General features: G+C 42.6%; 43 protein-coding genes (2 of these 43 only partly in view). 21 read left to right on the top strand and 22 right to left on the bottom strand.

All coding sequences use genetic code 11. The annotated features are described in order from the left end of the window. On the bottom strand, positions 1-559 hold the start of the coding sequence (locus K8P02_RS00845; RefSeq protein WP_223381889.1) for a bifunctional UDP-N-acetylmuramoyl-tripeptide:D-alanyl-D-alanine ligase/alanine racemase. It extends 1,979 nt beyond the left edge of the window; only the first 559 of its 2,538 coding nucleotides appear in the window; the start codon lies at positions 557-559; its stop codon lies beyond the left edge, outside the window. A 113-nt stretch (positions 560-672) separates the two neighbouring features. After that, complete coding sequence (locus tag K8P02_RS00840; protein WP_025867820.1) at positions 673-1,626, bottom strand: GSCFA domain-containing protein; 954 nt, start codon at positions 1,624-1,626, stop codon at positions 673-675. A 239-nt stretch (positions 1,627-1,865) separates the two neighbouring features. On the opposite strand from K8P02_RS00840, the gene K8P02_RS00835 reads away from it, so the two are divergent. The 17 genes from K8P02_RS00835 to K8P02_RS00755 all read left to right on the top strand — a co-directional run bounded on the left by K8P02_RS00835 (position 1,866) and on the right by K8P02_RS00755 (position 21,020). Beyond that, on the top strand, positions 1,866-2,519 hold the full coding sequence (locus K8P02_RS00835) for a DUF4840 domain-containing protein (protein ID WP_007484121.1): 654 nt from the start codon (positions 1,866-1,868) through the stop codon (positions 2,517-2,519). Positions 2,520-3,580: 1,061 nt separating this feature from the next. Beyond that, a complete protein-coding gene (dxs, locus tag K8P02_RS00830; protein ID WP_025867821.1) occupies positions 3,581-5,542 on the top strand; it encodes a 1-deoxy-D-xylulose-5-phosphate synthase in 1,962 nt (653 codons plus the stop codon). Further along, positions 5,511-5,681, top strand: a complete 171-nt coding sequence (locus tag K8P02_RS00825) for a hypothetical protein (RefSeq protein WP_195349376.1) — start codon at positions 5,511-5,513, stop codon at positions 5,679-5,681. The genes dxs and K8P02_RS00825 overlap by 32 nt, the downstream gene beginning before the upstream one ends. Before the next feature lie 58 nt (positions 5,682-5,739). Further along, positions 5,740-7,080 (top strand): Trk system potassium transporter TrkA, encoded by a 1,341-nt coding sequence (gene trkA / locus K8P02_RS00820; RefSeq protein ID WP_007484117.1) that lies wholly within the window; start codon positions 5,740-5,742, stop codon positions 7,078-7,080. Between the two features lie 158 nt (positions 7,081-7,238). Further along, positions 7,239-8,690: a TrkH family potassium uptake protein gene (locus K8P02_RS00815; RefSeq protein ID WP_025867822.1), complete on the top strand. Its 1,452-nt coding sequence runs from the start codon at positions 7,239-7,241 to the stop codon at positions 8,688-8,690. A gap of 248 nt (positions 8,691-8,938) precedes the next feature. Beyond that, positions 8,939-9,313, top strand: a complete 375-nt coding sequence (locus K8P02_RS00810) for a hypothetical protein (protein WP_002559334.1) — start codon at positions 8,939-8,941, stop codon at positions 9,311-9,313. A gap of 148 nt (positions 9,314-9,461) precedes the next feature. Beyond that, positions 9,462-9,812, top strand: a complete 351-nt coding sequence (locus K8P02_RS00805) for an NADH-quinone oxidoreductase subunit A (protein ID WP_002559333.1) — start codon at positions 9,462-9,464, stop codon at positions 9,810-9,812. Then, on the top strand, positions 9,803-10,390 hold the full coding sequence (locus tag K8P02_RS00800; protein ID WP_002559332.1) for an NADH-quinone oxidoreductase subunit B: 588 nt from the start codon (positions 9,803-9,805) through the stop codon (positions 10,388-10,390). Before K8P02_RS00805 ends, K8P02_RS00800 begins: the two co-directional genes overlap by 10 nt. Positions 10,391-10,585: 195 nt before the next feature. Continuing rightward, positions 10,586-11,455 (top strand): transposase, encoded by an 870-nt coding sequence (locus K8P02_RS00795; protein ID WP_007484362.1) that lies wholly within the window; start codon positions 10,586-10,588, stop codon positions 11,453-11,455. A 111-nt stretch (positions 11,456-11,566) separates the two neighbouring features. Then, positions 11,567-13,159: an NADH-quinone oxidoreductase subunit D gene (locus tag K8P02_RS00790; RefSeq protein WP_025867868.1), complete on the top strand. Its 1,593-nt coding sequence runs from the start codon at positions 11,567-11,569 to the stop codon at positions 13,157-13,159. A 187-nt stretch (positions 13,160-13,346) separates the two neighbouring features. Then, the gene (nuoH, locus tag K8P02_RS00785) at positions 13,347-14,423 is read left to right on the top strand and encodes an NADH-quinone oxidoreductase subunit NuoH (protein ID WP_002559330.1); all 1,077 of its coding nucleotides are present in this window, start codon (positions 13,347-13,349) and stop codon (positions 14,421-14,423) included. Positions 14,424-14,488: 65 nt separating this feature from the next. Continuing rightward, positions 14,489-14,959 carry a 4Fe-4S binding protein gene (locus K8P02_RS00780; RefSeq protein WP_002559329.1) on the top strand — a complete coding sequence of 157 codons (471 nt, stop codon included), beginning with the start codon at positions 14,489-14,491 and terminating at the stop codon, positions 14,957-14,959. Positions 14,960-15,051: 92 nt separating this feature from the next. Next, positions 15,052-15,564, top strand: coding sequence for an NADH-quinone oxidoreductase subunit J family protein (locus K8P02_RS00775; protein ID WP_002559328.1), 513 nt, complete (start codon positions 15,052-15,054; stop codon positions 15,562-15,564). Positions 15,565-15,717: 153 nt separating this feature from the next. Then, positions 15,718-16,026: an NADH-quinone oxidoreductase subunit NuoK gene (nuoK, locus tag K8P02_RS00770; protein ID WP_025818955.1), complete on the top strand. Its 309-nt coding sequence runs from the start codon at positions 15,718-15,720 to the stop codon at positions 16,024-16,026. 46 nt (positions 16,027-16,072) lie between these two features. Continuing rightward, entirely contained in the window at positions 16,073-18,001 is a 1,929-nt protein-coding gene (nuoL, locus tag K8P02_RS00765) for an NADH-quinone oxidoreductase subunit L (protein ID WP_025867867.1), read from the top strand. Positions 18,002-18,051: 50 nt separating this feature from the next. Then, entirely contained in the window at positions 18,052-19,536 is a 1,485-nt protein-coding gene (locus K8P02_RS00760) for a complex I subunit 4 family protein (protein WP_044094882.1), read from the top strand. A gap of 41 nt (positions 19,537-19,577) precedes the next feature. After that, on the top strand, positions 19,578-21,020 hold the full coding sequence (locus K8P02_RS00755) for an NADH-quinone oxidoreductase subunit N (RefSeq protein WP_002559324.1): 1,443 nt from the start codon (positions 19,578-19,580) through the stop codon (positions 21,018-21,020). A gap of 207 nt (positions 21,021-21,227) precedes the next feature. Here K8P02_RS00755 and K8P02_RS00750 read toward each other — a convergent pair whose 3' ends face one another. Continuing rightward, positions 21,228-24,044: a sensor histidine kinase gene (locus K8P02_RS00750; protein ID WP_223381887.1), complete on the bottom strand. Its 2,817-nt coding sequence runs from the start codon at positions 24,042-24,044 to the stop codon at positions 21,228-21,230. 216 nt (positions 24,045-24,260) lie between these two features. Here K8P02_RS00750 and K8P02_RS00745 point away from each other — a divergent pair, with 216 nt between their 5' ends. Continuing rightward, positions 24,261-27,059, top strand: a complete 2,799-nt coding sequence (locus tag K8P02_RS00745; protein WP_025867866.1) for a TonB-dependent receptor — start codon at positions 24,261-24,263, stop codon at positions 27,057-27,059. 25 nt (positions 27,060-27,084) lie between these two features. After that, a complete protein-coding gene (locus tag K8P02_RS00740) occupies positions 27,085-28,596 on the top strand; it encodes a hypothetical protein (protein WP_044158436.1) in 1,512 nt (503 codons plus the stop codon). Between the two features lie 241 nt (positions 28,597-28,837). Here the strand turns inward: K8P02_RS00740 and K8P02_RS00735 are convergent, their stop codons facing one another. The 3 genes from K8P02_RS00735 to K8P02_RS00725 all read right to left on the bottom strand — a co-directional run bounded on the left by K8P02_RS00735 (position 28,838) and on the right by K8P02_RS00725 (position 32,962). After that, positions 28,838-30,040, bottom strand: a complete 1,203-nt coding sequence (locus K8P02_RS00735) for an AGE family epimerase/isomerase (RefSeq protein WP_223381885.1) — start codon at positions 30,038-30,040, stop codon at positions 28,838-28,840. 265 nt (positions 30,041-30,305) lie between these two features. After that, positions 30,306-31,673: an MFS transporter gene (locus K8P02_RS00730; RefSeq protein WP_223381884.1), complete on the bottom strand. Its 1,368-nt coding sequence runs from the start codon at positions 31,671-31,673 to the stop codon at positions 30,306-30,308. Positions 31,674-31,783: 110 nt separating this feature from the next. Then, on the bottom strand, positions 31,784-32,962 hold the full coding sequence (locus tag K8P02_RS00725; RefSeq protein WP_025867864.1) for a glycoside hydrolase family 130 protein: 1,179 nt from the start codon (positions 32,960-32,962) through the stop codon (positions 31,784-31,786). Positions 32,963-33,276: 314 nt separating this feature from the next. Between K8P02_RS00725 and K8P02_RS00720 the strand changes: the two genes are divergently transcribed. After that, a complete protein-coding gene (locus tag K8P02_RS00720) occupies positions 33,277-34,263 on the top strand; it encodes an aldo/keto reductase (protein WP_002559317.1) in 987 nt (328 codons plus the stop codon). Between the two features lie 36 nt (positions 34,264-34,299). Here K8P02_RS00720 and K8P02_RS00715 read toward each other — a convergent pair whose 3' ends face one another. From K8P02_RS00715 to K8P02_RS00700, 4 genes are all read right to left on the bottom strand, one after another. After that, complete coding sequence (locus tag K8P02_RS00715; RefSeq protein ID WP_025867863.1) at positions 34,300-35,193, bottom strand: AraC family transcriptional regulator; 894 nt, start codon at positions 35,191-35,193, stop codon at positions 34,300-34,302. A gap of 27 nt (positions 35,194-35,220) precedes the next feature. Further along, positions 35,221-36,477, bottom strand: a complete 1,257-nt coding sequence (locus K8P02_RS00710) for a mechanosensitive ion channel family protein (protein ID WP_025867862.1) — start codon at positions 36,475-36,477, stop codon at positions 35,221-35,223. A 62-nt stretch (positions 36,478-36,539) separates the two neighbouring features. Continuing rightward, on the bottom strand, positions 36,540-37,538 hold the full coding sequence (locus K8P02_RS00705; protein ID WP_007484098.1) for a DUF4435 domain-containing protein: 999 nt from the start codon (positions 37,536-37,538) through the stop codon (positions 36,540-36,542). 101 nt (positions 37,539-37,639) lie between these two features. Next, positions 37,640-38,473 (bottom strand): AAA family ATPase, encoded by an 834-nt coding sequence (locus K8P02_RS00700; RefSeq protein ID WP_025867861.1) that lies wholly within the window; start codon positions 38,471-38,473, stop codon positions 37,640-37,642. A 92-nt stretch (positions 38,474-38,565) separates the two neighbouring features. Between K8P02_RS00700 and K8P02_RS00695 the strand changes: the two genes are divergently transcribed. Continuing rightward, positions 38,566-39,480: a DMT family transporter gene (locus K8P02_RS00695; protein ID WP_025867860.1), complete on the top strand. Its 915-nt coding sequence runs from the start codon at positions 38,566-38,568 to the stop codon at positions 39,478-39,480. A 76-nt stretch (positions 39,481-39,556) separates the two neighbouring features. On the opposite strand, the gene K8P02_RS00690 is transcribed toward K8P02_RS00695, so the two are convergent. The 12 genes from K8P02_RS00690 to K8P02_RS00635 all read right to left on the bottom strand — a co-directional run. Continuing rightward, positions 39,557-40,909: a threonine/serine exporter family protein gene (locus K8P02_RS00690; RefSeq protein WP_007484095.1), complete on the bottom strand. Its 1,353-nt coding sequence runs from the start codon at positions 40,907-40,909 to the stop codon at positions 39,557-39,559. Between the two features lie 113 nt (positions 40,910-41,022). Beyond that, positions 41,023-42,117 carry a methylmalonyl Co-A mutase-associated GTPase MeaB gene (gene meaB, locus K8P02_RS00685; RefSeq protein WP_002559310.1) on the bottom strand — a complete coding sequence of 365 codons (1,095 nt, stop codon included), beginning with the start codon at positions 42,115-42,117 and terminating at the stop codon, positions 41,023-41,025. An 18-nt stretch (positions 42,118-42,135) separates the two neighbouring features. Further along, the gene (locus tag K8P02_RS00680) at positions 42,136-43,203 is read right to left on the bottom strand and encodes a DUF1573 domain-containing protein (RefSeq protein WP_002559309.1); all 1,068 of its coding nucleotides are present in this window, start codon (positions 43,201-43,203) and stop codon (positions 42,136-42,138) included. A gap of 264 nt (positions 43,204-43,467) precedes the next feature. Beyond that, positions 43,468-49,137, bottom strand: a complete 5,670-nt coding sequence (locus tag K8P02_RS00675) for an alpha-2-macroglobulin family protein (protein WP_025867859.1) — start codon at positions 49,135-49,137, stop codon at positions 43,468-43,470. Positions 49,138-49,277: 140 nt separating this feature from the next. Further along, positions 49,278-49,652 (bottom strand): HepT-like ribonuclease domain-containing protein, encoded by a 375-nt coding sequence (locus tag K8P02_RS00670; protein WP_002559307.1) that lies wholly within the window; start codon positions 49,650-49,652, stop codon positions 49,278-49,280. After that, entirely contained in the window at positions 49,636-49,929 is a 294-nt protein-coding gene (locus K8P02_RS00665) for a nucleotidyltransferase family protein (RefSeq protein ID WP_025867858.1), read from the bottom strand. Before K8P02_RS00665 ends, K8P02_RS00670 begins: the two co-directional genes overlap by 17 nt. Positions 49,930-50,028: 99 nt before the next feature. Beyond that, the gene (locus K8P02_RS00660; RefSeq protein WP_025867857.1) at positions 50,029-51,042 is read right to left on the bottom strand and encodes a porin; all 1,014 of its coding nucleotides are present in this window, start codon (positions 51,040-51,042) and stop codon (positions 50,029-50,031) included. A gap of 212 nt (positions 51,043-51,254) precedes the next feature. Then, the gene (locus K8P02_RS00655) at positions 51,255-52,280 is read right to left on the bottom strand and encodes a hypothetical protein (protein WP_025867855.1); all 1,026 of its coding nucleotides are present in this window, start codon (positions 52,278-52,280) and stop codon (positions 51,255-51,257) included. 34 nt (positions 52,281-52,314) lie between these two features. After that, positions 52,315-54,036, bottom strand: coding sequence for a hypothetical protein (locus tag K8P02_RS00650; RefSeq protein WP_025867854.1), 1,722 nt, complete (start codon positions 54,034-54,036; stop codon positions 52,315-52,317). Between the two features lie 10 nt (positions 54,037-54,046). Further along, the gene (locus tag K8P02_RS00645; RefSeq protein WP_025867853.1) at positions 54,047-55,549 is read right to left on the bottom strand and encodes a dockerin type I repeat-containing protein; all 1,503 of its coding nucleotides are present in this window, start codon (positions 55,547-55,549) and stop codon (positions 54,047-54,049) included. A gap of 9 nt (positions 55,550-55,558) precedes the next feature. Next, entirely contained in the window at positions 55,559-57,226 is a 1,668-nt protein-coding gene (locus K8P02_RS00640) for a dockerin type I repeat-containing protein (protein WP_223381882.1), read from the bottom strand. 24 nt (positions 57,227-57,250) lie between these two features. Then, a protein-coding gene (locus K8P02_RS00635) for an SUMF1/EgtB/PvdO family nonheme iron enzyme (protein WP_223381879.1) crosses the window boundary here: on the bottom strand, positions 57,251-57,671 show its final stretch. 2,741 nt of this gene lie beyond the right edge of the window; only the last 421 of its 3,162 coding nucleotides appear in the window; its start codon lies beyond the right edge, outside the window — the gene reads right to left on this strand; the stop codon is at positions 57,251-57,253.

Below are 57,671 nucleotides of genomic sequence, written 5' to 3'. Positions count from 1 at the left end.
CAAAAATTGCCAATTCAGCTTCTTCATTCATCTGCCATACAGAGAGAGGAACGCCGATCTGAGAATTATAACTACGAGGCGAACGTACAATCACCCGATCCGGACTCAACAATTGATGCAACCACTCCTTTACAATCGTTTTTCCATTACTTCCGGTAATGCCGATAACCGGTATCTGAAATCGTTCACGATGTAGTTCCGCCAACTTCTGAAGAGCCTTCAGAGGATTACCGACGATTAGAAAATTGACAGTTGACAGTTGACAATTGACAGTTGTTGCGCTGCCTGCATGCTGCATAGCAATTGTCAATTGTCCATTGTCAACTGTCAATTCATTAAACTCTTCCTGAGTGACAACAAAATTTCGTACACCACGTTCATAAAGCTCAGGAATATAACGTGCTCCTTTATTTCGTTTGGTAGTCAGGGCAAAAAAAAGAGTTTCTTCGGGGAAGCTGAGAGAACGACTGTCAGTCAACAGCCAGTCAATAGTTGCTTCATGGGTACCCACCCTGCGAGCACCTATACATTCGGTTATAGTTTCAATCGTATACAACATAATAATTATTCAATTTAATAATGTGCAAATATGCCAATGTACCATTCGGCATATCTTCGGAAAATATAGCGCAGCCAATTGGCATATTGGCACATTGGCATATTATTTCTACATTATTCAAACTCTAAGTACGGGTATTTTCGGTTAAGTCGTTCTATTTTTAACACAATTTGTCCTAAAAATCTTTTATGTTCCTCTGAGCCCGGATGAAAGGGGCGGTGTGCCTGCGCCTTGCGGATACTTTCACATTCTTCCATAATCTTTTTCGTTTCATCAGAGAAGAAAGCTTCGGAAAAACGTTCCCACAAATAACGGATAGCCACGGGAGACGGATGCAACATGTCATCGGCATAAAAACGATAGTCGCGAAGCTCGTCAAGTACAATCTCATAAGAAGGAAAATAGAAAACGAATTCAGGGAAAAGAGTTTGTAGTTGTTCGGTAGCCAGCAACAGGGTGGCTTTACTAATCTGATTGGCATGCATGCCATCGCGTATATGCCGGATGGGACTAACAGTAAGAAGTACTTTCAAGCCGGGATTCTGTTCCCGAAGTTCACGAAGCAGGCATGTATATTCCTTCACGATCTCTTCAACTGTAAGCTTTCGGCGTACAAATAACTTTTCCGGCTGTTTATGGCAGTTTGATACAATGCGTTTATTTTCTCCCTGTTCATACACCCAGGCTGTTCCCCAGGTGAGCAGCAGCCAATCGACATCCTTTATTCGGGCATGAGCCTGTTGCAAGCGCGTATTGATATTCTGTAATACATCATTCGGCAATGCCGCCGAAAATGCTCCGTGATGCATCGCACTATGCCAACAGTCGCGAAAGAAAAATAAATCGGAAGTCGTATATGTTTTTCCCGAAAGTATTTGTCTTAATGCCTCCGAGACAGATAACGGGTTATATAATATCCCAAAAGGGTTGATATCACAACGAAAGAAATTATCTTTCAGCAGATTGCCGATATTCTCTGCAAAACAGGACCCTAACAGTAATAATTGCCGGGCATGAGTGATAGGTGGCAATCCTTTGGGTAATTCAACGAGGGTGGTAAAGTTCATAATAATATACCAATTGAATAATATGCTAATGTGCCGATTGGCTACGTTGTATTTTACGAAACCACACCAAATGATAATCGGCACATTATTAATACGGCGAAAATATAGAAAAACTCCGAAACAGAGAAGAGGCAGATAAGTTTTTTAGCCGATAAGGTGCAGTATTTCTTCAAAGCCAACATTTATATAATCGTACGTACACCTTAATTTATTGAAATAATAAGCTAATTTTTATCTAAATGAAAATCGTAAATAACTCGAAAAGCATAAGGGTAAACCATCTCCTGAGAGTAACCAATTATAGCAAAACTGCTATCGCCGCCCTGACATTGACATTCGGCATAACGACATTTACTGCCTGCAGTAACGACGGAAATACGCCCGAAGTGATATCCGTAAAGGATGTAGAAGGTAGCTATGCGGGTAAAGCAAACATTACATTCATTGAATCGAGCACTTCACCAACCCCAATTCCCCAAATAGAAGTGGAGACCACGCTCAAAGAAGATACAATCTACTTCGGAAAATTCCCGACTGATGTCTTGATAACCAACATTGTGGGAGAAGAGAAAGCACCCGAAATCATTGAACTCGCAGGTGATATCAGTTATAAAGTAGGTTACAAACCGGCATTCAATGAAGGTTACACGCAAATATTGCAGACTTTAGATCCTAAACCTCTGAAATTTACAATCGAAATTCCTTCTAAAGAAGAAGGCCAACCGGATGTTATGGAAATAGAAGCAACGATTTCTGCTACGGACAAAGGAATATTCACCTATCAAGACAAGACACTGAAATTTAAACTGATAGTTGAAAGTGCTAAACTCAATGGAAAACCTTGCGAAGGTATCTCAATGGAAGATATAGTATTCGAAATGAATAAGAAATAGGATTCTTCGTCAATTTAGTTAGAAACAGAACCTTAATAGACTGATGAGCCAATCTTGTTAACATTGAGTGAAATGTCAGGATGGAATTAATAAATGTTTCAAAAAATGCAGTTAGCCTGTCTTTTTATTCTTATATGGCTAATTTCCATGACACCCTTATTCTAATTATTGCTGTAACTGGAGAATAAACTGCATAACAATATAAATTATTATGCGTGTTGCGTTGTATATTTTTTCACTTTTGGATAGTTATGCACATTTAGTCGGCATGTTATCCTGATTTTCCCGCTATGATAAGTTCGGTTTCTCTACGAGAAAAAATAAAACCGTCTTAAATAACGTTTTCCGACGCTAACTGACAAGTAAATTCGCTCCAATCTTAACTATTAAAAGTATAATCAAAAAATTCATAAACCTAAATTATGCAATGAATATCCCAAGAAATAAGATGTTTTTATCATGTAATCCTCTGCAAACCGTACAATGGGAATAATCAAAACCGGAAATGACGAAGATTTTTATCACTTGTGAGAACCCTCCCTTAAATTAGAGGATTACAGAGGATCAGGAATATCACTTTGTCAAATTGTAAATAGGCATGTACTGTATATTTCTATCATAGAACATTCAGAACCGTACAAAAATAAATCTTTCAACTAAATTGCCAAAGAACCACAAATAGCATAGAAAAAGGACTGCCGAAAAGTAAAGTCCCCGCCCCTACCAGATAGAGGTCAATAAACAATTCAACTCATATTCTTTTATACCTTTTTCAATAATATGATCGGTATCATACCAAAGTATTCTGATCGGAGCGAAGGGGTATGTAAAAATCCCGTTTGGAATCTTATATAAAAGAGCACGCTAAGTCTGTTTCGTTTTTCATGTCATTTTATTGTTTCTATTTGTAAAAGAGCTGTACTACAACAGTACATTTGCAGAAATCTCCAGCACGTATTTACATTAATTTATACAAAAAAACATCATTTCTGCTTTTTCCAATTAAAAAAGAACGTCTTTCCTTTTCTTTTCGTATTTTTGCATATCAATTCAGTCAGAACATGAAAAATGAACCCACATATAACTTGCTAAACGCCCTGAATACTCCCGAAGATTTGCGACGGCTCACGCCTGAACAACTGCCTGAAGTATGTGACGAACTAAGGCAAGACATTATTAAAGAAGTTTCCTGCAACCCGGGCCATTTTGCCGCCAGTCTGGGGGTGGTGGAGCTCACGGTGGCTCTGCATTATGTATTCAATACACCTTATGACCGCATCGTCTGGGATGTGGGACATCAGGCTTACGGACACAAAATTCTCACCGGACGCCGCGACACCTTCTCCACCAACCGGAAACTGGGAGGCATCCGTCCCTTCCCATCGCCCGAAGAGAGCGAATATGATACGTTTACTTGTGGGCATGCCTCAAATTCCATTTCGGCTGCGTTGGGTATGGCAGTGGCAGCCATGAAAAAAGGAGAACTGGGCCGCCACGTAGTAGCTGTTATCGGCGATGGTTCAATGAGTGGCGGACTGGCTTTTGAAGGGCTCAACAATGCATCGGCTACCCCAAACAACCTGCTTATCATACTGAATGATAACGACATGGCTATTGACCGTAGCGTAGGTGGAATGAAACAATACCTGTTCAACCTGACCACCTCCAACCGCTACAATCAATTACGGTTCAAAATCTCACGCCTGCTTTTCAAAATAGGACTGCTGAACGAAGATCGCCGGAAAGCACTCATCCGCCTGGGGAACAGCCTGAAATCACTTGTTGCCCAGCAACAGAATATTTTTGAAGGAATGAACATCCGCTATTTCGGGCCAGTGGACGGACATGATGTAAAAAATATCGCCCGTATCCTACGGGATATCAAAGATATGCAAGGGCCTAAAGTGCTCCACCTGCACACCCTGAAAGGGAAAGGATTCGAACCGGCAGAAAAGCACCCGGGTATTTGGCATGCACCCGGCAAGTTTGATCCTAAAACAGGAAAACGTCTGGTTGCCGACACAAACGGATTACCACCACTCTTCCAGGATGTCTTCGGACATACCCTGATTGAGTTGGCGCAGCAAAACCCGCGCATTGTAGGAGTCACTCCTGCCATGCCTACAGGATGTTCCCTGAACTATATGATGGAACAGATGCCGGATCGTGCATTCGATGTCGGTATAGCCGAAGGACATGCCGTGACTTTCTCCGGAGGAATGGCAAAGGACGGTATGCTGCCTTTCTGCAATATTTACTCCTCTTTTATGCAACGGGCTTATGACAATGTAATTCATGATGTAGCTATTCAGAAACTGCCGGTGGTGTTGTGTCTCGACCGCGCCGGTCTGGTGGGCGAAGACGGCCCAACGCATCACGGCATGTTCGACTTAGCGTATATGCGTCCGATACCCAACCTCACCGTAGCATCGCCCATGAACGAACACGAATTGCGCAAGCTGATGTATACCGCCCAACTGCCGGATAAAGGACCATTCGTGATACGATATCCACGCGGACGAGGAGTATTGGTAGACTGGAAATGTCCGTTGGAGGAAATTCCTGTAGGACGTGGAAGAAAACTGAAAGAAGGAAACGACTTGGCTGTCATCACCATTGGTCCCATAGGTAATACAGCCGCCAAAGCCATAGCGCGGGTGGAGAAAGAACAGCCCGGAAGAAGTATTGCCCATTATGACCTGCGTTTTCTTAAACCACTGGATGAAGAGCTACTTCATGAAATAGGGAAACAATTCAGACACATCGTGACCATAGAAGACGGAATCAGAGCCGGAGGTATGGGCAGTGCGGTGTTGGAGTTTATGGCAGATCACGAATACACTCCCGAAATACGACGCATAGGTATACAAGATCATTTCGTAGAACATGGAACAGTTGCACAGTTGTATGCACTCTGCGGATTGGATGAAGAAGGAATAGTGAAGGAGTTAGAGAAGGGAGAAGTAGAAAAAATGAAAAAGTGGAAGAAAGATGACAAAGAAAGAAGCTATCAAGCTGTTTGAAGAGAAAAAAGTACGTGCCATGATGGAGTATAAAGTAAGTGCTGGAAATAAATTAAAACGCAGATTAACGCAAATTTTCGCAGACGGTAAGGCTACGTTATATTTGAGGAAAGATATTCTTTACGTTAATCTATGCTAATCTGCGTTTCAAGACTTGTTTAATACTTAAAACAAAAAAAGAACAGCAATAAGCAGAAATGAAAATAATCATAGCCGGTGCCGGTAATGTAGGCACACACCTCGCCAAATTATTATCCCGCGAGAAGCAGGATATCATATTGATGGACGACGACGAAGAGAAACTCAGCGCGTTGAGTAATAACTTTGACCTCATGACTGTCACCGCCTCCCCTTCTTCCATCTCCGGACTGAAAGAGGTAGGAGTAAAGGAAGCCGATCTGTTTGTAGCAGTCACCCCGGACGAGAGCCGGAACATGACAGCCTGTATGCTGGCTCATAATCTGGGAGCACAGAAAACAGTAGCCCGCATTGATAACTACGAATACTTGTTGCCCAAAAACAAAGAGTTTTTCAAGAAATTAGGCGTAGACTCATTGATTTACCCCGAAATGCTGGCAGCCAAAGAAATAGTATCATCTATGAGAATGAGCTGGGTACGCCAGTGGTGGGAGTTCTGTGGCGGAGCGCTTATCTTGATCGGTGCCAAAATGCGTGAAAAAGCCGAAATTCTGAATATACCGCTTCACCAGTTAGGTGGCCCCACTATTCCTTATCACGTGGTAGCCATCAAGCGAGGTACGGATACAATCATCCCCCGGGGAGATGATGTTATTAAACTGAATGACATCGTCTATTTCACTACCACCCGTAAATACATTCCCTACATACGTAAGATAGCGGGTAAGGAAGATTACGCCGATGTGCGTAATGTAATGATTATGGGTGGAAGCCGTATTGCCGTACGTACAGCCCAATATGTGCCGGATTACATGCAAGTGAAAATCGTAGATAATGATATCAGTCGTTGCAACCGACTCACAGAATTACTGGACGACCGTACCATGATTATCAACGGAGACGGACGCGACATGGATCTACTTATCGAAGAAGGATTAAAAAACACAGAGGCTTTCGTAGCGTTGACCGGAAATTCGGAAACGAATATTCTAGCTTGCCTGGCAGCCAAACGTATGGGTGTTGACAAAACAGTAGCAGAGGTAGAGAATATCGACTATATCGGTATGGCAGAGAGCTTGGATATCGGTACAGTCATCAATAAAAAGATGATTGCCGCCAGCCATATCTATCAAATGATGCTGGACGCAGATGTCAGTAATGTAAAATGCCTTACATTTGCCAACGCAGATGTAGCTGAATTTACAGTTAAAGCTGGTTCTAAAGTAACCAAACATCTCATCAAGGATTTAGGATTGCCCAAAGGAACCACCATTGGAGGTATGATCCGTAACGGAGAAGGTATATTAGTGACCGGTGACACACAAGTAAATGCAGGAGATCACGTAGTGGTGTTCTGCTTGAGTATGATGATAAAGAAAATCGAGAAATACTTTAATTAATGGAAAATTGAAAGTTGAAAATTGAAAATGGCTATGTAGCGTAGGAGTAATGATCAATAAGAAAAGAGGACCTAAAAAATTAAGAAAGCACAAAGCAAACACACTGCACAGCCATCTTCAACTTTCAACTTTCAATTTTCAACTTTCAATTAAACAACGTGATTAATTCAAAAATGATATATCGCATCATAGGGTCTCTGTTATTAATAGAGACAGCTATGTTGTTGTGTTGCGGAGGAGTGTCATTGCTCTATCGGGGAGACGACCTGCCAAGCTTCCTGCAATCGGCGGGTATTACGGCATGTGTAGGATTTCTGTTACTTCTTATCGGACGGGGAGCAGAAAAACGCTTGGGACGTCGTGACGGATATGTCATCGTCAGTGTAGCCTGGGTAGCTTTCTCACTTTTCGGCATGTTGCCATTTTATCTGAGTAGCTATATACCCTCTGTCACAAATGCTTTCTTTGAAACAATGTCCGGTTTCAGCAGCACAGGAGCAACCATACTGGATGACATCGAGCGACTGCCACACGGACTTCTTTTCTGGCGCAGCATGACGCAGTGGATCGGAGGATTGGGAATCGTATTTTTTACAATCGCCGTACTTCCCATTTTCGGAGTAGGTGGTATTCAGGTATTTGCTGCCGAAGCCAGTGGCCCCACACACGATAAGGTGCATCCGCGTATTGGTATCACAGCCAAATGGATCTGGAGTATTTATGCCGGACTGACAGGGGCACTTATCATTTTACTGATGCTGGGAGGTATGGATGTGTTCGATAGTATTTGCCATGCATTTGCTACTACGGGAACAGGCGGTTTCTCTACCAAACAGGCCAGCATTGAATTTTATCATTCTCCTTATATAGAATATGTAATCTCTATATTCATGTTTGTATCGGGTATAAATTTCACCTTATTATTATTGTTTGTCAACGGTAAATTCAGGAAGTTTATTCATGATGCCGAGTTAAAATGGTATCTCTGGTCAGTCATAGGCTTTACCGCTTTCATCGCAATAGTACTTTACTATAATAGTTCAATGGGAGTTGAAGAGGCTTTTCGTAAGTCGCTTTTTCAGGTAGCCTCCCTGCACACTTCTACCGGCTTTGCAACAGCAGACTATATGACATGGCCTTCTGTGCTGTGGGGTACACTAACCGTTATTATGATTATAGGAGCTTGCGCAGGAAGTACTACAGGAGGAATGAAATGCATCCGTTTATTGATATTGGCTAAGATATCCAGAAATGAATTCAAACATATTACACATCCCAATGCAGTGCTTCCGGTGCGTGTAAACAAACAGGTGATATCACCTTCCATACGCTCTACGGTACTGGCATTTTCTTTCTTGTATGCAGTGCTGATTATTGTCGGCACTCTGGCAATGATGGGCATGGGAGTAGGTTTATTAGAGTCATTGGGATGTACTATATCGAGTCTGGGAAACATGGGGCCGGGACTCGGTCTGTGTGGCCCTGCTTATTCATGGAATGAACTGCCCGACATGGGAAAATGGTTAATGTCATTCTTTATGTTACTTGGACGACTCGAACTGTTCACTGTATTATTATTGTTTAGTTCGGATTTTTGGAAAAAGAATTAACCCCAGTTCATATTAGTGAACCAACGTCGCGCTATGTTCTCATGGTACACGAATAAAACGGATAACAACAGAGCTTTTTATTATTGGTTATCAAAGAGAAAGAAGATCTTATCTGTTATCAGCCGTTTATCCATCTTATCCGTGTGCCATAGAAATTTGTCGTGAGTTAAAAAAGCCTTTTTTGTCATGCAGAGATTGCAAAAAGAATGAATTTAAATCCTATATTTGCAGCCGTTTAAAGAAGAAACATGAAACAAAGCTTAAAATATGGTATATTTTTAATATTTGCTTTGTTACTCCATTCAGCTATGATGGATGTAACAAAGGAGATTGTTATACCTGATATTCACAGCTACGAAGAATGTTCCGTTTCACAGGCGCGCCCCGTGCGAAATGCTATTGAAAAAATTTATCATTTCTATTCTGTACTTTCCTGCGAAATGGGTTATAGTGACCTTTCACACGTGCCCACCGATAAAAATTTTATCAGGTTGACCGCACGCCAGTGTGAATACAAAGGCCTTATCCCTCCCGATTGTATCTATTCATCGCATCAATATACGCACAATCCTGCAGACCCGATAGTGTTCTACATATACGGGCAGAGGAAAATCTTAATTTAGTTTTACCTCCGGATTACACAGGTATGCAATGTCATTGTGCAATATATTCTATTTCACTTATCTGTGTCAGTCTGCGTAATTTACGGTGAATTTCACCTTCCGTTTAGTTTCAGAAAAACGTTTCTCAATCTAAATATATACTTGGATTATGAATTTTACATTGTTAGTTGTTGTTTTGCTAACGGCAATTGCATTTGTCGGCGTGGTTATAGCTCTGTCAAGAGCCATATCTCCACGATCATATAATGCACAAAAGTTCGAAGCTTATGAATGTGGTATTCCTACGCGTGGGAAATCATGGATGCAATTCCGTGTAGGTTACTACCTGTTTGCGATCCTGTTTCTGATGTTCGACGTAGAAACAGTATTTCTCTTTCCATGGGCTGTAGTAGTACGCGACATGGGCGTACAAGCGCTTGTAAGCGTTGTCTTCTTTATAGTAATATTAGTGCTGGGACTTGCTTATGCCTGGCGGAAAGGAGCTTTGGAATGGAAATAACCAAAAAACCAAAAATAAAATCTATCCCGTATGAGGAATTTATCGACAACGAATCGTTGGAGAAGCTGGTTCAGGAACTCAACGCAGGCGGCGCAAACGTCTTCGTGGGAGTGTTGGACGACCTCATCAACTGGGGACGCAGCAACTCGCTGTGGCCGCTTACTTTCGCAACCAGTTGTTGCGGTATCGAATTCATGGCACTGGGTGCCGCGCGTTATGACATGGCCCGTTTCGGGTTTGAAGTAGCCCGTGCCAGTCCGCGTCAGGCAGATATGATCATGGTATGTGGTACCATCACAAACAAAATGGCACCGGTACTGAAACGCCTGTACGATCAGATGGCAGATCCGAAATATGTGATTGCCGTAGGTGGATGTGCCGTTAGCGGCGGACCGTTTAAGAAGTCTTATCATGTGCTGAACGGAGTTGACAAAATCTTACCAGTAGATGTGTATATTCCCGGATGTCCGCCCCGCCCTGAAGCTTTTTATTATGGTATGATGCAGTTGCAACGCAAGGTGAAGATTGAAAAATTCTTCGGCGGAACAAATAGAAAGGAAAAGAGAAACAGTGAGTAGTGGTTAATGATTAATGCGAATCAGCAGTTGATAATCATCTACCTTTTTCGCTTGTTAAAATGTTATTATTCAGTTAATTATCTCATTAATTAGTTTTCTAATCTCCTTGAAAATCAGTATATTAGAAGAATAAAACCACTCATTGTTCTAATTATGATTCCCAAGGAGAAAGAATTAAAACTTATAAAAATATATATGTATATCTGCGATGTTTACGAGTCTTCACTCAAGTTCTACTGCCAGAGGTTCAGTAATAACAATCATCCAATCTTTACCGATCAGGAACTGCTTACTGTATATCTGTTCTGCGGAGCTTATCAGCAATACTTTAAAATCAAAGACATACATACCTTTACCAAAGAATACCTGCTTTCATGGTTCCCTGACTTGCCTTCTTACCAAACATTCAATTATAGATTGAATTTGATGCCGGAAGCAATCAGCGAACTCGTCAGGCAGTTAATCCATTCATTCAAACCTCAAGATTGTGACAGTATGAAATCATTAGTTGACTCGATGCCTATCATTACTTGCGCAGGAAAGAACAAAGTAGGAAAGGTCGCCACTGAGATTACTTCCAAAGGATATTGTTCGACAAAGAACATGTATTATTTCGGACTAAAACTCCATGCAGTGGCTTTCCGTAGAAAAGGAACTATACCTTTTCCTGAAATGCTCATACTTTCCGCTGCTGATGAAAATGACTCCACTGTATTCAAAAGAGAATGTGTGGGAAATCTGAACAATAGAGAAATATATGCCGATAAAATATATTCGGATATGCCATTCTATAAAGAGACGAAAGAATCCAAAAAACTCGAGCTATTTACTCCTGTAAAAGCTATCAAAGGAGAATCACCTGAAATAACAAAAAGGGAGAAAGCGGCAAGAGACTTGTTTTCAACGGCAGTCTCAAAAGTCAGACAACCCATTGAATCATTATTCAACTGGTTGAATGAAAAAACAAATATTCAAAGAGCGATGAAAGTCAGATCTACATCTGGACTTCTGATACATACGATGGGAAAAATTGCCATCGCATTAATTACTCTAATTTTTAACTAAGGAATCAAATACTGATTCGTATGATTAGTGATTAGTACCATGCGGCGTATATTCATTCACTAATCACTACTCACTTATCATTAATCACTTATCACTAATCACTAATATAGTATGCAAGAAATTAAATATATTAAACCCGCAGCGTTGCGTAAAGAAATGACACGCTTGCGAAACGAACGGAAAATGGATTTCCTCGAAAGCCTCACCGGTATGGACTGGGGAGAGCCTAATGAAGGTGATGCACCGGACGCAATCCGTGGATTGGGAGTGGTCTACCACCTGGAATCGACAACAACCGGAGAACGCATCACTATAAAGACTTCTACCCTCAACCGGGAAAATCCGGAAATACCTTCTGTATGCGATCTTTGGAAAGCAGCAGAGATGAATGAACGTGAGGTGTACGATTTCTTTGGTATTGTCTTTTCAGGTCATCCTGACATGAGACGTCTTTTCCTGCGTAATGACTGGATAGGCTATCCGTTACGTAAGGATAATGATCCGGAAAAGGACAATCCGCTCTGCATGACAAACGAGGACACCATTGATACTACAACAGAAATAGAACTAAACCCGGACGGAACGATTAAAAACAAAGAAACCATTCTCTTTGGAGACGAAGAGTATGTAGTAAACATCGGTCCGCAGCACCCGGCAACACATGGTGTACTCCGTTTTCGCGTATCACTGGAAGGTGAAATTATCCACAAGATAGATGCCAACTGTGGTTACATCCACCGTGGTATCGAAAAAATGAACGAAAGCCTCACCTATCCGCAGACTCTGGCGCTAACGGATCGTCTCGACTATTTAGGAGCACATCAGAACCGACATGCCCTGTGTATGTGTATTGAGAAGGCAATGGGAATCGAAGTAAGTGATCGTGTGAAATACATTCGCACCATCATGGATGAATTGCAACGCATCGACTCCCACTTGTTGTTTTACGCCTGCCTATGTATGGACCTGGGAGCACTGACTGCTTTCTTCTACGGTTTTCGCGACAGAGAAAAGATACTGGATATTTTTGAGGAAACTTGTGGCGGCCGACTAATTATGAACTACAACACCATTGGTGGCGTACAGGCAGACCTGCATCCGAATTTCGTAAAACGGGTAAAAGAATTCATTCCTTATATGAGAGGGATCATTCACGAATACCATGACGTCTTTACAGGCAATATAATCGCTCAAAGCCGCTTGAAAGGTGTAGGCGTACTGAGTCGTGAAGATGCAATTTCATTTGGGGCTACCGGTGGTACGGGACGTGCCAGCGGATGGGCTTGTGATGTTCGTAAACGTATCCCTTACGGAGTATATGACAAAGTAGATTTCAAAGAAATTGTCTATACGGAAGGCGATTCTTTTGCCCGCTACATGGTACGTATGGATGAGATCATGGAAAGTCTTAACATCATAGAGCAATTGATTGACAACATCCCCGAAGGTCCTTTTCAGGAGAAGATGAAACCAATCATCCGTGTCCCCGAAGGTTCATACTACGCTGCCGTAGAGGGGAGCCGCGGTGAATTCGGTGTTTATCTTGAAAGCCGGGGAGACAAAACTCCTTACCGTCTGCACTATCGCTCAACAGGATTGCCATTGGTAAGTGTAGTCGATACCATCTGCCGTGGAGCAAAGATAGCCGACCTGATTGCTATCGGAGGAACATTGGATTATGTGGTACCGGATATTGACAGATAAAGGGATTTACGATTGGACGATTTACGATTTACGATTTTGGCTGCGCGAAGCGGAAAGAGTAAAAAGAGTAAACCGTAAATAAGAAAATCGTAATACAGAGTGTTTTAAATCGTAAATCGTCAACGTTCCTATGTGTTAAAGATTAGATAATGGTCATGACCGTAGGAAATAAATCGTAAATATAGATATGTTTGACTTTAGTATTGTAACAAACTGGATACACCAAATGCTGACTTCTGTCATGTCGGAAGGGTGGGCTGTATTCATCGAATGTGTGGCAATAGGGGTATGCATCATACTGATGTATGCAGTATTGGCCATTGTACTTATATATATGGAACGTAAGGTGTGCGGATTCTTCCAATGCCGTCTTGGTCCGATGCGTGTGGGCCCCTGGGGTTCTATACAGGTAATATGCGACGTGCTGAAAATGCTCACCAAAGAAATTTTCAATCCGAAAGGAGCAGACCAGTTTCTCTATAACCTGGCTCCGTTCATGGTGATTATCGCCTCTTTCCTCACCTTTGCATGTTTACCTATCAATAAAGGTATGGAGGTACTCAACTTTAATGTGGGTGTATTCTTCCTGTTGGCAGCCTCAAGTGTAGGCGTGGTAGGTATCCTGCTTGCCGGATGGGGTTCCAACAATAAATTCTCTCTTATCGGAGCAATGCGTAGTGGTGCACAAATCATCAGTTACGAACTCTCCGTAGGATTGAGCATCCTGACAATGGTAGTGCTGATGGGTACAATGCAATTTTCTGAAATAGTAGAAAGCCAGGCCAATGGCTGGTTCATTTTCAAAGGACACATTCCGGCAGTAATTGCATTTATCATCTATCTGATTGCCGGTAATGCCGAGTGTAACCGTGGTCCATTTGACCTTCCCGAAGCGGAAAGTGAATTGACTGCTGGTTATCATACAGAATATTCGGGTATGCATTTCGGATTCTTCTACCTGGCAGAATACCTGAATCTCTTTATCGTATCGGCTGTAGCTGCTACTATCTTCCTCGGAGGATGGATGCCGTTGCACATCTCCGGACTGGACGGATTTAATGCAGTAATGGATTATATACCGGGATTTATCTGGTTTTTCGCAAAGGCATTCTTTGTAGTATTCCTACTGATGTGGGTGAAATGGACTTTCCCGCGTCTGCGTATCGACCAGATTCTGGCATTGGAATGGAAATACCTGGTACCTATCTCATTATTGAACCTGTTACTAATGGTATTAATCGTAGTCTTTGGCCTCCACTTCTAGTGCTTCCCGCACGGGGAGGTGCGCCAAGCGATAAGAGCAATAAGTAAAATAAGAACTATAGAAGAATGAAAAAAGAAGAATATACATATTTAGGAGGTCTGTTTAATGGTATCGGCACGCTGCTGACCGGTATGAAGACCACTATGAAGGTGTACTTCCGCAAGAAGATTACAGAGCAATATCCGGAAAACCGGAAGGAGCTGAAGATGTTCGACCGTTTTCGTGGCACACTGAATATGCCACATAACGAAAACAATGAGCATCATTGTATAGCCTGCGGATTGTGTCAGAATGCCTGCCCTAACGATACGATAAGCATCACTACCGAAACAATCGAAACAGCAGAGGGCAAAAAGAAAAAAATACTTGCCAAATACGAATACGACCTCGGTGCATGCATGTTTTGCCAGCTTTGTGTAAACGCTTGTCCACATGATGCTATTACGTTCGACCAGAACTTTGAACATGCCGTATTTGATCGTTCAAAGCTCGTCCTACAGCTAAATCACGAAGGCAGTAAAGTAATAAGTAAATAACGATTAACGTTTAGTAATTAGTGATTAGCAAGTTGCGGTATCTTCTCACTTCCTTATTAATCACTTATCACTGAACACTAAACACTAAATTCATGGAATTTACACTTGAAACAGTAGTATTCTACTTTCTGGCCGTGTTCATCTCAGTGATGTGTATCATGACGGTGACAACACAACGCATCGTGCGTTCGGCCACTTACCTGCTCTTCGTACTATTTGGTACGGCAGGTATCTATTTTCTGCTGGGATACACATTCCTGGCTTCGGTGCAGATAATGGTTTATGCCGGCGGTATTGTGGTACTCTATGTATTCTCCATCCTGCTAACCAGTGGAGAAGGCGACCGTGCCGAAAAGCTGAAACGAAGTAAACTCATAGCCGGACTGGGGACAACAGTAGTAGGAGCAATCATTGTGTTGTTTATTACACTCAGCCACCGCTTTGTATCTGTAAGCAACCCTGAACCGGTAGAAATAACAATCAAAACAATTGGACATGCATTGTTATCAGGAGACAAGTATGGATATATTCTGCCGTTCGAAGCAGTCAGTATCCTATTATTGGCCTGCATCGTGGGTGGATTGTTAATTGCACGTAAAAGATAAAAAGATTGACGATTGGACGATTGACGATTAGACAATTGAAGTAAGCCCTTCATAACCTCGTAAATCAGAGGTAGTTTCAATCGTAAATAGTAAATCGTAAATCAAAGTAATCTCAATCGTAAATAGTAAATCGTAAAATCGTAAATAGATATGATGATACACATGGAATATTATCTGGTGGTTTCAACCATCATGATGTTTGCAGGAATTTACGGATTCTTTACACGCCGCAACACGTTGGCTATACTGATATCCGTAGAACTAATGCTGAATGCAACAGATATCAACTTCGCTGTATTCAACCGTTTCCTTTTTCCGGATGGTCTGGAAGGATATTTCTTCGCACTGTTCTCTATTGCTATATCAGCCGCAGAAACAGCAGTCGCTATCGCGATCATGATCAATATCTACCGTAATATCCGAAGTATCCAGGTGAAGAAACTGGATGATATGAAATGGTAAGAGGGAGAACTTTTAATTTTTAATCTTCAATTTTTAATTTAATCAAATGGAATATACAATATTAATACTTCTCCTGCCTTTCCTCTCTTTCCTGTTATTAGGAATCGGAGGTAAATGGATGACACATCGCACAGCGGGTATCATTGGCACTACTGTGCTGGGAGTGGTAGCTGTGCTGTCATACGTCACTGCGGTGCAATACTTCTCGGCTCCACGCCTGGAAGATGGTACGTTTGCTACATGGATACCTTATAACGTTGAATGGCTTCCTTTCACAGAAACACTGACATTCAACCTGGGAATTTTGCTCGATCCTATTTCAGTAATGATGCTCATCGTCATCTCTACTGTATCACTGATGGTACACATCTACTCCTTCGGCTACATGAAAGGAGAAAAAGGATTCCAGCGTTATTATGCCTTTCTGAGCCTGTTTACCATGTCAATGCTGGGTCTGGTAGTAGCTACCAACATTTTCCAGATGTATCTGTTTTGGGAACTGGTAGGTGTTTCATCTTATCTGCTTATTGGTTTCTATTATACCAAACCGTCAGCTATTGCAGCAAGTAAGAAAGCATTTATCGTTACCCGTTTTGCCGATTTAGGCTTCCTGATCGGTATCCTTATCTACGGATATTACGGAGGTACATTCGGTTTCACTCCCGACACGGTTTCACTGATCAGCGGAGGAGCTTCCATGCTGCCTTTGGCATTAGGACTGATGTTTGTGGGTGGTGCCGGTAAGAGTGCCATGTTCCCGTTACATATCTGGTTGCCGGATGCGATGGAAGGTCCGACACCTGTATCCGCCCTGATTCACGCGGCAACCATGGTAGTAGCCGGAGTATATCTGGTGGCACGTATGTTCCCGTTATTCATTGCCTATGCACCGGATGTATTGCACTGGATAGCTTACGTAGGTGCATTCACTGCATTCTATGCAGCGAGCGTAGCTTGTGTGCAGAGCGATATCAAACGCGTACTTGCTTTTTCTACTATCTCACAGATAGGATTTATGATTGTTGCCCTCGGAGTTTGTACTTCTGCCGATCCGCATCACGGAGGATTAGGTTACATGGCTTCTATGTTCCACCTGTTCACACATGCTATGTTTAAAGCATTATTGTTCCTCGGTGCAGGTAGCATTATCCATGCGGTACATTCCAACGAAATGTCGGCTATGGGCGGATTGCGTAAATATATGCCTGTGACGCATATCACATTCCTGATTGCATGTCTGGCCATTGCTGGTATCCCTCCTTTCTCCGGTTTCTTCTCTAAAGATGAGATTCTGGCAGCCTGCTTCGCTTTCAGCCCGGTTATGGGTTGGATTATGACTGTGATTGCGGCAATGACAGCGTTTTACATGTTCCGTCTTTACTACGGTATTTTCTGGGGCGGCGAGGCGCCGAACCGGGTTTCGTCAAGCGATGATAGCCACCACACTCCACATGGAACCGGAGGAGTTCACCCTCATGAGAGTCCGTTGGCTATGACTATCCCTTTGATATTCCTGGCACTTGTCACCTGTGGAGCTGGATTCATTCCTTTCGGACATTTTATCTCGTCCAACGGGGAATCCTATACCATCCATTTGGATTGGACGGTGGCAGGAACAAGTATTGTTGTTGCCCTTTTGTCTATCGCACTTGCCACATTTATGTACAAAGGCAAGAGCCAGCCGCTTGCCGACAGTTTACAACACCGCTTTTCCGGTCTGTGGACAGCTGCTTATCATCGCTTCTACATTGATGATGTGTATCAGTTCGTCACTCACCGGATTATTTTCCGTTGCATCAGCAAACCCATTGCCTGGTTTGACCGTCATGTGATAGATGGTACATTCAATTTCATCGCCTGGGCTGCCAATGCAGCAAGTGATTCGATCCGTGGCTTACAAAGTGGTCAGGTACAACAGTATGCTTACGTATTCCTTTGTGGAGCACTTGCACTTATCCTGCTGCTTATTCTCTAACGTGATTCTCTAAATAGTAAATCGTAAATCGTCAAATTGTAAATATAAAGATGAATTTCTTATCAATTTTCGTACTAATTCCCCTTCTGATGCTGTTTGCTCTCTGGCTCAGCCGTAGCATCGCGCAGATACGCACGGTAATGGTAGTCGGCTCTTCGGCACTATTGATTTCGGCCATTGCGTTAACAGTAGGGTATTTGCAGGCACGCGCCGGTGGAGATACCTCCGAGATGCTTTTCCGGGCCGACACAGTCTGGTATGCGCCCCTTCACATAGCTTATTCCGTGGGTGTCGATGGTATCTCTGTAGCTATGTTGCTACTTTCGGCTGTCATCGTATTTACCGGTACATTCGCCTCCTGGCGTTTGCAGCCACTTACCAAAGAATACTTTCTGTGGTTCACCTTGTTGTCTATGGGTGTATTCGGGTTCTTTATCTCAATAGACCTGTTCACAATGTTCATGTTCTATGAAATAGCACTTATTCCGATGTACCTGCTTATTGGTGTATGGGGATCGGGCCGCAAAGAATATGCAGCCATGAAGCTGACACTGATGCTGATGGGCGGTTCTGCCTTTCTGCTGATAGGCATATTAGGTATCTTCTTCGGATCAGGTGGAACAACAATGAATATCCTTGAGATAGCACAGTTACACAATATCCCCTTCTCCCAACAATGCATCTGGTTCCCGCTTACATTCCTTGGATTTGGTGTATTAGGCGCCCTTTTCCCGTTCCATACATGGAGTCCCGACGGTCATGCTTCCGCACCGACAGCTGTATCTATGCTCCACGCCGGAGTATTGATGAAGTTAGGAGGATACGGTTGTTTCCGTATTGCCATGTATCTGATGCCGGAAGCAGCCAACGAACTAAGCTGGATATTCCTGATTCTGACGGGTATCTCCGTTGTGTATGGTGCCTTCTCGGCTTGTGTTCAAACAGACCTGAAATACATCAATGCCTACTCTTCCGTAAGCCACTGCGGTTTGGTACTTTTCGCTATCCTGATGATGAATCAGACAGCCTGCACAGGTGCTGTACTCCAGATGCTTTCACACGGATTAATGACAGCCCTGTTCTTTGCTCTTATCGGTATGATTTACGGACGTACCCACACCCGTGACGTCCGCGAGTTGAGCGGATTAATGAAAGTGATGCCATTTCTTTCGGTATGTTATGTTATTGCCGGTCTTGCCAATTTAGGACTTCCGGGGTTAAGCGGTTTCGTTGCTGAGATGACTATCTTTGTCGGTTCTTTCCAGAATACCGGTGTATTCTACCGCACAATGACCATCATCGCTTGTACAAGTATTGTTATCACGGCCGTATATATCCTGCGTCTCGTAGGTAAAATACTCTACGGAACCTGTACCAACAAACATCACCTGGCGTTGACAGATGCTACCTGGGATGAACGCTTCGCCGTGATCTGCCTCATCATTAGTGTAGCAGGTCTGGGGTTGGCTCCGTTCTGGATAAGTGATATGATCAGTGGTAGTGTTCTGCCTGTAGTATCCAACTTAATCCCGTGATCTCTCTTTAATTTTTAATTATTAATTTAGATTTGATAGAAATGGATTATTCACAATTTCTATATATGAAAGAGGAGTTATCACTGATAGCAGTTATCCTCATTATATTTCTGGCCGACTTGTTTATGGACCCGGAAAAGCGAAATACTCCCGGACATGCACGTTTTGCAACCCTGCTTCCTATCGCATTGCTGATCATTCATACGGTTATCAACCTGGTACCTGCAGCCGGTAATGCGGAAGCTTTTGGCGGAATGTATCAATATACGCCGATGCAAACCATTATCAAAGCAGTGCTCAACATCGGCACGATTATCGTATTCTTTATGGCTGCCGAATGGCTGAAGCTGGAAGATACAGCAATCAAACGCGGTGAATTTTATATCATGACACTCTCCACTTTATTAGGTATGTATCTCATGATATCTGCCGGACACTTCCTGATGTTCTTCATCGGCCTGGAAACAGCCAGTATTCCGATGGCAGCACTGGTTGCTTTCGACAAATACCGTCACCACTCTGCCGAGGCTGGTGCCAAATACATTTTGACAGCCTTATTTTCCAGCGCTTTATTGCTGTTTGGCTTATCGATGATTTATGGCACTTGCGGTACTCTTTACTTCAACGACCTGCCTGCACACATTGATGGTAATATGTTGCAGGTAATGGCATTTGTATTTTTCTTCTCCGGTATGGGATTCAAACTCTCTCTGGTTCCTTTCCATCTTTGGACAGCAGACGTATACGAAGGTGCACCGAGTGTGGTAACAGCCTACCTAAGTGTCATCTCAAAAGGTTCGGCAGCTTTCGTACTTCTCACAGTATTGATTAAAGTATTTGCCCCGATGATAGCAGACTGGCAGGAGGTTCTTTACTGGATCACAATTGTTTCTATTACAATAGCTAACCTGTTTGCGATCCGCCAGCAGAACCTGAAACGCCTGATGGCATTTTCCAGTATCTCTCAGGCAGGATATATTATGCTGGGTGTGATTGGCGGTACAGCTTCCGGAATGTCTTCACTGGTATACTACGTATTGGTTTACGCTGTAGCCAATTTAGGCGTATTCGCAGTGATTACTATTGTAGCACTCCGCAGCCAAAGATTCACGCTCGAAGACTATGCAGGACTTTATAAAACAAACCCGAAACTGGCATTCATTATGACCTTGTCTCTATTCTCACTGGCAGGTATTCCACCGTTTGCGGGATTCTTCTCTAAGTTCTTCATCTTCATGTCGGCATTTCAGGCAGGTTTCCATCTGTTGGTGTTCATAGCGCTGATCAATACTGTTATTTCACTATATTACTACCTGTTGATAGTGAAAGCCATGTACATTACACCTTCAGACAATCCGGCACCGGCATTCCGAAGTGACAACTGTACAAGAATAGGTTTGGCACTTTGTGTATTGGGTATTTTAGGCTTAGGTATTGCAAGTGTAGTTTACCAGACAATAGATAAGTTCGCATTCGGACTGTAAAGACCGGATGATCATCTTTCAAAGCAGAATATCAGAAGCGTGAGAAAGTTATCAACATGTAACTTCTAAACGCAGATTACACAGATTATCGCAAAACTTAAATTTAATTTGCGATAATCTGTGTAATCTGCGTTTTTTAATGCAACTGTTATTCCGTGTAAGTGCAACCATCACTTCGGGATAAGTGCCGATAGCTTCAAGCTGTCCTTACACTATCGGCAATATAAACCAGAAACAGGAGCCTTTACCCGGTTCAGATTCCACTCCGATCTCACCATGCAACTGATCTATAATACTCCGGCAAATAGAAAGCCCCAAACCGGTACCATGAATAAATGAATTCAGCTTCACGAAACGATCAAAAATCTGTACCCGGTATTCTTCTTTAATCCCAATACCAGTATCGGACACATAAAAACGAATTCTACTATCTTCCAGTTGTTCATATCCTACTTTTATAGTTCCTTCCGAAGTAAACTTAGCTGCATTATTCACAAAGTTAGAGATAACCTGGTGCAGACGGTTACGATCACTCATAATATAACATTCCGGCAAATGTTTATCAAATACCAGCCTTACTGTTTCTGTGGTCTTTCCCTGCATGCTACGTACAATGTCCTCACATAACAAATTTACATTCACCTCCGTGATAGTAAATTCAAAAGTACCAGCTTCTATTTTCGACAAATCAAGGATATCCGAAATCAACTGTAACAATAGCTCATTATTCTCTTCAACAATACCGATGTACTGTTTGCGTTCTTCCACATCTTCGGTCTCGACCAGTAATCCGGAAAAACCCACAATCGCATTCAGCGGAGTACGTATTTCATGACTCATATTAGCCAGGAAAGCACTTTTCAGATGGTCGGCTTCTTCTGCCTTTTCTTTGGCATCAATCAACTTGACTTCGATCTCCTTCATTTCCGTGATATCATAATTGATACCTATTATCTCTATCAGTCCTTCTTCAGGAGCATAATGAGACATCATAATATTCATCCGCACCCAATTCCATTCGGAGAAATCCGGAACTTTGGAATCCTGCATTTCCTCTGCTGTCTTGTGTACACGGACTTCACTACGAAAACTTTTACTACGTCCTTCTATTACCTCCTGATAGAAATTAAGAATCTGTTCACGATCGTCGGGATGTATTTTACTATACACACCTACAATATCTGCCAACGGAGCATCCTCTTCCTCACCCATGTTCTTAAACCACTGCTTTATAGCATATCCTTGCTTATCAAGAAGATTGAGCTTCGCATAGCCTACTTTAGCATAATCAGAAATCAAAAGGAAGAAATTTTCAAAATCCTGTATCTTTTTGATAGCATCCAATTGCTCGGTGTTATCCATATTCAAAAATATATACCCGAGAAACTTACCATCCTTGCCAAAGAACTTACTCACCTTGGTATAGAGAGCTATATATCCTTTTCTTTCAGATTCATAATATTCTCGTATACTGGTAAACGTATAATTCATACGAAAATCCAGCTTTTCTTCATTGCGCATCCGTTCTCTGATTTCCTCCGATATATTCGGGTTATCAAATACGTTAACACCCAATACATCTGCTTTGTCACGAACCCCGAATATTTCCATGTCTTTATTATTAATATCGATCATGAAACCATTCTGATCATAGATTTCTATACCAACAGGAATATTAGCAAAGACTATACTCAAGAGCTTTTCACTACGGTCCAGTGCCTTGTGTGCCTGTTCAGTCTCTGTTATATCAACAAAGAGTGCCACTATCTCATCTTTTTCAGGAGAATAAACAATACAACGGCTATTTTTACCGGATACAGGAAAAGATACTTCTAATTCTTTATAACCACTCCCATCTATAATATCAGCAATATAATTCAGCTTCTGCTGATAGTTAACATGCAGTTCACTGGCATATTTCCCAATATAATCAGTACTTGGAATCCCCATCAGATCAGTACACATCTGATTCGTATCAGTGACCAGATAATCTATCGGCTTACCCTCAGCATCACGTACAATACTTATATGAATATATCCGATAGGCATATAGTGAAACAAATTGTGCATGAAAGCTTGCTCGTGTTTAGCCTCATCACGGGCATAACGCAGTTCGGTACAAATACTGATAATATTGGCTAATGAAGAGAGCCACTGACAGTCGTCATTGCTCCACATATGAGTACGTTTCACTAAATCCACTCCCAGATACCCACGTACTTTTTCCCCAGATTTGAGAGGGACAACCAACAGCGATTTAATATTCTGCTTACTAAGAATATCATATTCAGCCGGAGCTTTTTCCTTCAGGTCTTCAACAGAATTAAGGATAATTGGCTGCCCGGAAAGAATTCTCTCCGTCCACCATGGAAGTTCCTGAGCCGGGATATTCTGTAAAATATCAATTTCCGGCTTCACTCCATCTGCCAAGACCTCAAAAATACAACTATGATGTTTACACTCCTCGTCATACTCAAAGATATAAACGCGCCCTCCCTGAAAAAACTGAAGTATATCATTCAATATACTATTGATACCGGGTGTAGCATCCGACTCCTGAACAAAATAATAGAGCGATTGTGAAATTGAGTTTTGCCGTGCAAGTTGTTCATTAGTACGTATGGCAAGCCTCGCTGCCATATCTTTTTCTGCTCCTTCCACCTGACGAATATAGCCAAAGGCTATTAATTCACCCGCTTCATTTCTTTTCTTAGAACCCAGATGTGAATGAATCCATATTTCCTTTCCATCAATAAGCAGAGGATAAGTCTGATCATATACATCAATGTATGACAAAGAGATGAATTCACGCTTGGTACGTCCATTATAATCCTGCCGGATCAAACGAGAAAACGAATCAAAACTGATCTCATCGTTTTCCAGTTTAAGTAAATCGCAAATATACTCAGAACAACGAAAAGTTCTGGTAGCAAAATTGGCCTCCCACCAGCCTATTTGTGCTAAAAAAGTAAGCTCACGCAAACGTTCGTAATCGTTGCATTGAAAGTTAGTAGAAACGGCCATACAATACAATTATCTATATTCGGCAAAAGTAATTAATTAATTATATATTATGGCACTAAAAGAGTTTTTTTACATGCAGCATTTTCACCTATCGAAAAACCCATAAAGACACCTGATTGTAACAGAAGTGCAAACCAATTGTATTTCAAGTGTATTACCTATGTAATCCCTTCTCCGCACCTTTGCAACGTCAAAAGAAATACACCTATAATGAATATGAAACAAGCATTTAGAAAAGCAATTTCGTTCTTCTTTTTACTCACCGTACTGACTTTTGCAGCACAAGCAGGTAACATTCATGGTACAGTCACAGACCGGGTTACAAACGAGCCACTGACCGGAGCAACCATACAACTTTCAGGGACTACACTCGGAACAGTTGCCGACATGGACGGCAAGTACCAATTCAACAATCTCAAGAGTGGTGTATATACGCTCGAAATAAGATACGTAGGATATAAAGACATTATACAGAAAGATATAAAGGTCACCCATGCGCCACTCATACTTAACTTTGAGATGGAGGCTGACGCACAGACGTTGAGTGATGTCACCGTTGTGGCACAAATGAAAAGAAATACCGATGTGGCAATAATGACCGACCAACGCCGAAGCCTGGTAGTACAAAGCGGAGTATCGGCCCAGCAAATCAGTAAAACACAAGACAAAGACGCTTCGGAGGTTATCAAGCGGGTACCAGGTGTATCCATTATCGATGAAAAGTTTGTTATGGTACGCGGACTCTCGCAAAGGTATAATAATGTATGGATAAACGGAGGGGCCGTGCCCAGTTCGGAAGCCGATTCACGTGCTTTCTCATTTGACATCATTCCCAGTTCACAACTTGACAACATGGTGATCGTGAAAAGTCCTGCACCGGAATATCCCTCGGACTTCACAGGAGGTTTTATTCTGATCAATACCAAAGATATGCCAAGTGAAAACAGCTTTAACCTCTCTGTGGGTGCGGCAGTAAATGACAATACCCATTTCAGGGATTTCTACTATAACAAGGGAAGCAAAACCGATCTGCTTGGTTTCGACAACGGGCTACGTTCACTACAAGGAGGCATTGACAAAATAATGAATACTTTTGATGGCAAGGCCGTAGATCTGATGAATAACGGATTGAACAATGACTGGACCGTAAAAAACAAAAAGCCCCTGCCCGATTTGAAACTGAATACTTCCTACAGCCACATCTGGGATACGGAAAGCGGACGCAAATACGGTCTATTGGCTACACTGAACTATAGCAACAGCTATAAAACTTACAAGGATATGGAAAACTCCCTGTTCGGAGCTTATGACGTAACTCATGACCACTCAGTATATCTACGCAGAAGCATAGACAACCAATACAATAACGATGTGCGCCTCGGAGCCATGGCAAATCTTACTTTCCAACCCAAAGACAGCCGCCATCATTTTGAATTCAAGAACATCTTCAACCAGCTTGGCAAAAGTCGGTACACCACCCGCGAAGGTATAGATGCACAGAGCAATAATGAACGGAGTATGGAATATTACTACTCCAGCCGGACTACCTACAACGGGCAATTCACCGGAAAACATACCTTTGACAACGGCAAACTGGATTGGAGTACCGGATATGCATACGCCAACCGCAATATGCCCGACCGCCGCCGCATCCTGTTGAATGATGAACTTGAAAAAGACAGGATAGGGCTAACCAGTGGTTCGGATATCAGCCGTGAGTTCTACAAGCTGGACGAACACATTGCTTCGGCCAACATCAACTATCAACACGAATATTCTTTCGGTACATTCAATCCGACACTGAAAGCCGGTGCTTACAGCGAATACCGTACACGTGAATTTACCACCCGCCGCTTCTATTATAACTGGAATCAGGCAAGCAACACACTTCCGGCTGACTTTCGCTATATGGATATGATAAATACCGTATTACGTCCGGAGAATTATGGTTTAGACAAACTTCACCTTTTTGAAGAACCCAACAAGCTGAACGATTATAGTGGAAATAATATCCTGACAGCCGGATACATAGGGGCTAATCTGCCTTTGGGAGCTTTCAATATCTACGCGGGAGTACGTTATGAGTACAATCAAATGGAATTGATCAGCAATACCCGCTCTACAGCCAAAAGCCCCAAAAGCAAGTACTATACCAATAATGACCTGTTCCCGTCTCTGAACATCAGCTATGAACTAACGGAAAAGCAGCAATTGCGTCTGGCTTACGGAAAGTCCGTCAACCGTGCCGAATTCCGTGAAGTTTCCAGTTCCGTATATTATGACTTCGATCTGGCAAGTCCGGTAGAAGGAAACCCGGACTTAAAATCTGCGTATATTCAGAATATAGACTTCCGTTATGAGTATTATCCTTCCGGCGGAGAGGTGATCTCAGTAGCACTTTTCTACAAGAACTTCCAGAATCCGATAGAGTGGACTTACACCGTAAACGGAGGAACAGACCTCACCTATTCTTATAAGAATGCCAAAGCAGCCAACAACTATGGTATCGAACTTGATATCCGTAAGAACCTCGGCTTTATCGGCCTGAAAGATTTAAGCTGGACTTTCAACGGAGCATGGATCAAGAGTAAGGTAGAATTCGACAAGAACAGCATTGAGCTTGACCGCCCCATGCAGGGACAATCTCCTTACCTCATCAATACAGGCCTTTTCTATCAGAATGAGAAGCTGGGACTGAATGCTGCCGTACTTTACAACCGTATCGGAAAACGCATCATCGGAGTAGGCCGCAGTGTAGGAAGTGCCGGAAGTGAAAACACCAACAACTTACCCAACTCCTACGAGATGCCACGCAACACGATAGACCTTTCTCTAAGTAAGAAGTTCGGCCGCTGGGAAGTGAAAGCCGGTGTACGCGATCTGCTTGCCGAAAAAGTTTACTTCAAACAGGTCTCGGAGGTACGCAAAGGTGACGTGAAGTCCGAACATGAAGAGATCACCCGCGCTTATCAGCCCGGAAGAAATATTAATCTGAGTATTAGTTTTAATCTATAATTCATCACTTAAACAAAGAATGACAATGAAAAAGAGTATGTTTGCAGCCCTTTGCCTCTCATCTATATTGGCACTTGGCACCGTAACAAGTTGTAGCGATAACGAAAGTGCTCCTTCTTACTTTATCGATCCGAATGAGGACACCAACATTAAAGATCTGGAAGTACTCTTCGGCAATAATGAGGGTGCACAACAATGGGAAGTGAAACAGAACGTACACATCACCAAAGGTACGTATCTCATGAAAGGCTGGTGTTACATCACTGACGGAGTGACGGTTACCATTGACCCGGGTACGGTAATCCGTGGCGACAAGAGTACAAAAGCTGCTTTAATTGTAGAACGCGGTGGTAAACTGATTGCCGAAGGTACGGCTCAAGAACCGATTGTAATGACTTCCATGATGAAAAAAGGTCTCCGCCGTCCGGGTGACTGGGGTGGACTCATCATCTGCGGAAAGGCAAATAACAATCAGAAAGAGCAGCAAATAGAAGGTGGTCCCAGAACCAAACATGGAGGCAATGACGATAACGATAACTCCGGTATCTTCAAATATATCCGTGTAGAGTTTGCCGGTTTCCCTTTTGAAAAGGATAAGGAAATCAACGGTATCACTTTCGGTTCAGTAGGTAAAGGTACGATAGTAGACCACCTGCAGGTATCCTATTCTAATGACGATTCTTTTGAATGGTTTGGCGGAAGCGTAGACTGCAAGCACCTGATTGCTTACAAAGGCTGGGACGACGACTTTGATACGGACAATGGATTCTCCGGAAACGTGCAATTCTGTCTGGGCGTGCGTGACCCGAAAATTGCAGACGTATCACAGAGTAACGGATTTGAGTCGGACAACTGCGCTGACGGTAATATCGCAGCCACCCCTATTACGACAGCTGTATTCAGTAATGTTACCTTTGTAGGCCCTGCCACAAAACTCAATGCTGATTTCCAGAATACTTCGGACTACATCAATGCCGGTGATCTCTATCCTAATAACAACTCTGGTCTTGGTAAATTCCAGTCGGCTATGCAGATACGTCGCAGCAGTAACCTGAATTGCGTTAATTCCGTAGCCATCGGCTGGCCTATCGGACTGATCATCGACGGTGAAAAAGGAAATACGGTTGAATCGGCCAAAGAAGGGAAGATCGTATTGCAAAACATCTATCTGGCTTTGGGCAAGAACTCGGTGGTAGGTACGGATGCTAACAAGAAGTACGAAGATGTACTTGGTACATACAGCGACGGTAAGATTACTTACGACGAAACAAAACCGTCTTATTCCAGCACTTTCTTCAAAGCACAGAAAGGAAATACAGTGTTTGAGAACGAAGACGATCTGAAACTAATCGACACGAAAAACGTAGGACAGAAATATGCACCAACAAGCGAAAGTCCACTGCTGGGTAAAGCTTCGTTCGATGCCGTACCCAATGCTACCCAACTGGAAAAAGTTACTTATATCGGTGCTTTCTCCGCACAAGACAACTGGATGGATAACTGGACCAACTTTGATCCGGAAAATACAGACTATTAGTGCTTCCCGCACAGGGAGGTACGCCAGGCGATGAGACTATTTAAATATCAGGTAGACAGGATTGCCCGGGATGGCTCATTGGTTAGGTTAGGAAGGAATGTATTGTTGCCCGGTGTGGGGAGTTGTTTTACATGTACATGTAAAGCAGTACGACATGTGCATGTGGGACAGTACGACATGTACATGTGGAGCAGCTTTACATGTACATGTAAAACAACTCTGCATGCCGGGCAACGAATCATTACTCTACGAGGCAAAGCCTCATCAGTACTTCCATACACATACGCCCGTTATGATAAGGGCATTTCCAGAAACCGGCTTTATCATCTTCGCGGTTCACTGTGCCATCGGCACGGATACTCCAATACCATTCACCATTCTCCCGGTCTATGAGATACTTCCTGATAAAATCCCAGCAGGCAATGGCCTTTTGCAAAGCCTCCTTATCATTGAAATGCTGGAAAAGGTTCATATAGCCAACCACTGTCTCAGCTTGTACCCACCAATGACGGTCGGCATCTACCCGGTGAGTATCGGGATTCTTTTCATAAATCATCCCTCCTTCCGGAGTAAACCCTTCAGAAGCTGCTATCGCTATTTGTTTCACAATCGGTTCTACTTTTGCCAGCAAGTCTTTGTCGCCCAGCTCCAATGCAGCTTCATGAATGAGCCAGGAAGCTTCAATATCATGACCGTAGGAAACAATCCGGTACTTGCTATTCCAGTCGTCATCAAAAAAGAGTTGCAGGTGCCCCGTTTCCCGGTTTAGTATTTTATCGGTAAAAATCAGGATAAGATTATACAATTGCCTTTTCAGCCGTTCATCTTTCCACACCCGGTAAAGGTTGGTATAGGGTTCGAGAATATGGAGATGCGTATTCATTGTTTTACGTTCATTGGCATCTTTCTCGCTGAGACGCATGTCTTCCATTTCATCCCACTCACGGGTAAGGGCTTCACAATAACCATTCTTCACAGTGTCAAAGCTATATGCTTCGATGCTCTCAAAGAGGCGTACGGCATAGTCAAGAGCTTCCTTATCTCCGGTAGCGCGATTATACTCACTCAGTCCGTAAATAGCAAAGCCGAGGGCATAAATCTGTTTCTTTGTATCGAGCGGCGCTCCTTTGCAATCGAGACTCCAATAAATACCACCAAACTCTTTATCGTAAAAGTGGTGAATAATGTACTCTTTGGCACGGGTGGCCATAGCAAGATATTCTTCTTTTTTCAACAAACGATATGCGGCGGAGTAAGTCCACAAAATGCGGGCATTAAGGATAGCTCCTTTCTCTGCTTCGGGCATCCGTTGTTCCATGCCGGTGATACGCCCGTAGAAACCACCGTTCTCTTCGTCCACCATTCGGTTCATCCAATAGGGCAGGATATTGGTAATAAGTACCTCCTGCACCTCTTGCTTCAAAGTTGATATAGATTGATTCATATTTGTATGGTTTTGAATGTATTTCCCCACCCCCACAGAGGACACAGAGGGCACAGAGTTTTAAATCTTTATTGAAACGCAGATGAACGCAGATTTTCGCAAAGGGAAATAACGATAAAATAAAGAACTACAGTTTTTTAATCTGCGTTCATCTGCGATCATCCGCGTTTCATCAGAGAAAATAATATCTCTGCGCCCTCCGTATCCTCTGTGGTGAACTGATTCATATCGGATCTGGTTTGAATTACTGATTCCTATTGTTTTTTTAATTCCGTTTTCTCTCCAGTTCTGCCGTGATGTCTTTCATCTTCTTCTCACTCAACGGATACATACTGATAAATAGTACACTCAGTATTGTACCTATTGCCGGCAGGAAGCTCAGGAACATTTTAATGCCATGAATCGCTTCGGCACTCTGTACAGCATTGGCCTTGAAACCAAAATAAGCAAGTAACCAACCGGTGATAGCACTGCCGATTGCCCAACCGAATTTCTGGCTCATGGAAGAAGAAGAGAATATCAGCCCGGTAGCCCGATTGCCGGTTCTCAACTCAGAGTAATCGGCACAGTCGGCGTACATAGACCATAACAGCGGGAAAATGCTTCCGGCACAAATACTAATCAGTATCTGGAAAATGAATATCAGTGCAATGTCTCCCTTTCCAAACCAATAGAAGATAATGCTCAGTACGGTAGCAATCACCATGGCACCCATGTAGGTAGCTTTCTTACCAATACGGTTACTGAGTGGCGCAGCAAGAACTACCCCTACGATATTGGCAACCTGCCCCACGGCCAGATAAAGCCCGCTTAGTACAAACGAGACTCCGAAGAAGGAAACAGTAGCATAATCTTCCTCCACAATGAAGTACTTGAAATAGTAAACCGTGGCCCCGTCGCGAACAGAGTTGAAGATCAATGCAGCAATACCTGCACCGAGCAGAATCCACCAGGGCTTATTGTGAAGCAAATCTTTCACATCTTCCTTCAACGGGCTTTGTGCCTCCTTAATAGGTTTCACCCTTTCGCGCGTCAATGCAAAACAGCCATAGAACAGTATCATACACATGACTGCTATGACTATCACACTCATCATCCAACCGTGTTGTTCACTGTGTCCCTGGCTAAAGTAATTCACCATAGGCATAAACAGCAACAGAGCTATGAAACTGCCGATATAGGCAAATGTCATGCGATAAGTAGACAGTGTATTCCGCTCTTTCGGATCAGGACTCATCACTCCCAACAATGAAGCATAAGGCACATTGATAGCAGAATAAATCATCATCATCAACGAATAAGTGACATAGGCGTATATCAATTTGCCGGTATCACTCAGATCGGGAGTAGTGAACGTCAATATGCCAATCAGCCCGAAAGGAATGGCAAGAAACAGCAGATAAGGACGGAACTTTCCCCAACGGGAATGGGTACGGTCAGCAATGATTCCCACAATCGGATCGAAAGCCGAATCCCAGACACGGGTAATGAGAAACATGGTACCGACCACAGCAGCCGGAAGTCCGAAAACATCCGTATAGAATATCATCAGATAAGAGCCAAACAGTTTCCAGAACATGGACGAAGCCATATCACCGAAACCGTAGCCTATTTTTTCTTTGAGTTTTATCATGGTAGAAAAAGAGTAATTAGTGATGAGTGAGTAGTGATTAGTGATAAGCAATTAGTGAGTAGTGATTAGTAGGCTGCGCAATTATACCGCATGGCACTAATCACTCATCACTACTCACTAATCACTACTTTCTTGTTTTTCTCTATCATCCTTTTCAGCGTCTCCACCGAAGCAGAAGAGAAAAAGCCATCCTGCGGTGTATGCAGGCAGTAGTCCACTAACTTATCAATGGTAGATGTAGCTACATGCATACGGGTATCCGAAGAGGCATAATAGATAAACACCGTTCCGTCTTCATCAGCAATCCAACCGTTACTGAACAATACATTCGATACATCACCGATACGCTCTTCACCCTCCGGAGCCATAAAATATCCGGCAGGGGAGGCAATCAGTTTTGTCGGATCTTTCAGGTCAGTCATATACATATATAATACATAACGTAATCCGGCAGCACATCCGCGAACCCCATGAGCCAAATGCAACCAGCCTTGCGGGGTCTTGATCGGGTGCGGTCCCTCTCCATTCTTCACCTCTTTAATAGTATGATAATAGCGTTTATCTATAATGACTTCTTCTTTCACCTCGGCATGCGTCATATCTTCTACCAATGCCCAACCGATACCACCACCACTTCCGGCATCAATAAATCCATCTTGCGGACGGGTATAAAGTGCATATTTCCCCTCAACGAATTCCGGATGCAATACAACATTACGCTGCTGGCTCTTTGTTTTCAGATCCGGAAGGCGTTCCCAGTTCTTCAAGTCCTTGGTACGGGCGATACCGGCTGTAGCCGTTGCCGACGACAAATCTCCTGCCGGAGCATTATCGTCAGGTCGTTCGGCACAGAATATACCATATATCCAACCGTCCTCATGAGCGGTAAGGCGCATATCATAAACGTTCGTTGCCGGAACAACATCTTCAGGCATCGTCACCGGATAATCCCAGAAACGGAAATTATCTATTCCGTTAGGACTCTCTGCAATGGCAAAGAACGATTTACGGTCAGCACCTTCCACGCGTACCATCAACAGATACTTTCCGTTCCATTTGATGGCACCGGCATTCATGGTTGCATTCATGCCGATACGCTCCATCAGATAAGGATTCGTCTTCTCATCCAGATCATAACGCCAGAATACCGGCGTATGGGCAGCAGTCAGCACAGGATGTTCATAACGGGTAATAATACCATTTCCACCTTTCATCGGATTGTTTTTGCGGGCGAGGAATTCCTCATGTTCGGCCAGCAAGGTAGCAATTTTGTCTTTAAATAGGCTCATAATCGAAGTCTTTTCTGTTTTATTAGTTGATAATGCAAAGTTAGTGTAGTCCGTACAAAGTATCCAATACTATTTTATCATATCATTATACTATTTATCACCGACCAACAGAGTTAAGCTGTTTTCTCAACCTAATGAAACAAAACGAAACTCAGCAGGAACAGGATGTTGACTCCGCCAATAAACGATTTATTCTCCCCCAGAGGACAGAAAGACATCTCTCATACATCCGGATTGATAAAAAAGCTATATCTTTGTTTTCATACTAACTTATTCTGCAACATTGCTTATACAATAACCTAATAATTACAAATATGATAAACCCTGTTTATTCACCCGACAACGAGAGATACAGTAACGGTATGAAGTACCGACGTTGTGGCAAAAGCGGAATCATGCTCCCGGAAATTTCCTTGGGGCTGTGGCATAACTTCGGAGATGTAGATACATTTGCCAACAGCCAGCGAATGGCGCATTATGCTTTCGATAAGGGAATCACTCATTTCGATCTGGCAAATAACTACGGGCCTTCCTATGGCTCGGCAGAAGAAACGTTCGGTGAGATTATGAGAAAATCATTCCTTCCTTACCGGGATGAGCTGTTTATCTCTACGAAAGCCGGACACGATATGTGGCCGGGCCCCTACGGAGAATGGGGATCAAGAAAATATCTGATGGCAAGCCTTAACCAAAGCTTGAAACGTATGAATCTGGATTATGTGGATATTTTCTATTCGCACCGTTATGATCCGGTGACTCCATTGGAAGAAACATTGCAAACATTGGTAGATATTGTCCGCCAGGGAAAAGCATTGTATGTAGGTATCTCCAAATACCCGAAAGAGGCCGCTGAATTTGCTTACAAATATCTGGCAGAAAGAGATGTGCATTGCTTGCTCTATCAAGGAAAATATAACCTGTTCAATCGGGAACCGGAAGAAGAAGGTATCCTCCGGCAAGCCAAAGAAAATGGTACCGGATTTATTGCATTCTCTCCCTTAGCACAAGGATTATTGACAAACCGATACCTCAATGGCATTCCCGAAGATTCACGAATGGCCCGCGGAGGTTTCCTAAAAAAGGAACAACTCACAGAAGATGTTTTAAGCAAAATCAAAGCACTGAACAAAATGGCAGAGGAACGGGGACAAACCTTAGCAGAGATGGCTCTGGCATGGGTTCTAAAAGATGATTTAGTAACATCAGTCATCATTGGTGCCAGCTCGGTAGCCCAACTGGAAGATAATCTGAAAGCAATAAGAAATACCTCATTTACAAAGGAAGAATTAAGGAGGTTATAGGATTATGAGGAGGTAGGGTTACAACCCTACCACTTCTCACACAATCTTCTTCTTTTTCCTGTAATTCTCCCGAAACTCCTTAGGAGAGCATGCCTTTTTCTTCTTAAATATCCGGTTAAAATTAGAGAGGTTATTGAATCCGCAATCATAGCAGATTTCCGCTACAGACATAGTGGAATCTACCAGCAACCGGGCTGCAAACCCAAGACGGATATCAATAATATAATCAGAAAGACTCTTTCCGGTACGAAGTTTGAAAAAGCGGCTAAAAGAAACAGCAGTCATTCCTACCATATCTGCCAGATTATTCAAACGAATCTCCTCTTTATAGTGCTCATTGATATATTCCTGTACCTTCTGTACCCTCCGACTATCAGCATGGATATCGATCTTCGCAAAAGAAGAACTGGACAATGTACGGGATTCCTCCTCAAAGAGAGAAAGCTCATACAGAATAGTCATGAACTTAAGCACAGCATAAAATCCTTGTTTTTCAGAAGCTAATGTGTCGAGCATGGAATACACTTTCATAATGGCAGACATAGGGAAGCAAAGTCCTTTTTGCGCACGTTCCAACATCCGGCGAATAGAATCGAACTGATTCTTATTAATGAAGCTTTCAGAGAAAAGATCAGGGGAAAACTGAATAGTTATCTCGCGTATCTCTTTTGAGTTGCATTCATTTTGCTCCCAGACATGCTCCAGATCCTGCCCGGTAATCAACACCAGATCATAGTCGCCAATTACTTCCGCAGAGTCACCTACAATCCTACGTACTCCAGCAGCCTTCTCACAAAAGTTCAATTCAAATTCGGCATGATTGTGAATAGGGTATGTAAATTCCGTCTTATACCGCTCGGCTACATAAAAACAATCTTTGTCAGAGAGTGGAGTAATCTCACGGATAATATAACTTTGCTGTGCATTCATTGTTGTAAATAGTATTAGTCTAAATTCTTAATCATTCCTGCTTAACGCCCTGAAATCTTCTCCTGTAGGATTCTGGAAGACATGCAAATCAAATTCCGGAATAATGGCAAGCACGTGATCGAACACATCGGCTTGAACACCTTCATAAGGTATCCAGGCTTTGATGGACGAGAAGAAATAGAGTTCGAGAGGAATACCTTGTTCGGTGGGTTGCAACTGACGCACCATACATGTAAGATCCTGATTGACTGCCGGAAGGCTTCTCAGATAATTAGTCAGGTAGGCACGGAATACACCTAAATTGGTCTGACGACGGCCATTCACTAACACGGAGTTGTCTATTCCATGCTCTTTGTTATACTCCTCCACTACCTTCTCCGTCTCTTCGATATAGTCTTTCAGCAAACGTATTTTCCGGTATTTTGCCAACATCTCCGGAGTACAGAACTTCACACTGTTCATATCAATCCTGATAGAACGCTTTATACGTCGTCCTCCGGACTCCTGCATACCCCGCCAGTTCTGAAAAGAATCACTGACCAGAGCATAGGGAGGAATGGTGGTAATGGTATTGTCCCAGTTACGTACCTTTACGGTATTCAAGGTTACTTCAATCACCGTTCCGTCGGCTCCATACTTCGGCATCTCAATCCAGTCTCCCACCTTCAGCATATTGTTGGCAGAAAGTTGAATGCCCGAAACGAAGCCCATAATACTGTCTTTGAACACCAACATCAGGACAGCGGCAGAAGCTCCCAGACCGGTAAGCAACACCATCGGCGATTTATCAATCAGAATACTGACGATAATAATACCACCAATAAAGAAAAGAATGACCTGAACCGTTTGTAACAATCCTTTCAAAGGACGGTCGCGAAACTGCTCACGCTCGCTGTATACATGATAAAGTGCAGAGAGAAGTGCACTGATAAACTTTAAAAAGACTGCAATGATATAAATCATGCAAATACGTAATATAAAAGTCAGCAGGCCGGCATTGGATATGGCAAGCGGTAGCAGTATATACAGAATGATAGGTGCCACCAGATGACTGAGGTAAATCATCACTTTGCGATCAAACACAACGTCATCCCATGTGGCCTTTGTTTTTTTCACAAGCCGGGTAACCGTCGTCAGGATAACATGCTTGCAAATGGCATCTCCCAGAAAAGCAATAGCCAAAATGATAACTAAAATGATAGTACTCGTTAAATCATCAGTCCACGACTCATTAAATCCCCATGACTGGAGAATTCCCTTGATTATACCTGTAATTTTTTCCATTGTTATACTTTATCTGCCGTTATAATAGGGCAACGGCAAAACACCCTGTTTGTTTCACGTCACTATCCTTTCTCCAGGAATTCCCTTACGTCGTCACGCAACCATTGGTGAAGATACAGTGCTTTGTATGCACTATTCTTCTTCAACATGATTTCCACATTTATCTGACTGTTCTGATAACAAGTCAGTTCATTACGAAACTGTTCATCATGTTCTGCCAGTTTCTTTATCTCCTGTTCCCGTTCTCTGCGAAGAAGTGTACAAACCGGTATCAGAAGTTTCATCACTACATTATCCATGATATGATGTCCCTGGATATAAAGATAGGTGGTTTCCGGAACCAATCCTAACTTCTCCAGTTCGGAACCTAAAGCATCCACCCGACTAATACAGTGAGGAAAACGGGTTTGCAGTTCCGATAGTTTGGCAGAGACCGTCCTTTGTAGAGCTTCCAGGCATCGTTCAGGATGCCGCAGGTTGACGTCCAGCAACCGGATATATGTATTAAAGTCACTCATCGGAAATGTGTGTGTATCATGCTGCCGATAGAACCAGACGTTCCAAAGAAAAAGAGGATAAGTTATCTGGGAATACCTCCGCATGAAAGCAGCAAAATCAATCAACGGACGGTCATTCAGTGTGGCCTGTACACATACCTCATGCAAACTCTCTGCAAAGCAATGATGATTTTCGATGGCATAGGTATAGGTCTGAAAGATATATCTGTTTCTGTTTATCTTCCGGGAAGTAGCAGTAGCTCCCTGCAAAAGAAAATCATAATCACTATCCACACAGGCGATGAGGCTTTTTCCTAATTCGGCCGTATTCAGGGTATTCATTAATACCATCTTCTTCCCCTTTGCCAAAGAGGTAGCCGAAGGAAGCATTACCTGAAAATAATATTCATCATTCTCAAACTCCTCAAACAACGTACGCCAGAAAGGCACGTCGTCATAACTTTCCACATAAGCTACAATTCTCCGGCGTGTGTTCTTGGGATAAAGCTTATGGGCGGCACTAAAGTAAGAGGAAGTCAGATTGTCGCGTAGGGTTTGAGCCATGCCATGTGAGATTTACGATTGGACGATTTACTATTTACGATTGAAATTACTCTGTATTCTCAATTGTCAACTATCAACTGTCAATTGTCAACTGTCAACTGTCAATTGTCAACTACATTCGTTGTAATATCGGTTACTTCGGTGACAGCATTGAGCCAGCCTTCCATAATGAGGGCAGGCGAATGAGTGGTCAGTATTATTTGTACATTGGGATTCAGTTCACGAATCATAGCGATAAGCTTCTGTTGCCACTCGATGTGGAGCGAGGCTTCCGGCTCATCCATGAAAAGAACATAATGTTCATTGTCCTGTACCAATACAGTCAGCAAGATAACAAGCATCTGTTTTTCGCCGGAAGAGAGTTTATAGGGCAATAAGAGCTCACCGTCCTGATAAAAAGCAATATCATTCCGCCTCCGGTCTATTTTCTTCCGGGTATAGCTGAACAGTTCATCTATCTGATCCTGAAAGCGCTTTTTAGCCAACGATAAAGTAGCTGCCCTCTTCCGCTCTTCTTCATCATTACCGGCTAGAAGTTCAATCATTTTATTGCCTATATTCACCTGATAATCCAGATAACGGCGTTGTAAGAGATAGAGCTGCCAATCAAGTTCAGACTTTACATTCTTATCAGCCATCCGGGCAGTAAAATCGCCCATGATAAGAGGGCGGTCATAACTACGGATTACATCATAAGGAATATAAGTAGCTTCGGGATCATCAAAGTAAATATCTACCCCGTCTTTCATTCCGTTCTTCATCTCACCGGAAAGATCTTCCAGATAACCTACGGAACGGTTCAGGATCGTTGTTTTACCAACCCCATTGATGCCGGAAAGGATATTCACGTCGGGACGCAGGTCCCAGGCAATATTAAACCGTTTCCACAACCCTTTTATTTCAATACGCCGGATATATTTGGCTTGTTTTTCCATGCTATTCTTACTTTATATCAAGGCAAATATAAACAATTCAAATGATAAATTGGTTACCTTTGCAGCAGTTTTCAATAAAGGTCACTAAAAAGATGAATATCAACAAGAACGTACAAGGACATCTGTTTGCTCTTACTGCCAATGTGATGTGGGGACTAATGGCTCCCATCGGAAAATTTGCTTTGCAAGAGTTTTCAGCTCTTTCGGTCACTACTTTTCGAATGGTGGGGGCAGCTGCCGCTTTCTGGATACTCTCCATGTTCTGCAAGCAGGAACATGTGAATCATAAGGATATGCTCAAAATATTCTTTGCATCCTTGTTTGCATTGGTATTTAATCAGGGAGTTTTCATCTTCGGATTGTCATTGACCTCTCCTATTGACGCCTCTATTGTGACTACCACTCTGCCTATCATCACAATGATTGTAGCCGCCATCTATCTGAAAGAACCGGTTACGAACAAGAAAGTATTAGGTATCTTTGTCGGAGCAATGGGAGCATTGATACTTATCTTAGGCAGTCAGACTTCAGGAGATGCCAATAGTAGTATCTGGGGAGACCTGCTCTGCCTGTTGGCACAACTTAGTTTCTCTATCTACCTAACTGTATTCAAAGGACTTACCCAGCAATATTCTGCTGTTACCATCAATAAATGGATGTTCATTTATGCTTCTATGTGCTACATCCCATTCTCTTATCAGGATGTGGCAGCAATTGAATGGAGCACGATTTCCGTACCCGCCGTCTGGCAAGTTTTATATGTAGTATTGGGAGGAAGCTTCATCGCTTACATCTGCGTAATGACAGCACAGAAGTTACTCCGTCCCACAGTGGTAAGTATGTACAACTATGTACAGCCAATCATCGCGTCTATCGCAGCAGTAGTCATGGGTATCGGTACCTTTGGCTGGCAAAAGGGAATCGCCATCGGTCTGGTATTTCTGGGTGTATACATCGTGACACAAAGCAAGTCGAGGGCGGATTTGGAAAAGGAAGGAGGATTATAGTGATTAACGATTAGTGATGAGTGATTAGTGGCTGCGCTTTATCATTAACCACTCATCACTAACCACTAATCACTCATCACCATTCTATAAATTTTCCCCTCGCCTTTCTCTTTGCCAGTTCTTCTTCCAGGAATTTCTGGCGGTCTTTGGCAATATAACGACGGGCAAAAATGTTAGGGACAGCTACGCCTAAAGCTATGCAAAGAATAATAAGAGCAGAATTGATACCGTTGTAAAAGGCAACTGTTACTTCACCTACTACACCGTGCATGCCGATAAGTCCCAGCAAAGAACGATACATCAATACACCGGGAATCATAGGGATGACGGAAGGAATGGTCAATACGTGGTTGGGCACATGAAACCAATGAACGGCTTTCACGGCTATCAGACTAACTACAAAACTACCCATAAACGAACCGATCACCGGTCCGAAACCTAATTCGAAATTCACGAAATTACGTGTACACACAGCTATGATACCGCCTATGGCTACCACCCAAAGCAAACGACGCTGAATGTTGAATATCATAGAGAAACCCATTGCGGCAATTGCGGCAGCAATCGCGTATACATAATAAGGATCATGGGGAATCATACTCAATTCACTGAACTTTTTATCAATGCTGACATCCTCCATCACACACAAACGGATGGCAAGAACAATACCGAAAGCCATAGCACCCACCATCATAGCAGTATTAGCAGCACGCGTGATACCCACTAACAGATAATTGTCTATCATATCGTCCACAAAGTTGATCAACGGAACACCCGGAACAATAAACAAAGCACAGGCCAAAAGCGGATGATAAGGAGTAGATGAAAGTCCGCTAAACGAAGAGGCATAAGCCAGACAAGTAGAAACAAAAGCCGCAATGGCAATACTCATATATACATTGATACCAAACTCCATGCATCGAGCACGGACACGGAAACCAACAAAAGCACAAACAGAAGCCAGCAAGAAAGCCATCCAGTCACAGCCAAACAACTTGCAAAAACCTCCGCAGGCAAAACCTGCACCAATGGCTACCAGATAAGGAATGTAATTACGCGGACGGGAGCAGATTTTCTCCAGTTCTTCTTCATACTGATCCAAAGAATAATCATGTTCAATAGCCCGCCAGGATAGTTTACTAACTTCAGAAATAGCCGTCATATTAATACCATGCTTCTCACACTTCTGAAATTTAGAGAAAGAGTGCGCCTCGTCACTGACATTCACAACCAGCATTGTATAACTTACATCAATATGAAGTTTATCTTCCGGCAACCCCAAATAAGCAGCTACACGCTTCATATTACGCACAATCCGGTTTGTATCCGCAGCACTTTCTACCAACAATTTACCGGTACGGAGCAACAAGTCAAGTTTACGCCTCAGCAACAGAGCTTCTTCCTGCTCAATTACATTATTATTCGTCATCTTTTGTATATATAAATGATATTATTCTTTTAGGAGCACAAAGGTACAATTTCCTTTTCAAAAAAGCCCCACCCAAGAGCGAAAGATGACAGATAAAAAGTGAATAAATATCCCTATTTTCTCAATTCCTCAAAATAGGTATCCAATAATGTCTTTGCTGCTATAAAAGAGGTCAGATTACCGCCAAGCACTTGTTGTTCTTTTTCATATAGCATCGATTCTATCTTAGCATTATGATAAAAACTATCGCGAAGCTGCTCATTAATACTTTCATACATCCAGTATTTACTCTGCTCATTGCGTCGATACTCAAAGTATCCGTTCGCTTTCACAAAGTCGATGTATTCATAAACCATATCCCATATCTCTTTCACACCTATATTATAGAAACCGGAATACGTCAAGACCTGTGGTGTCCAGCCAGAGTCGGGAGCCGGAAAAAGATGCAAAGCATTGCGGAATTGGGAGGCAGCCAAGTTCGCTTTGTCTATATTATTTCCGTCAGCTTTGTTGATAACAATGCCGTCCGCCATTTCCATGATACCGCGCTTAATACCTTGAAGTTCATCACCTGTGCCTGCCAACTGAATCAACAGGAAGAAATCTACCATAGAGTGCACAGCCGTTTCACTCTGCCCCACTCCCACTGTCTCTACAAAAATCTTATCGAAACCGGCGGCTTCACAAAGAATGATCGTTTCACGGGTTTTTCGCGCTACACCACCCAACGAACCCGCTGAAGGACTGGGACGAATAAACGAATTGGGATGTACGGACAATTGTTCCATACGGGTCTTATCCCCTAAAATACTCCCTTTACTACGCTCACTACTCGGGTCGATAGCCAACACAGCCAGCTTACCTCCCTTTTCGAGCACATGCAGGCCAAAGACATCAATTGAAGTACTCTTTCCGGCACCGGGTACACCACTAATCCCTACCCGAATGGAGTTTCCGGAAAATGGCAGACATTTTTCTATCACTTCCTGGGCTATAACCTGATGTTCGGGCTTCACGCTTTCCACCAAGGTCACTGCCTGACTGAGGATCGTTATATTTCCCTGCACGATACCCTCCACAAATTCTGCTACAGTGGGCTGGCGCTTCTTCGGTTTACGTTTCAGATAAGGATTTACCGATGAGGGCTGCTCAATACCTTTGTTGACAACCAGTCCTTTGTACTCTTCGCTGTTTTCCGGATGTTCCATGGTAATGATATTTAGGGGTTATCGTTTTATATTAATTTCTACTTTCGGTCGTGCCGGGTCATTCGTGATCATCAGAATACGCAAGTGATGTTTCTTCTTGCCTGTATTCTTTTTATGAATGGTAACCCGCAGCTTGGTACTTGCACCCGGTTGAAGAACCGTCTTTTTCAGGCTCACTCCTACCGAGGAATTGAATACCTGCAATTTATTGATCTGCAAAGGTGCTTTACCTGTATTGGTAATAACAATATCATGAGAAGCTTTGTTCTTCTTAGCCAACCGGGCACTGAGGTCAATGTTGGCTTCAGACAAGCGGATGGCAGGTGCATTCAGGCTATCCTGCATGGTCATACCCGAGAAGTCCGGGAGAAGAATAGCCGAAACAGGAATCTCATTCTCCTCGCTCACCTTATCGCCGGCAAAACGAGCCAGATAGACAGAAGTCTGTGTCAGGCCAAGATCCGTGAGTTGTTTCGTATCAAGCGTTAGTTTAATCTTTCCTTTCTTTCCTTTCAGAACCACATCCGGCGTTCTTTCCATTTTCAGGTAAGGAGGAAGATGCATCAGTACAGGTTCGTAAGGACGGTCCGACAAATTCACTACACTGAACGTAATGGTAGGTTTTTCTCCCCGGTGTGCATCCGGAAAATCAAATTCGGTACGGTCCAAACGAATAGAGCCAATGGCGTAGGGATGTGTTTTTGCAAAATCCGTAACTTCCTGCACCACTTCACCTACAAATTTCAGATATACCAGACTGGGTTGTGCATTGCTGTAAATACCAACCGTTTTTTCAAAATGACCAAGGGCTTTGGCATCAAAAGTTGCACTGACAGTACCTTTCTCGCCGGGAGCAATCGGCTTTTTCGTCCAATCGGCAACCGAACAGGCACAAGATGTAGTGACATTGGTCAGTACCAATGGTTTATCTCCGGTATTGGTAATGGTATATTCTACAGTTACAGGATGTTTCCATTCAATTTGCCCAAAGTTATGCGTCTCTTTATTGGACGAAAGACGGGGTTGGGCAATGGCAGACAAAGTAATAATAAAAACAGTTAATATAGAGAGTATACTGCGTTTCATGCTTTATATATTATATTTGAAGCACAAATGTAGGAGTTTTCGACGAGATATGGAACGGATTGAAAGGAATATTAATAGTGATTAGCGGTTTAGTGATTAGCAGGCTGCGCTGTTATAACGACAAAACGCAAATTAACGCAGATTGACGCAAAGACAAGAAATTACGACTCTTTCTCTATCATATTCTTTGCGAAAATCTGTGTTAATCTACGTTCCAATACAATCAATATTTTATAATAAGTGCAACCGTCTTCGAATCAGCACTTATTTCACCGTCACTTTCATTGAAGCGGAGTGGGAAACATACTCCGGAGCATAAGCACTCTGGAGCGTTGCCAATCCGGTTTCATACGTTCCGGAACGACTGACACGGTAGCTGTATTCCAATACAAAGACTCCCTTACCCAATCCGTCGAAGAAGAAATTGGTAGATGCATCTTTTATATCGACATAATATCCAAATCCATTGTTCCAACGATAACCGGAAAGCGTTTCCATAGGTTCAAAGCAAGCAGCACGCTGATCTTTCAGTTGGATGAAATCCATCGGGCGATCCAGGCGAATCGTCAAACGTGAAATAACCTTGTCGCCAACAGCAAGTTCCGTACCGGCTGTAACAGGCTGCAACTGACGAACGTTATTCACCAGACGTTCTACATACAGTTTCTTATCTACATTCAATTCGCCACCCTGCTGTTTCACCTGGCTCATATCTTCCTGATATTGTGCATAAACAGCTCCCCAGGCTATTCCGGCATCTCTTTTCTCAACAGTTACTTTACGGGCGTCTACCACCTTCTTATCAGTAAATGTCTTCTTGATATATCCTAATCCGGGAACGGTTGTCTTGGCAGGTGAAAGTGTTTCCAGCACTTCATTGGCAATAACAATACGTACATCTCCCTGACTTTCGAGCAGATTGGTACCACCTTGCAACAATGCATAAACAGCATCTGCCGTAGTCACCGGAGAGTCCCATGCCTGTGTCTGTTTCTGTTTCAAAAGCCAGAGTTTCATTTCTTCTACCGTTGACGAATCGCCGGAAACAAGTTCAAGGGCTTCCATCACCATCACATGTGCCGGGATTTGCAAACCGCCCCATGAATGCGGATTCTCATTGAAAGCAAAGAACATACCCTGTTCATCCGTCTTTGTCAAAAACTCCTTCAAAGAGGCAATGAACTCCAATGCTTCTTTCTTATGTCCGGCCTTCTCCAGAACAATGGCAGCAAGTGCCTTATCAGTCATAGAACGGGTAGTCAGCGTTTCCGTAACTTTTGAAAGGAAGTAATCGTAAGCTGTCTTATTATCTGCAAGTGGGATCTGCTCACCGGAAATAGCAATAAGGTAGAGATATTTCAATGCTGAAGCAGAAAGCCCTTTCACTTTATCGCCATTCTTCTCTGCCTTACGGATATTTTTATACTCTTCCAGCGCTTCTTTATTGAGGAAGCTGAGAGCAGTACGCTGCATAACCAAAGCATCTCCCTCCAATGGTTTACCAGTCAGCATGGCAAGACGGGCATTCAACTCTACAATATAATTGGTGATATACCGGCTGCCATTCATTCCTTTGTACCATGCCCAGGAACCATCGGGCTGCTGAAGCTCCTTCAGGCGAGTAAGGGCTGTGATATTATTATTGCGTATATTATTCAGGTCGAATAACGTTGCAATACGCTCTTTCTGCTCTTCTTCAGTTTTCGCTTCCATTACCCAGGGAGACTCGGACAAAAGAATATTCTTCACTTCCTGATTCTTTTGCAGGTTGCTAAGGAATGTTTCTTTCGTTCCACCTTGCAGTTTCCAGCTATCAAACACAGCTTTAATACGCGGCTGTGAGTTCATAATGTACGAAGCTAATGTATTTGCATAATAAGCAGTAGCCCAGGAGATAGCATCACTGTTATCGGGCATGCTCAGTGAAGGTAAAGCCTGTATTGCATACCAGGCAGGATTACCGGTGAACTCGATGGTCAGGCGACGGTCGGTTGCCGACTTACTGTGGTCGTTGAACAAACTATCGAGTGAGAAAACCCGTGTCTCTTCTCCACGAACAGGCATCGGCACAGTCTCTACCAGATTGGCTTTATTACTGAGTACCGGTAACAGATGCTGTTCACCATCACTGAACGAACCACCGTCAGCAATCATACGGCACCCCAATACATCATACTTATCCGTAACGGTAAACAAGAAATTAACACCTGTAGTACGTCCGGCTTCTACAGCAAACTTCTGTTTCTGTGTACTGATTATCTTCTCCGTCATCGGATCAAAGAGAATAAAGCTGACTGTTCCGGCAAGGTTCTTTCCGGTAAGGTTTGCTACTGAGGCAGCAACAGAGGTCTTATCACCTACACGGACAAAACGGGGCAGATTCGGTGTCAGCATAAACTCTTTGCTGGTCACTGCCGATCCGTCGATCATTCCAGTCAGCATGCCTTTAGTATGGGCATATCCACGGAAGTTCCAGCGGGTAAGGCTTTGTGGCATAGTAAATGAGAACGAAACTTCGCCCTGCTCATTGGTCCGAAGTTGTGGATAGAAGAAAGCTGTTTCCGCAAAGTTTGTACGTAGTTCTTCCGTAGCCTCGGGAAGAGTTTCTCCCGCTGCTCCTTCTGCCAGTTCTTCTGTGAAGGCAACATCTGCTTTATCACTGACAGCTTGCTTATATGCCATAGACATCATCGGAGCATTTGATTCAGCTTTCGCTAAGCCTCGTATTCTTACTCCACCCCGCCTCGTATTATAGACCGAAAGCAGCTCTTCAACTCCCGAAAAAATAACAATAAACTGATCATATACCATAGGAGCTACCTTCAGGCTCTTATACGGAAACCAATAATTATAAGAGTTCATTCCCCAATACCCATCCATCCAACGGGTAGTAGGTACTGAGAGGTTATAAAATACCTGCAAGCTCTGATCTCCTTTCCATATTTTATCCAACGAAGCATCGTACATGGTGGCTAACATCTCGGCCATGGCCGGCATTCCTTGTGGAGTTTTAATCGTGAGTTTCCACTCTTCCTCCTGACCGGGACGCAATTTGTCACGGAATACTTCCCACTTCATCGTCAAGGTTTTGTCCGGCAGACGCTTCGTCATTCTCACCGTTTGCTGATTGACTCCACCGTCTTTTACAAAACAGAATGTAGCAGACAATCCATTGCCATACGACTCTTTATAGGGGAATTCAAAACGTTCAATAGAATCGGACAGGCGCAATATCCTGCTTTCGAGCATTGTATTGCCACTGAACAGATTCATCATGACGTATGCATCTTTCTTTGAAGTACCCAAATAGAATACAGCCGGATGCGCAGCATCAAACGATGTATTCTCGGCATAATACCATACCGGAATATTTACCGGAGGACGTTTGTCTGCAGTTGAGAAGAGAATCACTTCTTCTTTATTAGTCACTTCTCGTCCCTGGTCATCTTTTGCAGACATCACTAACAGATATTCTCCCGAAGGCACAGAGGCCCATCCCGGAAGAAGTGTCTCCTTATTGGATACAAATGTTCCGGTAAAAGCCGGAGTACCCTTTATCACATCTTCGGATTTTGCACCGTCTGCAACCGGATACAGTTTGTAAGTTCCTTCTACGCTCACGGGCTGCCCATCAAGATTGGTAGCAATAAAAGTAAGCCGGATAGAATCATCTTTGCATAGAGGATTCTGAATGTTAGCTCCCAATGTCATGGAGCGATTTCCTACACTCACGTTATAAGAGGAGGTCTGTGTTTCTCCTGCCAGATTAGTGACCGTTGCATCTATCCGGAAAACATAATACCCTAAATCCATCTTCTTATCACCTTCCAGCAACACCGGAACAGTGAATTGTCCGTCTTCGTTGAGTAACACACTCCCCGAAGCAATGGGTTCTACACCCGTCTGTACTCCTCTCCAACCGAATCGTAAAAAACGGGTAACGGTGTAATTTACCGGTAAATCCTGCAACGAAACACCACTAAAGGTCTTAACAGCACCTTTTACCTCTACCTTATCACCTAAGCTATAAGATCCTGTCAGTTTATCGAAAGTAATATCAAAGGTAGGACGTTTGTACTCTTCCACGCGAATCGTTGTTGTACCTTTTTCTGTAGAAAGTGTAAATGTACCGTTCATACAGGCAGCGGGCAATGTAAAATCTGTTGCAAAAGAACCAAACTCATTGGTCCGAAGTTCTCTCCTGCCTACTTCTTGTCGGTTGGCATCGGTAAGAGTCAACGTATAAGTACGGTTAGCTAACACATTGGCTGTATCCGGTTGCTGCTCATAAGCAATTCCTTTCACATAAACCGTCTGTCCCGGACGATAGAGCAAACGATCTGTCAGTAGTTTCACATAATCAGTAGGTTTATTATCAGCATAGTAGGTATAATTGCCTCCGTAGATACCTTGCAGAGGCATTGCCATATCCTGTCCTTTGGTAGCAGTGAGGTAACGATATTCTCGTTTATAAGGGAACTTAGCTTTTCCTTCTGCATTGGTAGTGAACTCCGTCAGTTTCTTTTCATCATTCGTATAAAGAGTAATGAGCGCTCCTTCAACAGGCTGCCCGCTCATACAATCGAGGGCTACTACTTCATACTGATCACCCGGCAAACGTAATGTCAATACCTTGAAGCATGTCACATTCAGTTTGCTTTCACTGTTTTCTCTTGCTTTGCTATCGGGAACAATACGCATCACATAGCTACCTTCTGCGGGAGCTTTGAAGGTGAAAACAGTATCCTGCTCCTGATAGTTTTCGGGACGAAGCAAAGAATAATGTTCTTCTGCCACTAACTTTTTCTCTTGATATAGACGTACAGTAAAGCCATCCAGATTCTTGTGGTTGACTATCAACTTCATGTCGGCACCGGGATAAACGACTTCATCAGCACGTACATACAAAGCGGGATTCAGAATCTCCAGTTTCAGATTCTTTAAAGCATTGATACGTTTGTAGCCCGGATACAACCTGACAGCCTCATCACAAATCTGTAAAGCCATTGCCTGTTGTCCTTTCTCAATAGCATATCTTGCTTTAGCCAAATAAACTTCTGCACAAATATCATGAGATTTAAACTCAGTCCGTAATTTGTCAAGTCCCGCCAGATAGGGGTCTTGCGTCAACCCTATCAACTTTTGCGGTGCACGGTAGGGTACAAAGGTATTATCGGAGTTACGCCGCCAGTCCAGGTAATTGAGCATGGTGAGCACGTAGCCATCATCCATATTAACTCTTTTGTAAGTATCAAGCATCTCCTGGTAGATATTCTCAATGCCGGCATTCACAACAGAGTCTTTATCCAGCCCGTTTACATTTCTCAATGCATCTACTCCACGGCTGCCCAGCAGATGAAGCATATCGTGTCGATAATATTCGCTGGCATCACCTAACTCTACAAACGGGATATAGATACGTGCGGACGTAGCCAATAACAACTCTTTGTCTTTCAAAGCCTCTGTGGTATGCTGCATCACCTGTTGCACAAACATATTTCCGCTCCATTCACGTATATCAGCGGAAGGAGTTTCATCCACAATATTCGGCCGTTGGAATATCTGCCAGCGGTTACGGGAGGCATAGTCGGAGTAGATACCCGCTATCAGCGAATTCAGTACGGCACGGTCCATCGGTTTTTCCGCAGTCTTAGCCCACTGCTCCAGCCCGTTCAGGCTTACATAAAAGCTATCGGGAGTCAGCATCTCGCGATACTTCATCCGCCATGTGTAAGCTTTCAGCATTTGCGGAGAGTTTTTCTCTGTTTCCGCCTTCTTATAAATCTCGTTTGTCAACTGAATAACTGTTTGTGGCAGACTTTTCTGTTCAGCCTGATCCACTTGTTTCCATAACTTGTCAAACGTCTGCGCATTTGCCCAGGGGGCTACTCCTAAAGCAAGCAATACCATCATGCAAATCTGTTTTATTCTCATATGTTCAAAGTTTAAGTCACTTTATATTAGAACAAAGAAACAGAATAAAGTTTAAAGAATGGCACTTTTTAGCTTAAAAAAATGTAGGGTCTAAAAAAGACCCTACATTTTTATATAATTCTCTATCGTATATTATTGAATTATAATTCTTCCTTTATAAGCAATATTGTCTCTTTCAAAGGAGGAAGGTGTTTACGTATCACTGTCCAGATAATTTCATAATCAATATTGGCATATTCATGCGAAATAATATTCCGTAAACCAATCACTTTACGCCAGGGAATCTGCGGATACCGGATAAACAAAGCCTGTCTGGTCTTATCGTCAATGGCTTTTATTGTCTCACCAATAACCTGCAAACGCAAAATACAAGCATCAAGTATTGTCATCCCCCACGGGGTTTGCAAGAAATCATCAATATTCTGATAACTCTTACACCGCTCCTCAATCACTTCAACAGACTCTAATATTTGAGCTAACTTATCCGTAATTTCCTCTTTAAATGTAGATTCCATCCTGTTCTATTCTTTTAAGCAATAAATCACGCAACCCTTTTCGCAAACGAAGCAAATCAACTTTGCAGCCACACAGAGATTCAAGTGCTTCCCGAATATCAAACATCGTGAACGGATCTGCCTCTTCCAACTCTACGAACACATCTAAATCGCTATCCAACCGATGCTCTCCCCGGGCAACAGAACCAAAAATACCGATTGAACGAATGCCATATTTAGAGGCAAACCTCTCTTTAAATTGCCTAACATCAGCTATATATTCATTTTTAGTTTTCATCATTCATTCTCAACTATTAGTAACATGATGCGTAAAGATACAAACTATTGAATAAATAACCGAATCTTTTGAGAAAAAACAAATAGTTATCCTCTTCAGTCAAAACCGTACCTGCACCTGAGCTTGTACCAGATCCGAAGGATCGTTATGTTTCGGACTCAAACGAGTGTATTGAACCTGAAGACGACACTTCGGATAAAACCAGTATTGTAAACCAACCATATAATTTGATTGCTTATCTTCTGCAATGACATCCCGGTTTAAATATTCACAAGAAGCAACGGCTTCCACATTACGAATAATCCGGACACATCCCGTAGCATATCCCCCGTTACTTTTCACATCAGCATCTTTGCCTAACATAAATTCCGTACGCAGGCTTGCCTTTTCTCCTGTTAAGAAAGCTCCCACACTCCAACGGTTGCGCCGGTAGTTTTCACCCGGTTTTATTCCATGAATTGGTACTCCCGCAACCGAATGTCCCTTACCGATAACAAAGGAAGTACCCACAGTAAACCACTCTAAAGGGTTCACCGACAGATAGCCCACTACATCCTTTTGAGAATTCTTATCTTTTGTATTTATACCTTGCCCGTTCATCAACGCCACTTTATAAGTCAGCAGTTTTTTAAACAAATCGCCATAAATCATCAAACCAATATCCCGCCCCCCGCTTGCAGAGCAAAGAGTATCACTTCCATTGATACCAACCAGGTAACATGCCGGCAAAGAATAGCAATTTATCAGCTCTACCGTTGTAGGTGATAACTGATTTTCCATGGTATAGGGTGTTTTAAACTGCCCTATGCGAACAGACAGCCCCGGCAGGAACTGATAACTTGTATATAATTCCTGCAGAGAACTGACAGCAAAGTCATACATAAAATAACATGACCAACGTTCTGTAATCTTCCCGTCTGCCATAAAAATAACCCGTTTGATATCAAATGTATTATCCGGATCGGCTGCATTGTTATAGGTATATCCCAACTGGGCATATGCCGATAAGTTAATACGTTCTTTCAGGGTATTCACCACTTTACCCAATGTCTCTTGTGCTGCCAGGTTAATAGGAAGCAGAAGGATAAATATAAAAAGGAGTGTGTTTCGCATAGTAGTTTTTATAAATGAAAACTATAAACCGATCTATTGTCCGGAATGCGCAAATGTATATAAAATTATTCTTTTTCGTACCAAAACAAATCGTTACTTTTATAAAACACGAACAAAAAGTCAGAAAGATGAAAAATTAAAAAGTACATGGGATGATCTTTATAAATCATCCCATGTACATATAGTTCTTTAACAAAAGAAGAGTCCAAAACTCACTCTCCTATTTTTACCACACCTGTCCCATCATCATAGAATACGGCAGGCCCCAGAAAAGCAGGCATCGGGCAAGTAGAATAATCATCATCGCTGCAACTGAAACGATTGTGTGTAATATATTCATATTTAACCATCAATTCCTGCTCATCTTTACACAACCAGTAATTTCGATGAAAACGATCTTCGTTGGCATAATCGTAACTATCAAAACAGGGATACAGCCTCGAATATTCCAATATAAGCTGCCCTTTGTGATTCATCAAAACATAAAATCCGTGTTTCTGTATTGTAACGCCAGACTGATAGGTTTCATCTCTCCTGCAAAAATCCCTGAAACTCATATATTCTATACCATTCAGTTCAAAAGGTTTAGTTCCTGCCTGACTTACCAATGAAAGCATTTTAGGTTTCTCTGTGTTTTCTTCCATCTTCTTTTCTTTGACGATTTCAACCTCCTCCCGATTCTTTGCCAAGCTCCTCGGTCCCGACATAAAATGGAAAAGGACAGTAGCATCCCAACGAAACAAAGTCCTTATACCTTGATCAATTTTCAATTGTCTATTTACAACATCCATTCCGGAGTAACAGAACCTCCAGCCTTGTTCTTGTTTAGATTCAATCAATCTTAATATTTCAAGCCCCCAATGCCCTTTAACCGTATTGTTTCGTCCTCCGGAGATTATATTTATAGAAACAGTGTCCTCCCGGTTTGAAATACCTCGCTGAACCTTTTCTATAAAAGTATCAAGTACATAATAAGTACATCCATATCTATAATAAGAGGGTTCCTTATCAAACTCAATATCTTCCAAAGGGGCAACTTCCGTAAGATCCATCTCGTCTATAAGAATCTCATAGCTACCGTTATTATAACTCACCAACGTGAAATAATGAAAAAAAACATCTACAGAGGCTCGCTCTCTATGAGTCTTTAAAAACGAGTTGACATATTTCAAGACCTCTTCTTTCAAACATTCCTGATGTTGCAAGGTCTCTATCAGAAAAAGATAATATTTAGCCATATCATCTAATCATTATTTCACAACAAACTTAGTTTCATTGTAATACGAGCTTCCGTACATAGATCAGCTTCCTGGCTCGAGAGACTCTCACAATCAGCACGGAAGGAAATTCCACCCCGGGTATTACAAGTTGTTCTCCAGTACCGGATTCCGAATAAATGTTACGACCCTCTACATTAAAGACTTCGACAAGATCACCAACAGACGTGCCGCGAATCAGACAGACACCCTCCTGACATATACAGGATATTCCGTTTGTGTTCTCATTTTCAATGCCCACGCCTTCTTTTATATCTATGGCATAACTTGCATCTTCTTGCGTTATCTTTTCCTCCGACGGAGTGACCAATAGCGCTTCACTCAGTATAACACCATAACTCCCTTCCTTCAGCTCCGGATCAGCCTTCACCTTAATGGCTACCACTGCACCACTGTTACCTTTGAAGGTAGCATTCTGCATGGAAACTACCACCACTCTGTAACTGCCATCGTCTTTCTTTCGGAAATTGATCTGGTGCGAGCTCTTCTTGCGATCTGTCAATTGGATGGAGGGAGCCCACTCATCATCTTCATTATACGCTTCGACAATGCTAATGCCTTCGGGAAACTTTATTTTAAACTCAAAAGCGCAGATATCCCGATCGTTCACCATATCAATATTACATATCCCTTCAGCGCCGGGAGCCAATGCCATCGCGGGAATAGACAGCGCAACCGGACCGGTTACGTCACCTCCTCCACCGGTGTTTTCAATATAAATACGATCAGTAAACTCCGGCTGTTTAATCGAAATCCCCGGCCTTCCATTCAGTAATGGAACAATAACAATATCCTTAACAGCCACCTCGTAACTTCCGGTAGTCACAGTAGAGGCAACCGATACCTTCATATCTACCAAAGCTCCGCTTGTACCGCTAAGTGCCTGATTCTTCATGGAAAGAAGCACCACCATATAGCTACCGTCTTCCTGCTCATTACAGCTCAGCCAATGGCTACTCTTTTTGCGATCGGTCAGCGTGATAGCCGGTACGGTTTCATCATCTTCGTTCTTCATAGTACACAGGGTGACACCCTCCGGAAGCTTCACATTAAACTGCAGAGCAGTTACTTCCGTTTCATTGGTCAGGTTCAAAGAAATAGTCTGCTCCGTTCCTGCTTTCAAGCTACCGGCAGCCAAAGACAATTGAGCCGACCCTGTATCACCACTCGAATTATTGACAGAGACATGCCCCGTAAAGTCCGGTTGCTTAATCGTAGTTCCCGGTCTTTCGTTTTCTAACGGGACAATGATAATCTGGCTTACCGCCAGATCGTAACTTCCCGTAGGCAACATAGAAGAGACGGCAACGGATATATTAACCAATGCTCCCTCTTCTCCACTAAATGCCTGATTTTTCATAGAAAGGATGACCACCGTGTAACGTCCATCCTCCCGTCGGTTGCAACTTAAAGAGTGGCTACTCTTTTTGCGATCGGTTAGCGTAATGGCAGGCACCTCCTCTTCGTCTTCATTGATTATGGTGTTCACAGACAAACCTTCCGGTAGCATCACATCAAACTGTAAAGCAGTCACCGGAAGAGAATTAACCAAATCGAAAGAAAGTGTCGTATTAGTACCTGCCGACAACGTAGCAGGTGCTAAAGTCAGTTGTGCCGTTCCGGCTGCAGAAGCGTTGTTTTCCGCCTGCACAAGTGCTGTATAAGCAAAAAGAAAAAAGCAAATACAGGCTAATCTCACTATAAATCTCTTCATCATTTCAGTCTATTTATTGTTTATCCAATATTAACTGGACAGTAGCAACCGCATCATCTACCGATACCTGTCCATCTCCATTCAGATCGGCATTACCCTCCACAAATGAAACAGAAGACTTGCCTAAGATATGATTGACGATCGCAACTACATCTGCCGTATCCACAGAACTATCGCCATTGGCATCTCCTTTTACAATATCAGGAGATATTCCCCCTCCCTTTGTCACCACAGCTGTCACCACCAACGAAGGCAATTTGCCTTCCATCTGAGAAAAGACCTGAATAACTTCTCCCTCCTTCATTGCCCCAAGTGATACTTCCCACGAGTTATCGAGTATAGTCGACGAATAGATGCCTTCACCGGCTATCACTGTAATTTTTCCTCCCGTAGGGGCTGTCCCTTTAGCCAAACATTTACTGCCGGCTTCACACGAAGTGACAGTCGGATAATCGGTCTGTGCTTTCAAATAAGGATAAGATTCCCCCTCGACAATGGTCCATGTGTTATTGAAATCCCAGCCGATACCAATATACGTAGTAGACCGCTTCAACGTTTTTTCGCCATAAGAGGTCCCATTCGATTCGTTATCTTCAGCAACAATTTCCTTTCCGTTCTGGATGAGTCGAGTTTTGGCCCAAGCGAGATTACCTGCGTCAACTTGTATAGAAATACGATATGGAGTAGAAGAAGTAGCACGAACCTCATCAGCGATACAAACGTTATTTGAAATCTTATTATAATAACTATAGCCATCTATGCCTACAATTCCACCAACATACTCTCTACCTTCTATACTACCAGTCACATAATTATATGTAATTACAGTATTGGAATTAGACAGCCCACCAGAAATTCCTCCTACGCGCTGACCTGTTGCAGATATATCACCCGAAAAAATATTATTCGTTACTGATCCATAGCTTAGGCTTCCTACTACTCCCCCGACATAGTCCGTCCCTCCCGTAACAACAGCATTGCAATAACATCCTGTTATAATACTACCTTTATTAAAGTATCCTACAATCCCTCCAACAGTAGAATTTCCAGTAATACTTCCCCCTATAATGACACAATTAGTGATATCTCCCTGTGCACCTGTAATTCCTCCTACATTATTCCGGCCTTTTATTATTGGTTTAACTAATGTAGCATTACTGATTTTCCCTTTATTCACATATCCAAATAATCCTATATTGTCAAGAGACGAACGATCTATTTTTAAACCATAGATACATTGGTTATTGCCATCAAAAATTCCGGTAAATGGCGCAGTGGAAGTTCCAATAGGTGCCCATCCAGCGGTTGGATTATTGTCATTGATCCATTCCGTAAGATCAATGTCATTCATCAATCTGTAGAAAGCTGCTAAATCATTCCTTATTTCCGACAACTCATATGCATCGGTTATCTGATAAGGGTCATTGGCTGTGCCTGAGCCTTTTCCACTAAACTGCGCTTGGGCCCCTACAGTAAACAGAAGTAAGCACAAAAGAACTAAATATTTTCTCATCATTCTTATTATTTATTGTTTATCTAAAATCAACTGGACAGTAGCAACCGCATCATCTACCGATACCTGTCCATCTCCATTTAAATCGGCATTGGCATCTACAAATGAGGATGAAGATTTGCCTAAGATATGATTGACGATCGCAACTACATCGGCCGTATCCACAGAACTATCGCCATTGGCATCACCCTTTAAAATCTCCGGAGTATCCCCACCACCAGCCGTTGCTACAGCTGTAACAAGGATAGATGGCATCAATCCATCATAACGAGTCATGACTTTCGCCGTTGTACCTTTGGATATAGCACCTAATGTCACCGACCACTTATTATCAAGAATATACGATTCATAAACAATGTTTCCAACCATAACATATATGCCACCATTTCCTGTAGCTGTACCCGAAATACTTACTTTATTACCCGCTGTAAAAGAAGTCACTGTAGGAGGGGTACTTTGTTTCTTATTATAAGGGAAAGTTTGTCCTTCAACAATAGCCCATTGATTGGAGAAATCAAAACCCAGACCTTCATACGTACTTTGTTTCTTCAACGTTTTTAGTCCGTAGCCCGTCCCATTATAATTATTATCTTCCACAGTGACCGATTTTCCGTTAACAAACACTTTGGTACCCGAATAGGCAAAGTTATTAGGCCAAGGTTCATCAGCAATCCGATATACAGTGCTTAATGCAAATATAGAATCCGCAATATTTACATTATATTTAACGGTACGTTCTTTTTCTTTATAAAGTTCTTTATATTGACCTATTATTCCACAGACATTTGAGCCACTACTTTTTATTGTTCCTGTTACTAAATTTCGTTCAATATTGTAGCATGACTTCAAGAAATTATAATCCTGAGCATATCCTATTGACCAACCAACTATACCACCCGCTACAGACTTAACATTCATTATTCCTGCAAATACATTATCATCTAACAAGACTTGATAAGTTGCTCCAACACCACTAGAGTAAGAAGAATAATGATAGTAATATTGTCCTGAACAAATTTTCCCACAGATTCCCCCTGTATTTATACCCGAAGAAGTTATTATGGAAGACGCATAACATCCGACAACGGACATTAGAAATACGGGGGTTTCACCATATTGAAAATTATAATCCGAAGGTTCAATGACTCCAACAACTCCCCCAACATTTTCTTTTCCAGAAATACTCCCCCCTATAATAATCACATTTTTTATTGTATTCATATTTTCTGCTATGTCGGCAGAACTATTATAACCACATTTCCCGACTACTCCTCCAACATTATTATTTCCTGAGATGATGGGAGATAATAAAGCAACATCATTTATTACAGAAGTTTTAATATAACCAAAAAGGCCTGTATTATCAGAAGAAGGGCGATTTATATACAACCCTTTAATAACTTTGTTATTTCCATCAAACGTCCCATGAAACGGAGTATCTTCATTTCCTATCGGATTCCATCCCTGTGTTGGGTTATCCTCTTCAATCCACTGTTTCAAATCAACATCATTCATCAACTTGTAAGAAGCTGACAAGTCATTCCTCACCTCAAATAATTCATCCGCATTTGTAATCTGATAAGGATCATTGGCAGTACCTGTACCATTTCCACTAAATTGTGCCTTGACCAAAACCGTTGTACACAATAAAAGGCATAACACAAATAGATTCTTCTTCATATTATTATTTTTTTAATTATTCATTTATTCCATTACCAATCTCATTCCTAATATCGGCATACTTTTGGATGGAGCTATAAAGTTTCGCATAGATACCCGGCAGTCATTGACAGCATCACTGTAACTACCTCCACGTATCACATGATTACTGCCCGATGCAGCGCCCGTCGGATTCGTTTGAGATGCGCTACTATAATTAGCATACCAATCCGAACACCATTCCCAGACATTACCACTCATATCATAAATATTCAACTCATTCGGAGATTTCTCCGCAACAGGATGCGTCTTAGCACCGGAGTTTCCACTAAACCAGCCAACAGAGCCACAAGAAGTATTTCCACTCCATCTGGTACCTTCACTGTTGTTTCCACCACGGGCAGCAAATTCCCATTCCGCCTCAGTTGGCATACGGAATCTTTTACCCGTCAATGAATTCAGCTTA

It is taken from the genome of Bacteroides nordii, from assembly GCF_019930665.1.
Classification (GTDB): Bacteria; Bacteroidota; Bacteroidia; order Bacteroidales; family Bacteroidaceae; genus Bacteroides; species Bacteroides nordii.
This window is presented reverse-complemented; position numbering and strand designations above follow the sequence as displayed.

What these genes read in the sequence shown, in the direction of transcription:
- K8P02_RS00790 (WP_025867868.1), top strand. Translation starts at nt 11,567, where the DNA reads ATGCAAGAAATTAAATATATTAAACCCGCAGCGTTGCGTAAAGAAATG.
- K8P02_RS00735 (WP_223381885.1), bottom strand. Translation starts at nt 30,040, where the DNA reads ATGAATCAATCTATATCAACTTTGAAGCAAGAGGTGCAGGAGGTACTT.
- trkA (WP_007484117.1), top strand. Translation starts at nt 5,740, where the DNA reads ATGAAAATAATCATAGCCGGTGCCGGTAATGTAGGCACACACCTCGCC.
- K8P02_RS00695 (WP_025867860.1), top strand. Translation starts at nt 38,566, where the DNA reads ATGAATATCAACAAGAACGTACAAGGACATCTGTTTGCTCTTACTGCC.
- nuoH (WP_002559330.1), top strand. Translation starts at nt 13,347, where the DNA reads ATGTTTGACTTTAGTATTGTAACAAACTGGATACACCAAATGCTGACT.
- K8P02_RS00840 (WP_025867820.1), bottom strand. Translation starts at nt 1,626, where the DNA reads ATGAACTTTACCACCCTCGTTGAATTACCCAAAGGATTGCCACCTATC.
- nuoL (WP_025867867.1), top strand. Translation starts at nt 16,073, where the DNA reads ATGGAATATACAATATTAATACTTCTCCTGCCTTTCCTCTCTTTCCTG.
- K8P02_RS00760 (WP_044094882.1), top strand. Translation starts at nt 18,052, where the DNA reads ATGAATTTCTTATCAATTTTCGTACTAATTCCCCTTCTGATGCTGTTT.
- K8P02_RS00700 (WP_025867861.1), bottom strand. Translation starts at nt 38,473, where the DNA reads ATGGAAAAACAAGCCAAATATATCCGGCGTATTGAAATAAAAGGGTTG.
- K8P02_RS00825 (WP_195349376.1), top strand. Translation starts at nt 5,511, where the DNA reads ATGACAAAGAAAGAAGCTATCAAGCTGTTTGAAGAGAAAAAAGTACGT.
- nuoK (WP_025818955.1), top strand. Translation starts at nt 15,718, where the DNA reads ATGATACACATGGAATATTATCTGGTGGTTTCAACCATCATGATGTTT.
- K8P02_RS00680 (WP_002559309.1), bottom strand. Translation starts at nt 43,203, where the DNA reads ATGAAACGCAGTATACTCTCTATATTAACTGTTTTTATTATTACTTTG.
- meaB (WP_002559310.1), bottom strand. Translation starts at nt 42,117, where the DNA reads ATGGAACATCCGGAAAACAGCGAAGAGTACAAAGGACTGGTTGTCAAC.
- K8P02_RS00750 (WP_223381887.1), bottom strand. Translation starts at nt 24,044, where the DNA reads ATGGCCGTTTCTACTAACTTTCAATGCAACGATTACGAACGTTTGCGT.
- K8P02_RS00670 (WP_002559307.1), bottom strand. Translation starts at nt 49,652, where the DNA reads ATGGAATCTACATTTAAAGAGGAAATTACGGATAAGTTAGCTCAAATA.
- K8P02_RS00835 (WP_007484121.1), top strand. Translation starts at nt 1,866, where the DNA reads ATGAAAATCGTAAATAACTCGAAAAGCATAAGGGTAAACCATCTCCTG.
- K8P02_RS00725 (WP_025867864.1), bottom strand. Translation starts at nt 32,962, where the DNA reads ATGAGCCTATTTAAAGACAAAATTGCTACCTTGCTGGCCGAACATGAG.
- K8P02_RS00655 (WP_025867855.1), bottom strand. Translation starts at nt 52,280, where the DNA reads ATGGCTAAATATTATCTTTTTCTGATAGAGACCTTGCAACATCAGGAA.
- K8P02_RS00745 (WP_025867866.1), top strand. Translation starts at nt 24,261, where the DNA reads ATGAAACAAGCATTTAGAAAAGCAATTTCGTTCTTCTTTTTACTCACC.
- K8P02_RS00715 (WP_025867863.1), bottom strand. Translation starts at nt 35,193, where the DNA reads ATGAATGCACAGCAAAGTTATATTATCCGTGAGATTACTCCACTCTCT.
- K8P02_RS00740 (WP_044158436.1), top strand. Translation starts at nt 27,085, where the DNA reads ATGAAAAAGAGTATGTTTGCAGCCCTTTGCCTCTCATCTATATTGGCA.
- K8P02_RS00730 (WP_223381884.1), bottom strand. Translation starts at nt 31,673, where the DNA reads ATGATAAAACTCAAAGAAAAAATAGGCTACGGTTTCGGTGATATGGCT.
- K8P02_RS00805 (WP_002559333.1), top strand. Translation starts at nt 9,462, where the DNA reads ATGAATTTTACATTGTTAGTTGTTGTTTTGCTAACGGCAATTGCATTT.
- K8P02_RS00640 (WP_223381882.1), bottom strand. Translation starts at nt 57,226, where the DNA reads ATGAAGAAGAATCTATTTGTGTTATGCCTTTTATTGTGTACAACGGTT.
- K8P02_RS00810 (WP_002559334.1), top strand. Translation starts at nt 8,939, where the DNA reads ATGAAACAAAGCTTAAAATATGGTATATTTTTAATATTTGCTTTGTTA.
- K8P02_RS00720 (WP_002559317.1), top strand. Translation starts at nt 33,277, where the DNA reads ATGATAAACCCTGTTTATTCACCCGACAACGAGAGATACAGTAACGGT.
- K8P02_RS00775 (WP_002559328.1), top strand. Translation starts at nt 15,052, where the DNA reads ATGGAATTTACACTTGAAACAGTAGTATTCTACTTTCTGGCCGTGTTC.
- K8P02_RS00690 (WP_007484095.1), bottom strand. Translation starts at nt 40,909, where the DNA reads ATGACGAATAATAATGTAATTGAGCAGGAAGAAGCTCTGTTGCTGAGG.
- K8P02_RS00660 (WP_025867857.1), bottom strand. Translation starts at nt 51,042, where the DNA reads ATGCGAAACACACTCCTTTTTATATTTATCCTTCTGCTTCCTATTAAC.
- K8P02_RS00675 (WP_025867859.1), bottom strand. Translation starts at nt 49,137, where the DNA reads ATGAGAATAAAACAGATTTGCATGATGGTATTGCTTGCTTTAGGAGTA.
- K8P02_RS00705 (WP_007484098.1), bottom strand. Translation starts at nt 37,538, where the DNA reads ATGGCTCAAACCCTACGCGACAATCTGACTTCCTCTTACTTTAGTGCC.
- K8P02_RS00645 (WP_025867853.1), bottom strand. Translation starts at nt 55,549, where the DNA reads ATGATGAGAAAATATTTAGTTCTTTTGTGCTTACTTCTGTTTACTGTA.
- K8P02_RS00780 (WP_002559329.1), top strand. Translation starts at nt 14,489, where the DNA reads ATGAAAAAAGAAGAATATACATATTTAGGAGGTCTGTTTAATGGTATC.
- K8P02_RS00650 (WP_025867854.1), bottom strand. Translation starts at nt 54,036, where the DNA reads ATGATGAAGAGATTTATAGTGAGATTAGCCTGTATTTGCTTTTTTCTT.
- K8P02_RS00800 (WP_002559332.1), top strand. Translation starts at nt 9,803, where the DNA reads ATGGAAATAACCAAAAAACCAAAAATAAAATCTATCCCGTATGAGGAA.
- K8P02_RS00665 (WP_025867858.1), bottom strand. Translation starts at nt 49,929, where the DNA reads ATGAAAACTAAAAATGAATATATAGCTGATGTTAGGCAATTTAAAGAG.
- dxs (WP_025867821.1), top strand. Translation starts at nt 3,581, where the DNA reads ATGAAAAATGAACCCACATATAACTTGCTAAACGCCCTGAATACTCCC.
- K8P02_RS00795 (WP_007484362.1), top strand. Translation starts at nt 10,586, where the DNA reads ATGTATATCTGCGATGTTTACGAGTCTTCACTCAAGTTCTACTGCCAG.
- K8P02_RS00755 (WP_002559324.1), top strand. Translation starts at nt 19,578, where the DNA reads ATGGATTATTCACAATTTCTATATATGAAAGAGGAGTTATCACTGATA.
- K8P02_RS00710 (WP_025867862.1), bottom strand. Translation starts at nt 36,477, where the DNA reads ATGGAAAAAATTACAGGTATAATCAAGGGAATTCTCCAGTCATGGGGA.